Below are 57671 nucleotides of genomic sequence, written 5' to 3' on the forward strand. Positions count from 1 at the left end.
GCTTTGCCCCGACCGAGATGCTGATCTATGCCCTGATGCTGGCTCTGCTCAGTTACCTGGCTGTCAAAGGGCTGGTACCATGGCTCGCGCTTCGTGAAGCGCGGTCGCAGGGCTGATGGAAGATGAGAGGGGATATGCGCAATCTGGGTGAACTCGATTTGAACCTGCTGGTGGTCTTCAAGTACCTGATGCAGGAGCGCAGTGTGGCAGGGGCGGCCAAAAAGCTCTGTGTCACCCCGTCGGCGGTGAGCAAGTCTTTGGCCAAATTGCGGGAGTGGTTTGATGATCCCCTGTTTGTGCGGGTACGGCAGGGATTGCAGCCCACCAACCTCTCCCTGACCCTGGAGGAGGAGCTGAAAGTCTGGTTCCAGCTCACCGACAGCATCACCTCGCTCAATAGCGAGGCGATCCCCGACGGTGCCCGCTTCACGCTGGTGATGGAGTCCCCCTTTTACATCAGCTTCCTGAGCGATCTGCCCATGACCATCTACCAGAAGTACCCCAACTCAGTGGTCAGGATGCTGGGGTGGGATCACCACTCCCTCAACGACATCGTCAACGGCGATGCGGATCTCGGCTTCTGCGCCCGCGAGACCCATGGCCGCTCCTTGGCCAAGGTCAATCGGTTGCCCTACTACATCGATCACGAGGTGCTGTTTACCGATCGCCCGGTGGTTTTTCTGCGCAAGGATCACCCCTTGCTCGAGCAGAAGTGGTCGCTGGAGAACTTTCTGGCCAGCCCCCAGATCAGCATGGTGTGGGAAGCGAACGATACCTGGGCCCTCGACAGTCTGCTGGAGGATGAGGGATTGAAGCGGGAGGTGCCCATCATGGTCTCCAGCTTCGAGCAGGCGCTGCATATCGCCTCCCAGTCGAGCCACGAACTGATTGCGGTGGCTCCTTCCTACTGCGGTGGTTATGCCAGTCGGCATCATGGCAATCTGATCGCCATGCCGCTGCCGCTACCGGAGAAGCTCTACGCCCAGCTGGAGATCGCCTTCATCCTGCTGTGGCACAAGCGGCACAATCAGGATGCCAAGGTGATGTGGCTGCGCAACGAGATCCGGCGACTCTACAACGACGAATCGCCACGCTAATGTGGCCGAGACGGTACCCATTGATCAGCCGGAGCCATCTGCTCCGGCTTTTTGTTGTCGCATCGCCCGGATGAGCGGGCTTTGGCACGACTGAAGTGCCGAGTTCGGGTTCAAGCTGTGTGCCATTCAACTCTCTTTATGCACAGTTCGGCCTTGGTTGCACGTCTCGAGTGAAGCTCTTTTCACGAAAAAAATTCATGTGGTTTCATTAGAAAACTTCACCAATGGTCAAAATTAAAGTGTGATCGACCATTAAGTTCCTGTATTTGCAGTGATATAGCATGGCACCCCTTGGAATGGCGGGGTTAGATAGCGCCTGTGTAGTGTGATAGCCAGTAGAGCGCGACGTGAGCCAGCCCCACAGGTCGTCTGTGGCCGTGCCATGCCCCGGCTATCTGGCCACCAGCCATGAGTGACGGAGCAGAGGGGAATAAGCATCAAGGTTGATAGACCGGCTTGAGTAAAGGGATGCTGCAAAGGTAGAACCCGGAGCCGGTAACTGTACTGGGGGACGCCACTCACCATCCCCCGATAACCCGTAATTGAAACCGGCTAGATGAAAAACACCTTTCATCGAACGGGACCCGTGCACCCGAAAATAGCCAGATTGGCAGGCTGACTGTGCTCTCCGTTATGGCAATGGCGGGCAAAAAATAGTGCGACAGCCACCACCAGATTAATAAAAATAAATCTCAGCAAAGGCAGGTTGATATGCGTCCAGCAACAGCACCCACAGGGTTGTTACAACAACCCAAACCCTTCTTTATGATATTTTTCGTCGAACTCTGGGAGCGCTTCGGTTATTACGGCGTGCAGGGGATCCTGGCGGTCTTCTTTGTACAGCAACTGGGATTTTCCCAAGAGCAATCCTTTATTACTTTCGGTGCCTTCTCGGCGCTGGTATATGGCCTGATCTCGGTCGGTGGCTATGTCGGTGACCATGTACTCGGCACCAAGCGCACCATGGTGCTGGGGGCCGTGGTGCTGGTGATAGGCTACTTTATGACCGGCCTGTCGATCTACAATCCCGACCTGATTTTCTATGCGCTGGGCACCATTGCAGTCGGTAACTGTCTGTTCAAGGCCAATCCGGCCAGCCTGCTTTCAAAATGCTACCAGCCAAAAGATCCGCGGCTGGATGGGGCTTTTACCCTGTTCTATATGTCGATCAATATCGGCTCCCTTATTTCCCTCTCGCTCGCGCCGGTGATTGCCGATCACTACGGCTATACAGTGACCTATAACCTGTGCGGGGTGGGGCTGATTATTGCGCTGCTCACCTTCTTTGCCTGCCGCAATATGGTGAAGGATATTGGCTCCGAACCGGATCACCTGCCGCTCGATTACAGCAAGCTGCTGCTGGTTATATTGGGGTCGGTAGCCATGGTCTTCTTCTGTGCCTGGCTGATGCACCACGTGGTGATCGCCAACATGGTGTTGATGACGGTGACCATCGCCGTGGTGATCTTCTTCTTCCGCGAGGCATTCAGGCTCGACACAGTGGGCCGCAACAAGATGTATGTGGCCTTCGTGCTGATGCTGGAGGCGGTGCTCTTCTATGTGCTGTATGCCCAGATGCCGACCTCGCTTAACTTCTTTGCCATCAACAACATGCACCACGAAATGCTGGGCATGAGCGTCAACCCCATCAGCTTCCAAGCGCTCAACCCCTTCTGGGTGGTGCTGGGTAGCCCGGTACTCGCGATGATCTATACCCGGATGGGCAGCAAGGGGCGGGATCTCACCATGCCGCTCAAGTTCACCCTCGGGATGTTCTTTTGCTCGCTGGGCTTTCTGACGGCGGCGGCATCCGGCTGGTGGTTTGCCGATGAGCAGGGGCTTACCTCCCCCTGGTTTATGGTGCTTATCTACCTGTTCCAGAGTCTGGGCGAGCTGATGATAAGCGCCCTGGGGCTGGCTATGGTCGCCGCGCTGGTGCCGCAACGCCTGATGGGCTTCATTCTCGGAATGTGGTTCCTGACTCAGGCGATGGCGTCCCTGCTGGGTGGCTATGTGGCGACCTTTACCGCCGTGCCGCAAGGGATGACGGATCCGCTGCAAACTTTGCCCATTTACACCGGCGTGTTTGGCAAGATCGGGATGGCGACCTTGCTGATTGCGGTAGTGATGGGGCTGATGGTGCCCTGGCTCAACCGGATGATGAATGCGACGCCGACAGAGGCCGAGGGGCTGGGCGCGGGTCAATCACAGGCGTAATGAGGGGAGGATAGTGCGAGACAAGGCAAGGGCTGTGACCCTTGCCTTGCTGTTGATGGCTTAGTTGTACTGCTCTTCCATCCAGGCTTCGACGATCAGCTGCGCCGATACCCCGTCCACACTGCCCTTTTCCAGCGCGCGATAGCCGCCCCGCTCAAACAGCCGGGCACGGGCATCTGTGGTGGTGAGTCGCTCATCCTTGAACTCCACCGGCTTGCCGAAACGGCCATGCAGCCGGTTGCCGAATTTGCGGGCCCGTACCGTGATCTCCTGATCGGTGCCATCCATGTTCAGCGGCAGGCCGACCACCAGCAGGTCCGGTTGCCACTCCTTGAGCAGCTTCTCAATCTCGTCCCAGTTGGGGATGCCGTCGTTGGCCTTGAGGGCGCGCAGAGGCTGGGCAGTGCCAGTCAGCTCCTGACCGATGGCGACGCCAATGCTCTTGGTGCCATAGTCAAAGCCCATGATGCTGCGTGATGACATAACTGATAAATCCTCGAAATAGAGAGCGGAGCGGGCCAGCCGATCAGCTGTGGCCGATGTCGCTGGAGAGGTGAACCGGGTTCACCCCTATGCTGGCGGCAGCTTGCTGCCAACGTTTGTGAATGGGGGTCTTGAACACCAGAGCCGGATTGGGGGGGATCACCAGCCAAGCGCCGTCCACCAGCTCCTGCTCCAGCTGCCCGGCGCTCCAGCCGGCATAGCCAAGGGCCACCAGCCAATGGGCAGGGGCTTCGCTCGTACCCAGGGTTTCCAGAATATCCTTGGAGGTGGTCACCATCATCTCATCCCCCACCTGCAGGGTGGAGTTGAAACCGGGGCGGAAGCTGTGCAGCACGAAGCCGCGATCGGCGTGAACCGGCCCCCCTTGCAGCACCGGCTGCTTGAGTTCCGGGTTGTTGGGCGGATTGAGCTGGAGCTGGGTCAGCATGGTTTCCAGCGACATCTCAACCGGAATGTTGACGACCAGTCCCATGGCGCCCTCTTCGTTGTGCTCGCACAGATAGACCAGCGAGCGCTCGAAATAGGGATCCGTCAGGCTTGGCATGGCAAGCAGGAAGTGATTTTGCAGTGTTTGCATAGAGGCCAAATAGTGCAAAGGTATTTGAGGTCAATTATGGCAGTTGATCCCCATGGGAAAAACCGCTTTTTGGGCTGGGCGAGATCCCGCCCCTTTCCGGATTGTCTTGAAACAGAGAGGGTGGCGCCGGGCCACCCTCTCTTTTTCCGGGCTTGTCGGGGGCGGTTACCCCTGAACAGGCCGGTTAGCCTGCCAGGTGATTACTGGGCCAGCCGACGCTCGATGGCATCCATCAGCATGCCGGTGATATGCACGTCGAAGGTCGCTTCAATCTCGCGAATGCAGGTCGGGCTGGTGACGTTAATCTCGGTCAGTCGATCGCCGATGATGTCGAGGCCGACGAAGATTAGCCCTTTCTCTTTCAACGTCGGGCCCACCGCGCGGGCGATGGCCCAGTCAGCTTCGCTCAGGGGGCGGGCCTCACCACGGCCACCGGCCGCCAGATTGCCACGGGTCTCGCCTTGCGCCGGAATGCGGGCGAGGCAGTAGGGAACCGGTTCACCGTCCACCACCAGCACCCGCTTGTCGCCATCCTTGATGGCGGGCAGATAGGTCTGCGCCATGCAGTACTGGCTGCCGTGGGCGGTCAGGGTCTCGATAATCACGCCGACGTTGGCGTCATCTTCCTTCATGCGGAAGATGGAGGCGCCGCCCATGCCGTCCAAGGGCTTCAAGATCACGTCTTTGTGCTTGGCGTGGAAGGCGCGCAGCTTGTCGGCGCGGCGGGTCACCAGCGTGGTCGGGGTGTGTTCGGCAAACCAGGCGGTGTAGAGCTTCTCGTTGGCGTCACGCAGGCTCTGCGGCTTGTTGACGATAAGGCAACCCTCATCCTCGGCCCGCTCCAGCATGTAGGTGGCGTAGATAAATTCGGTGTCGAACGGCGGATCCTTGCGCATCAGGATCACATCGAGGTTGGAGAGGGGCTGATCCACCACCTCGCCCAGCGTGTACCAGTCGGCATAGTCATATTTGACGGTGAGCGGGCGCATGGTGCCAAAGGCGCGACCAGCTTCCATGTAGAGATCCTTCATCTCCAGATAGAAGAGCTCATAGCCGCGCTTTTGCGCCTCTTCGAGCATGGCAAAGCTGGAATCTTTCTTGATGTTGATGGCCGAGATGGGGTCCATCACGATGCCGAGTTTAATGGTCATCCGCTGTTCCTTTTTAATGGCTCGATAGGGTTATAGGGTCGATTAGCGCAGCGTAATCGGCCGCTTGCGGCTGCGTCGATGCAGCCATGAGGCTGATTGATGCGGCCGATAGTATCAAGCGAGATCGCCAAAGCGGCACTGCAGCGCAGTGATCGCCGTCAGGGCGGCGGTTTCGGTGCGCAGCACCCGCGGCCCCAGCAGCATCTCTTTGAAATCTTCCTGCACGGTACGGGCGATCTCGTCGCTCGACAATCCCCCTTCCGGGCCAATCAGCAGGCGCACGCCGTGCTCGGGAACGGGCAGGGTGTTGATGCTGTACTCGGCGCGCGGGTGCAGGTTGAGCTTGAGCTCCTTGGTCTCTTCCGCCAGCCAGGCGTCCAGCTCCATCGGCATGCGTACCTCTGGCACCACGTTGCGGCCGCACTGTTCGCAGGCGCTGATCACCACCTTCTGCCACTGCTCGCGCTTTTTCTCCAGTCGATCGGCTGGCAGCTTGACGCCGCAGCGCTCGGAGAAGAGCGGGGTGATACAGGTGACGCCCAGCTCCACCGATTTCTGGATGGTGAAGTCCATCTTGTCACCACGGCTGATCACCTGACCGAGGTGGATGGCCAGCGGTGACTCCACCGATTGGGCGTCACAACTGTCGATGGTCACTTCCACCGACTTTTTGCCGACGCTGGAGATAGTGGCGGGATATTGATTGCCATCACCGTTGAACAGCTCGAGTTGCTGGCCCGGCTGCATGCGCAGTACCCGGCCGATATGGTTGGCGCCGTCTTCCGACAGGGCGATGGTCTGGCCAACTTGCAGGGTGGCCGGTTCATAGATACGTGGAATGCGCATGGCTGCTTGTCAGTCTCTTGCTTGGAAACCCTTCATATCCTGCTGCGAGCAAGGCTCACGCGGCAGTGGGGAAGGGCCTCATGATAGGAGGGGCGATCCCCCTCCCTGGTCAAATGGGGTTATTGGCACTGCTTTTCAATAAAGGGATTGGTATTGCCCTGCAGCTTGCCGATGCGGCGATTGCGCTCGCACTCCCAGCCCTCTGCCGGGTACTGCCTGTCCCAGGCTTCAAACAGTTTACGCTGTTGCGCTGCCAGACGCAGCCCATACTGCTGGCTCATGTAGAGGTAGGCGCGGGCAATCTGACCCCGTACCGAGCCCTTGGGCGGCTGCACCCGACGATCCTTGAAATCCACCAGCATCTGGCACTGACCGTACTGATCCGGCTTGCCGTTCCAGTCGGAGAAGCGGTAGTTGGCCCGATCGCCGTTCACCTCGCCAATGGCGGGGAAGAGGTTGTGCATGTCCCCCTCCATCTTGTTGAACTCGGGGCTCACCTTCTCGCAGTTTTTGCGGCCGCCATCCTGCCAGCACTGCAGCTGGTGGCCGAACTCCCAGGCGGGGACCACGTGTTCCCACTCGATGCGGGCGGCACGCTTGGCCTGCTTGCGCGGCTCATAGCCGCAACTGGCGAGATCCGGGCTCATTTTCTTGCCCTGATAGTCGATGTCGCAGCCGCAGTAGAAGGTGGTGACCGCAGGCTGGCTGCGATAGAGCTTCACCAGATCCTGCTTGGCTTCGCGAAAGGTCTGGGCGTGCAGGGGCGCGCTGAGCAGCGGCAAACCGGCCAGCAGGGTCAGGGCGAGGGAGGAGATGAAACGCATGGGATTCCTTGCAAAACGGGGTGATTGACGAACGATGGCGGGCACCCTACAACAGGGGCGCGACACAAGCTGGCTTACTGCTCTGGCTCCGGCCGTTCCCGCTCCAGCGGCTGCTTGCAGCGACGACAGTGATAGCGGGCCTCGCCGCGCACCACCTTGTTGTGGCGGCGAATAGAGAGCTGATGCTGCTGGCAGTGACAGCGATAGGGCACGGTGCGCTGGGCCAGTACCGCCAGATCGAAGCTGTGGGTGGTTCTGGGCTCCAGGCCGAACACCTCCCGCATCACCGACTGCCACTGCTTGCCGTGAGGTAAGACCCGGTTTTTGCCACGGCCGTCACCCCACAGGGCGTGAACCAGCAGATGGGCCACCTCGTGGGGCACCACCTCATCCAGAAACGCCTTCTGGTTAGCCTGATAGAGGGCGGGATTGAAGCGCAGCTCCCAGGTTTGCAGCCGCGCCGATCCCGCCGCCCGGCCCCGCATATTGCAGTAGATCCGCGGGCGGGGGAAGGTGCGGCCAAGGCGCGCCTCGGCCTGCACAAAGCAGGCTTCTACGCGTTGTTGCAGCAGGGTGACAAGCTGGGCAGGAGTGGCAGACATCAACATCTCGTCAAATGGCGGATAAGCAAAAGGGGAGCCAGGCTCCCCTTTTATCACAACAGCGAGCCTTACAGGCCAGCGGCGGAACGCAGCAGTTCGGCCTTGTCGGTCTGCTCCCACGGGAACTCGTCGCGACCGAAGTGACCGTAGGCAGCGGTAGCCTGGTAGATCGGACGCTTCAGATCCAGCATTTCGATCAGACCATACGGGCGCAGTTCGAAGTGCTCGCGCACCAGCTTGACCAGCAGCTCCTCGGCGACCTTGGCAGTACCGAAGGTTTCGACGCTGATGGAGGTCGGCTCGGCCACGCCGATGGCGTAGGAGATCTGGATTTCACAGCGATCGGCCAGACCGGCGGCAACGATGTTTTTGGCAACGTAGCGGGCGGCGTAAGCAGCGGAGCGGTCAACCTTGGACGGATCCTTACCGGAGAAGGCGCCACCACCGTGACGGGCCATGCCGCCGTAGGTGTCGACGATGATCTTGCGACCGGTCAGACCGCAGTCACCCATCGGGCCGCCGATAACGAAACGGCCGGTCGGGTTGATGAAGTATTTGGTGTCCTTGTTGACCCACTCGGCCGGCAGCACCGGCTTGATGATCTCTTCGCGTACCGCTTCAACCAGATCTTTGTGGCTGATGGATTCGGCGTGCTGGGTAGACAGCACCACGGCATCCACGCCGATGATCTTGCCTGCGTCGTCGTAGGCGAAGGTCAGCTGGCTCTTGGCATCCGGACGCAGCCACGGCAGGGTGCCGTTCTTGCGCACTTCAGCCTGACGCTTCACCAGCAGGTGAGAGTAGGTGATGGGGGCGGGCATCAGCACGTCGGTTTCGTTGGTGGCGTAGCCGAACATCAGGCCCTGGTCGCCAGCGCCCTGCTCCAGCGGATCGCTGCGGTCAACGCCCTGGTTGATATCCGGGGACTGCTTGCCGATGGCGTTCAGCACGGCACAGGAGTCAGCATCGAAGCCCATGTCGGAGTGGGTGTAGCCGATTTCACGTACGGTATCACGCACGATCTCTTCGATATCAACCCAGGCAGAGGTGGTTACTTCGCCGGCCACCATGACCATACCGGTCTTGACCAGGGTCTCGCAGGCAACGCGTGCCTTGGTATCTTGCTTGAGGATGGCGTCCAGTACCGCATCGGAGATCTGGTCCGCAATCTTGTCGGGATGGCCTTCGGAGACCGACTCGGAAGTAAACAGCTTTGCCATGATAAGAGTCTCAGCTTGTCTGGGTTATCGCCACGGCAATAACCGGATGAATGGGATGGTGTAGAGGTATCTACATCTGGACGTCTATTTTAATTAGCGCCCCCCGTGATTGCCAGCACTATTTTGTCGCGCCGTGTCCAATGGGGCACAAGCGGTGCTCTCCTATCCCGAAAGGGATGGAAATCAAACGTTTTTCTCTGGTTGCTTTGGTCAATAGGGGGCAAGAAAAGCGATTGTCCTCCCAAAGCCACTTTATTCATCCAGATAATATTTGCACGCCGCGCGCCCTGCTGGGACAATAACGCGCCTTAATCTTGGCCATCAAATGAAGCAATCGCAGGAGATTCAGATGCCTTCTCGTAAAGAGCTTGCCAATGCCATTCGTGCATTGAGTATGGATGCCGTTCAAAAAGCCAACTCCGGTCACCCGGGCGCCCCCATGGGAATGGCGGATATCGCCGAAGTGCTGTGGCGTAGCCACCTCAGACATAACCCGAACAACCCCAAGTGGGCCGACCGCGACCGTTTCATTCTCTCCAACGGCCACGGCTCCATGCTGCTGTACTCCCTGCTGCACCTCTCCGGTTATGACCTCTCCATCGACGATCTGAAAAACTTCCGCCAACTGCACTCTCGCACCCCGGGTCACCCGGAGTACGGCTATGCACCGGGCGTTGAAACCACCACTGGCCCGCTGGGTCAGGGCATCACCAACGCCGTTGGTATGGCGATCGCCGAAAAAGCCATGGCTGAGCAGTTCAACCAGCCGGGCCACGACATCGTTGACCACTACACCTACGCCTTTATGGGCGACGGCTGCCTGATGGAAGGTATCTCCCACGAAGCGTGCTCCCTGGCAGGTACCCTGCAACTGGGCAAACTGATCGCGTTCTGGGATGACAACGGTATCTCCATCGACGGTCACGTAGAAGGTTGGTTCACCGACGACACCGTCAAGCGTTTCGAAGCCTACGGCTGGCACGTTATCCCGGCTGTTGACGGTCACAGCCCGGAAGCCATCAATGCCGCCATCGAAGCCGCCAAGGCCGAGACCGGCAAGCCGACTCTGATTTGCTGCCGCACCATCATCGGTTACGGTTCTCCGAACAAATCCGGTTCTCACGACTGCCACGGCTCACCGCTGGGCAACGACGAGATCGCCGCTGCTCGCGCATTCCTGAAGTGGGACCACGCTCCGTTCGTTATCCCGGCCGATATCGCTGCCGAGTGGAACGCTCAGGAGAAGGGTGCTGCACTGGAAGCCGACTGGGCTGCCAAGTTCGCCGCCTATGAAGCCGCTCACCCGACTCTGGCTGCCGAATTCAAGCGCCGCACCGCTGGCGAACTGCCGGCCAACTGGGCTGCTGAATCCGCCAAGATCATCGAAACCCTGCAAGCCAACCCGGCCAAGATTGCGACCCGTAAAGCGTCCCAGAACTCTCTGGAAGCCTTCGGCAAGCTGCTGCCGGAGTTCATGGGTGGCTCTGCCGACCTGGCGCCGTCCAACCTGACCATGTGGTCCGGCTCCAAGTCTCTGACCAACGACGATGCCTCCGGCAACTACATCCACTACGGTGTACGCGAGTTCGGCATGTCCGCCATCATGAACGGTATCGCCCTGCACGGTGGTTTCATCCCCTACGGCGCTACCTTCCTGATGTTTATGGAGTACGCCCGCAACGCCCTGCGCATGGCCGCCCTGATGAAGCAGCGCGCTATCTTCGTTTACACCCACGACTCCATCGGTCTGGGTGAAGATGGCCCGACTCACCAGCCGGTTGAGCAGATCGCCTCCTTGCGTCTGACTCCGAACATGAGCACCTGGCGTCCGTGTGACCAGGTTGAATCCGCCATCGCCTGGAAACACGCCATCGAGCGTACCGACGGCCCGACCTCTCTGATCTTCTCTCGTCAGAACCTGGCCCAGATGGACCGTACCGCCCAGCAGCTGGCCGATACCGCCAAGGGTGGCTACGTGCTGAAGGATTGCGCCGGTACTCCGGAGCTGATCCTGATCGCCACCGGTTCCGAAGTGGAACTGGCCGTTGCCGCCTATGAGCAGCTGACTGCCAAGGGCCGTGCCGTGCGCGTGGTCTCTCTGCCGTCTACCGACGTGTTCGACGCCCAGTCTGCCGAGTACAAAGAGTCCGTCCTGCCGTCCTCTGTCACCAAGCGTGTGGCTATCGAAGCTGGCATCGCTGACTACTGGTACAAGTACGTCGGTTTCGGCGGCAAGATCATCGGTATGACCACCTTCGGTGAGTCCGCACCGGCCGAGCTGCTGTTCAAGGAATTTGGCTTTACCGTGGAAAACGTGGTTGCGACCGCAGAGTCCCTGTAATAGCTGACCATTGGGCCACTCTGGCCCAATAGCCGGAAAATAAAACGCCCTCCATCGCAAGATGGGGGGCGTTTTTTATGGTTTGAAATATAAAATATAAAATTTGTTATAGTTGCTTATATAGTGAGTTATTCTTCAATATAAATTTTAATTGTTCGGAGATATAGTCATGGATGCATGGGAGAAGCTAACAAATCCAACGAAGTTGAGAGAGAACTTGATGAGTGCCTCTGTATATATTTCATCATATGAAATGTGTAGAGATTTCATTATATCAAAACCAAGAGACTTTTTTACTGATAACTGGGGAATCAATGGTGAGACTCTGAGTGAGGAATATTCAAAGGATGTTATGTCTTTTGGCCGAAGCCCTCTTAAAGCATCATTGTTATGGTTCAAAGAACAAGGAGCTATAAGTGACACCGATATAGAGAATTTTGAAAAAGCAATAGCACATCGTAATGAAATTGCACATAACTTACCTAAATTCATATCAGAGCCAGATTATGAGGTTGATGTAGGCATTTTTAATACAATGCTTGAGGTTACAAATAAAATTGGTGTCTTTTGGGTCATGAATTATGAACTATCAATCCACCCAGATTATTCAGTACAAGAAATAGATGAAAAAGGAATTCAAGTTGGAACCATTATGATGATCAAAATGATGATGCAGATCGCATTTGGTCAAGAGCCTGAAGAAGGCTATTATTATAATGAAATTAAAAAGGCTATAGATAAAAGATAAGCATTAAAAATTATTTTCTGCAGATTTGATTAGCCCGTAGGTTCGATTAGCGAAGCGTAATCGGACGTTCGCGTTCTTTAATACGATGCCATAAAAATAATGCCCCTTCCTGTTACCTAAAAAGAGACCGGCATATAGCCGGTCTCTTTTTTATTTCCGCAACCTTTACGCCTGCGGCGGGGTGCTTTCCGCGTTGGACATCACCGCATCCATCTGCACCAGGGCGCCAGCGGGCAGTTCGCTGACTCCGAATACGGTGCGGGCAGGCAGATAACCCGGGAAATATTTGGTGTAGATGGCGTTGACCGCATCCAGATCCGCGATATTGCCGAGCTGGATATTGACCTTGACGATATCGTCCATCACATGGCCGATGCTCTCCACAATCGCCTTGATATTGCTCAGGCACTGGGCGGTCTGCTCCTTGATGCAGCCAGCCAGGATCTTGCCGGTGGCGGGGTCAATCGGCAGCTGCGCAGAGAGATGGTTGTAGTGGGAGAAGGCGACAGTCTGGCAATGGAGCGGGCTGCGTGGTGCCTTGTCGGTATTACGGGCACGGATCACCAGATTGTGACGGTCTTCCACCAGTTGTGGCGGGGTGCCGTCACCGTGGGAGATGACCGCATCCATCTGCACCTGCGCCCCCATGGGCAGAGCGGCGACACTGACTACCGAGCGGGCGGGCAGATAGGCGACGGCGCGGGCGATGGCGGAGTCGGGGAAGAAGGTGGTGTAGACCTCGTTGACGGCCTCCAGATCGGCCAGATTGGTCAGATAGACGGTCACCTTGACGATATCGTCAAACGGCACGTCGATACTCTCCAGCACCGCCTTGATATTGCGCAGGCACTGGCCCGCCTGTTCCTTGATGCCACCGGCAACCAGTTGGCCAGAGGCCGCATCGACCGGCAGCTGGGCGCCGATATTGTTGTAGTGGGAGAAGGCCACGGTATGGGTGGAGAGCGGGTTGCGCGGCGCCTTATCACTGTTGCGGGCCAGTTTAATCAGCGGGCAGGGGGCTTGCGGGAAGGTGCCTTCGCCGTTGGAGATGATGGCATCGATCTGCACCAGCGCGCCCAGCGGCAGGGCTGCGACGGCGAGGGTGGTGCGGGTCGGCAGATAGCCCGGGAAGAATTCGCGATAGACGGCGTTGACCGCCTCCAGATCCGCCATCTCTTTCAGGAAGATGGTCGCTTTGACCATATCGTCCATCACATGGCCGATGCTCTCGATGATCGCCTTGAGGTTGCTCAGGCACTGTCTGGCCTGCGCGGTGACATCGCCGTTCACCATCTTGCCGGTGGCGGGATCGACCGGCAGCTGGGCCGAGATATTGTTGTAATGAGAAAACGCCACCGTTTGGGTGCAGGGGCCCAGATCCTGGGGTGCATGGGGGGTATTTCTTGCCGACTTGATGATGGTGCCACTCATAGATATGCCTCTTTTTAATATTTGTTGTTTATTCAGGTACAGGTTTACCCCATCTTGTTGTGCGCCACGGCCACTGCGCCAGCGGCGGCATCCCCGGTTATTATTTGTGATCCACTCAATTACTGAGAGGAATAAGGGAGAAGAGGACAGGGTAGATATTTCAGACGCTGCGATTCTATGAGTGGCTATCAGGGGTTGCAAACCGCTGATTGCATTTCTATGAGATGGCTCAATGGGTGCAAATTTAATCATATTGCTATTCAATTCACCCGAAATCGCAGCCAATTCGTGTGCAAATGGTGCCGAACCGGCGGACAGCCTTGTCCTGACTGGGTTTGCTCTCCCCCTCTTCGGGATATTGGCGTGTGAATAAAGGGTTAATATTATGCGCCAATGTGCAAATAATGCATATTATGGTGCATGGATATCTGTTTTCTGCTCTTTTAAGGGGCTATGAAAATTCCCGTGAATATGCATATCCACCTTATTAAAGATACCTCTGGAATATAATTCATGGCTTTTGCATTCCTCTCTGTTAATGATTATTCCTGCATACTCGATGACGCCTTGCTGGCAGCCGGGATCTGTTATTAACGCCATAAAATTCTATGCCATGAATTTGCACGGCGGATCTGCCCCTGCTGCACAGGAGTGGGGAGCATGGCGTTGGCGTGACGGTGTGCGGGAGCTGTGGTGCTGGATGAGAGGTGGCGCTGGATGAGGAAGGGGAGGTGGTGGCAATTCGCTTATCTTCACGCCGGTTGCATCCCCCGATGGGTGGGGTTGCCCCGCGTCGTCGCTTTTTCCACTTTTTGAGAGTTTGTCCTATCTGCTCCTCATCGGTGGCTGGTTGTGATGATTGGGATGGTTTTCAGGGCTTGGGAACAGTTCAGGTGATTTCGCAGGAATAAATTTTAATGTGCTGTTTTTAAAGGTGAATTCTTCAAAAAATGGATTTATCGACCGCTTTTTATGGTTTCTTGATGAAACTGTTAATTAGTGGCGTGATTGCGAGTCAGGTCGCTTTTTTCAATCGCTATTAATCGTATGATTAATAAGGTAATCAAGGAGCCCTGACGGAGAGCATCGAAGCACCGGCAGGCCATTGCCCAGGATTGGCAAACGAGATCGCGTCGCGATCATCATTACCTGACTGTGGAGGATTTATGCTGGGTTTCGTTCTGGGCGATATGTATTGTCAAACATCTGGGCAGCGGTTACCTCCTCGCCTGGGAAAGAGCTTTCCCATTCCTGCCGATTACCGACTGCGCGGCCGGGTATCCGCCGCCATCATGACCATCGAGAGCCTGCTCGATACCCCTTATCCGCAAAAGCAGTTTCGTGATCTGGTCTTTGGCGCCTTTATCGAGCGCCAGCGTCGGCTGTTTGGCGAACATGTGATTGTGGCCCGCATGGAAGGGGAGGAGGGGCTGGAGCTGTCGATTGACCTCTCGTTTGTCAGCACCGCCGTACCTGTGGGCCTGCTGGCCATCTCTGAAGAGCTGGCCCTCGCCACGGCGCCGCGTCCCAAGAAGAGCCATCCCCACTACGAGGCGCTGTGCAAGGCGATCGACTGCATGGTGATGCTGATGTTTTATGGCAAGGTGATCCGCCAGCGGAATACGGTGTTGGAAAATATCGGCCATCAGTTTGGTTATCAGCCCGCGGCGACCCTGACGGCGCGTGTTGGCAAGGGTGGGGAGGATGATTACGACGCCTTCATGGTCAATATCATGACCTGTATTGCTCACTCCAACTCGCTCAAGGAGGCGCTGGAGAACGCCAGCCGGATGGGAATTCAGGAGCCCGCTTTCTTCTGTATCGTCGGTGCGATTGCCAGCACCCTGTGGGGCGTGCCCAGACTGTGGGCGTATCAGGCTTCACAGCTGATCCATCGCTCCCACCACCACTACATCCAGAATCTGCTTCGCTGTGAAACCCGTGCCGGGCGGCGCCATATCAATCTGGAGCCGCCAAAGCCCCCGCTGTTTGCACCGATCCGGCAACAGGTTGTGCGTCTGTTCAAGGGGGCACACTGATCCGCAGCCCCCTTGTCATCACTCAGGCGGGATAGAGGGCACCCAGCACAGCCGGACGGCTGGCGCCGGTGACGGCGGGCAGGTTACCCGGCTTGCGGTGAACAAAGCACATGGCCAGCCAGGCAAAGGCAGCGCCTTCCACCCAGTCGGGTGCCAGCCCCAGCTCGGCAGTGCTGGCGATGCGCCATGCGGGCAGCAGGCTGGCCAGCTCCTTCAGCAAGGGGGCGTTATGGGCACCGCCGCCGCAGACAAACAGCTCGGCTTTCGGCTGGCTGGTACCGACTGACTCGGGCCGGGCGGGCAGTTGGCGGGCGATGCTGTGGCAGGTGAGCGCCTGCAGGGTGCGCTGCACATCCACGGGGGCGTATGAAGTGCCTGCCAGCTCCCCATCGAGCCAATCGAGGGTGAACATCTCCCGTCCGGTGCTCTTGGGGGCGGGGGCGGCGAAATAGGGGTGAGCCAGCAGCTTCTCCAGCAGGGCCGGGATGGGCTTGCCACTGGCGGCCCATTTGCCACCGGCGTCATAGCTGCCGCCGTGGGGCTGATGGCGGCGATACCAGCCATCGAGCAGGGTGTTGGCCGGGCCGGTATCAAAACCATAGACACCGCCCGGATTGCCCGGCAGCACCGAGATATTGGCGATGCCGCCGAGGTTCAGTACCACTCGCAGGGCGCCGGGTTTGGCAAACAGCGCCTGATGGAAGGCGGGCACCAGCGGCGCCCCCTGACCACCGAGTGCCATATCCATGGTGCGAAAATCGGCGATAACGTCGATGCCGATTAGCGCCGCCAGCAGGGCGGCGTTGCCGACCTGCAGGGTAAAGCCGAGCTGGGGACGGTGGCGGATCGTCTGGCCGTGGCTGCCGATGGCGCGAATATCTTTGGGCTCAAGCTTCGCCTTGGCCAGCAGCGCGTGGGTGGCGGCGGCAAACTCTCGCGCCACCAGATTATCGGCCACCCCCATGCGGTCGATTTCGTTGTCGCTCGGTGTGCAAAGTGCATGCAGCGTGCGGGCGGTCTCTTGCGGCCAGGGGTGACAAAGCGCCGCTTCGACCCGCAGTTCATCCCCGGCGATCATCACCAGCACGGCATCAATGCCGTCCATGCTGGTTCCCGACATCAGACCGATATAGCGTTCAGCCATGTGTCTCCTTACATTGCTGCTTGAAAATGCGGTGTGCAGAGAGGGTGAAGAGGGGAACGGCTTTCATCCCATGCCACATGGCGTGGTCTTTGACATCAGACCGATATAACGCTCAACCATGGTGCATCCTCAATGCGGACCGGAAAAAGAGTGAGAGAGACAGGATAGATAAGCCCTTACGCCTGTGCCACATGCCGCTCCCAGTGATCCATCTCATCTTATGTCCGAAGGAGGACTCATTTCAATCTGATTGCCTGGCGCGGGTTCAATAAAAGGGGCTGGCAGGGCCTTCACCCTGCCAGCCCTGATGACTTAGTTGCCGCGACTATCCCGCTTGTTCTGGGCCAGCTGCAGCTCGGGGTTGTCGAGCTTGGCCAGTTGCGGCATCGCCAGCTTTTTGAAGTTGGCCAGCTCGCGTCCGCTCAGGGTCTCTGCCTGCGGCAGGGTGAGTGTGCGCGGGTTCTTGTGAATGCCGCCCACCACGAATTCGTAGTGCAGGTGCGGGCCGGTGACGCGGCCGGTGCCACCCAGAGTGCCGATGGTCTGCCCCTGCTTCACCCGCTGCCCCTTGTTGACAGTGCGCTTGGAGAGGTGCAGGTACTTGGTCACATAGTTGCCGGCATGCTTGATAAAGACGTAGTTGCCGTTGAACTGGTTGTAACCGGCGGCCACCACGCTGCCTGAGCCCGCCGCCATGATGGGGGTGCCCACTGGCGCCACATAGTCGATGCCGTTGTGGGGGCGGATCTTGCCGGTCACCGGATGGAGGCGGCGCGGGTTGAAGTTGGAGCTGATGTATTTGAAGTTGACCGGCGCACGCAGGAAGCTCTTGCGCATCGCCTTCCCTTCCGGGGTGTAGTAGTTGCCATCTTCATTGAGCACGGCGCGGTAGGCGGTGCCCTGGTTGACGAACTCCGCCGCCAGAATATCGCCGGAGGCGACCCGCTCGTCGTCGCGGAATTTGTCTTCATAGACCACCCGGAAGCTGTCCCCCGGCTGCAAGTCCTGGGCAAAGTCGATGTCCCAGCCGAAGATGGCGGCCAAGTCCATGATCTGATCTTCGGTCATTCCCGCATCCACCGCGGCGCCCCAGAAGCTGGAGCGGATCTCCCCTTTGCTTACCTGTTCGCGGGTGTCGAGGGCGATCTTGACGTTGCGGGCGACAAAGGTCTCCTCCTTGCGGCTCACCTTGAGCGCCTGCTCCAAGCTGTGGGGGTAATAGAGGCTGTGCAACTGGCCATCTTCGGTCAGCTTGAAGGTGAGCTCCTGCCCCGGTTGCAGCATGCGCAGGGGATCGCTGCCCTCGAGCTGGTCGATCAGGTGCAGATCCGTGGTGCTCAGGCCAATGCGCTGGAAGATGACACCCATGTTGTCGCCACGGCGCACCTTCACCTGCTTGGTGATGTAGCGCGGCTTGGGCGGGGTAACGGGCTGGGCAGCCTCGGCTGGCAGCTCGTCGTTCAGCGCGTTGTCGTTGGCCGGTTCCCGCAGGGCAATCTCGTTGCCGTTTTCATCGACCCGTGTTGCCACCGCCTGTTCGCTTGGCCAGGCAGCCAGCATCATGATCATGATGCTCAAGATCAGCACCATCTTGCGGTGCCAGTGGGGGAGTGCGTTGAAGGCGTGCCAAATAACCATGAGAAGCAGATGAAGTCGGGCAGAATGGACGGATTTTACAGCCTTTCCAATTGGCCCGCCATTCCAGTAATATGTTTGACCCTGTGGAATCGTGATGGAGAGTCAAAAAATGTCCCAGCTCGAGGTGGCGCTAGCCGAGATCAAGCGCGGAGCGGAAGAAATTCTGGTTGAAGAAGAACTTGTCGCCAAGTTGAAGGAAGGGCGCCCGCTGCGCATCAAGTTGGGCATGGACCCGACCGCCCCCGACATTCACCTGGGTCATACCGTGATCCTCAACAAGCTGAAGACCTTCCAGGATCTGGGCCATGAAGTGATCCTGCTGATCGGTGACTTCACTGCCATGGTGGGAGATCCCTCCGGCAAGAACGCCACCCGTCCGCCGCTCTCCGAAGAGGCCATCAAGCACAACGCCCTCACCTATGCCGAGCAAGCGTTCAAGATCCTCGACCCGGCCAAGACCCGCATCGAGTACAACTCGACCTGGCTGAGCGAGCTGGGTGCGACCGGCATGATCAAGCTGGCGGCCAAGCAGACCGTGGCCCGCATGATGGAGCGCGACGACTTCAAAAAGCGCTACACCGGCGGCCAATCCATCGCGATTCACGAATTCCTCTATCCGCTGCTGCAAGGCTATGACTCGGTCGCGCTGAAGGCGGACGTTGAGCTCGGCGGTACCGACCAGAAGTTCAACCTGCTGATGGGCCGCGAGCTGCAAAAAGATGCCGGCATGGCGACCCAGTGCGTGCTGATGATGCCGCTGCTGGTGGGTCTGGACGGCGTCAAGAAGATGTCCAAGTCCGCAGGCAACTACATCGGCGTCCACGACGCTCCGGGCGAGATGTTCGGCAAGATCATGTCCATCACCGACGATCTGATGTGGAACTACTACGAGCTGCTCTCCTTCCGTCCGCTGGCTGAAATCGAAGGGTTCAAGGCAGGCATCGCTGCCGGTACTCTCAATCCGCGCGACGTGAAGATCTGGCTGGCCAAAGAGATCATCGCCCGTTATCACGACGAAGCGGCGGCTGAAGCGGCCCACGAAGATTTCACCCAGCGCTTCTCCAAGAACGCCATCCCGGACGAAATGCCGGAAATCGAGCTGGCTCTGGAAGGCGAAGGTCTGGCCATTGCCAACCTGCTGAAAGAGGCCGATCTGGTGGCCACCACCTCCGAAGCGCTGCGGATGATCAAGCAGGGCGCGGTCAAGGTGGATGGCGAGAAGCTGGAAGATGGCAAGGCACTCATCGGTGCCGGTACCGCCGTCTATCAGGTCGGCAAGCGCAAGTTTGCCCGGGTGACTGTCAAATAAGCAGTACCGTCAAATAAGCCGTCGCATCAGGCAAGCTGGTCATCAAACCGGTTCAAGCTTGTTCAACAGGGCCTCCTTCGGGAGGCCTTGCCGTATCTGGGCGGCACGGATCTGGGCGATAAAGTGCCGCAGCACGGCACTACCTGGGTGTGGCCGTGTCGCCAGACTGATGCTGGTCATCATGCCGTTGCCCTCAATGGGGTGATAACTGACCCCGAGCGGGCGCAGCGCCGCCACCGAGCTGGGCACCAGAGTCACGCCAAAGCCCGCCTGCACCATGCCGACGGTAGAGATCACCTGCGGGCATTCGGGCCCCAGTATCGGCTCGAAGCCCGCCTCCCGGCAGAGACCCACTATTCCGTCATAGAGCCCGGGCCCGATGGCGTGGGGAAACAGAATAAAACTCTCGTCCTTCAGGCTGGCCAGTGGCAAGGGGCCCGGCTTGGCCTTGGGATGGCTGGTCGGCAGGGCGATCAGCAGCGGCTCCTGCTCGATAAGGTGATGGGCAAAGCCCTCGCTACCCCGGCAGGGGAGCCGCAAGATGGCGGCATCCAGCCGATCGTTGCGCAGCGCCTCCACCAGTGCCGGCATGGTGCCCTCCTGCGGGCTGAGGGCCACCTCGGGGTAGCGCTCCCGATAGTCGTGCAGCAGGGTCAGCACCGCGGGGTGGAGCACGGTGGAACCGGCAAAGCCGATCCGCAGCGCCCCCTGCTCGCCCCGGGCAATCCGCTTTACCTTCTGTTTTGCCGCATCGGCCAGCGCTAGGATCTGCGCCGCATCCCGATAGAGGCTCTCGCCCGCCTCGGTCAGCTCGACACTGCGGGTCAAACGGCGCAGCAGCGGGGTGCCCAAGGTCTCTTCCAGCTTGCGGATCTGCTGGCTCAGCGGCGGTTGGGCCATGTTGAGTGATTCGGCTGCGCGGGTGAAATTCTGCTTTTCAACAACGGCCATGAAGTAGCGGAGCGTACGAAGTTCCATATCGATTGAGTCTCAAAGTCATGGGATCAGCGTATTGGTGTTGAAATGTGAACCAAGTCACCATTGGATCCGAACGCTAACAGGATTCACGGTGGAGGTGAAACCCGAATGGAACATATTGCAACATCTGACAGTGCCGGGTGCAGCTGTGCCCTCGAAGTGAGCCAGCAGTTTTCCCGCTGGCGCAGGCAGCATGACGGTGGCGAGATCTACCAGAGTTCCCTGATGAGCGCCCTGCTGGCAGGGGTCTACGAAGGGGAGACCACCATGAGCGAGCTGCTGCGCCACGGCGACTTTGGCCTCGGCACCTTCAATCACCTCGATGGTGAGCTGATCGCCTTCGAGCGCCAGATCCACCAGTTGCGCTCCGATGGCTCGGCCCGTCCCGCCCGCGCCGATCAGAAGACCCCCTTCGCGGTGATGACCCATTTTCGCCCCTGTCTGGAGCGTCGCTTCGATCACCCCCTCAGCCGTGACGAGATCCACCAGTGGGTGGATCGGCTGGTGGGCTCCGACAACGTCTTCGTCGCCCTGCGCCTCGACGGCCAGTTTGAGACGGCCAAGGTACGTACCGTGCCGCGTCAGGAGCCCCCCTATCGCCCCATGCTGGAAGCCATCGAACAGCAACCGCTGTTCCGCTTTGCCGCGGTGGCGGGGACTCTGGTGGGATTTCGCTGCCCGCCGTTCGTGCAGGGGGTCAATGTGGCGGGCTTTCACGAGCACATGATCACTGCCGATCGCAAGGGGGGCGGCCATCTGCTCGACTACACCATGGCCCACGGCACCCTGCGACTTTCTGTGGTGCGTCACCTCAATCTGGCCCTGCCATCGGATCCCGCTTTCCGGCAGGCCGACCTCAACCCTGCCGATCTCGATCGCGCCATTCAGGCCGCCGAAGGCTAATAGACAAGGAGCAATATCATGGAAAACAGACAGTGGAAGTGCGGTGCCGAGCTGGTGGTTCGTCATCTGGAGGCGCAAGGGGTCAAGCAGGTGTTCGGGATCCCGGGGGCCAAGATTGACCGGGTGTTCGATGCGCTGGAGGACTCCCCCATCGAGACCATAGTGGTGCGCCACGAGGCGAATGCCGCCTTTATGGCGGCCGCCGTGGGGCGCCTGACCGGCAAGGCGGGGGTGGCGCTGGTCACCTCGGGCCCCGGTTGTTCCAACCTTATTACCGGGCTGGCGACGGCCACCTCGGAGGGGGACCCCATGGTGGCGCTGGGCGGTGCGGTGCGCCGTGCCGATGGTCTCAAGCTCACCCACCAGAGCATGGATACGGTCAACCTCTGCCGTCCGGTCACCAAGTTCAGTGCCCAGGTCAACAGCGGGGCGGCAATCTCGGAAGTGATGGCCAATGCCTTTCGCGCTGCCGAGCTGGGACGGCCGGGGGCGGCGTTTGTCAGCCTGCCGATGGATATCATCAACAAGCCGGTACAGGGCAATGTGCTGGTACCACGCGAGGTGCCGGAGCCGGGCTGCGCCGATGAACAGAATATGGAGCAGGCATTGACCCTGCTGCGCAACGCCCAGAATCCGGTGGTGCTGCTCGGCCTGATGGCGAGCCGGCCGGAAAATGCCGAAGCGGTACGCGCCTTCCTCGACAAGGCGCGGCTGCCGGTGACCGGTACCTATCAGGCCGCCGGGGTGGTGGACAGCTGCCACTTCGATGACTTTGCAGGACGGGTCGGGCTCTTTAACAACCAGCCGGGGGATCAGCTGCTGGCTGGGGCTGATCTGGTGATCTGCATCGGCTACAGCCCCATCGAGTACGACCCCGTGTTGTGGAATGGCGACAGGGGGCGGCGCATCCTCCATATCGACGTGCTGCCTGCCGATATCGACAGCAGCTACTGCCCGACCGCCGAGCTGGTGGGGTCGATCCGCGCCAACCTGTTGCAGCTGACCCGCATCATGGGCAATCCGAAAATCCGTCCCCCCGAGGTGGATCGGCTGCTGCAAGGTGTTCGCCAGCAGCGGCTGCGACTGGCGATGCGGGCCGACGATCTGCACGGCAATCCGGTTCACCCCTTGCGTATCGTGCGCGAGCTGCAGGATCTGGTGCGCGACGACATGACCCTCTGCGTCGACATGGGCAGCTTCCATATCTGGATTGCCCGCTACCTCTACAGCTTCCGCGCTCGTCAGGTGTTGATCTCCAATGGTCAGCAGACCATGGGGGTGGCACTGCCGTGGGCTATCGGCGCGGCGCTGGTACGGCCGGGTGAGAAGGTGATCTCGGTATCGGGGGATGGCAGCTTTATGCAGTCGAGCATGGAGCTGGAGACGGCGGTGCGCCTCAAAAGCAATATCGTTCACATCATCTGGGTCGATAACGGCTACAACATGGTTGCGATGCAGGAGCAGCAGAAGTATTGCCGCACCTCCGGCGTCTCTTTTGGCCCCATCGATTTCAAACGCTATGCCGAATCGTTCGGGGCGGCCGGGTTTGCGGTGCGTTCGGCCGACGAGCTGCGTGCCACCCTGCGGGCCGCGCTGGCGGTGGAGGGGCCTGCGGTGGTGGCCATTCCGGTGGATTACTCCGACAACCCGGGGCTGATGGCCCAGCTCAGGCCAGAAGTATTGGCATAGTGTGGGCAGCGGTGCTGGCCTGAATCCTTGTGTAAGGGCAGGCAGACCTGCCCATATAGCAAAAACCGGCATCAATGGATGCCGGTTTTTTATTGTTTTGCGGGATGGGTGGCCTTAACGGGCCAGCTGGACGGCGGCGCGTGCGCGGGCCGGTTGTGGGCGCTGTTTGGCTTTTGGCGCGCAGGCCATCTTCAGGCGCAGCCACTCGCGCCACAGCAGCCAGCAGAGCGGCAGGGTGAGCAGCAGCACGGTGGCGGGCTGGGCCATCAGCACCCCATCACGCCCCCACAGTTGCGGCAGCAGGAAGATGAGCGGCAGCAGCAACACGGTTTTGGCGATGGAGATGACCAGCGCCTGACGGGTACGTGCCATGGATTGCAGCAGCACTATGCCGAACATGATGATCCCCTCCAGCGGAATGGCGCCGAGGTTGAGGGTCAGGCTGCTGATGGCGGCGGCCAGCAGTTCGGGATCCTTGTCGCCGGTATAGAGCATGGCGACCTGTCCCGGTAGCAGCTGGATGGTGAGCCACACCAGCATGCCGTAGATAAATGTGAACTTGAGCCCCATCTCCATCAGGTACTTGAGGTTGCGGTGGCGTTTGGCCCCCGCCGCCTTGCTGATGAGCGGCTGAATGCCGAACGCCAGCCCCTGCAGGATGACGATAAAGACCGCTTCGGTGTAACCGGCCACGGTAAAGCCCGCCAGATCCTTCACATTGCCATACACCATCAGCTGGCTGTTGTGCAGCATCAGCAGCAGGCCGAGGTTGAACTGGGCAATCAGGCTCGGCAGGCCGGTAAAGAGCAGGTGCGGCATGGCGGGGAGGTTGGGCACCAGATCCCGCCAGCTGAGACGAAGCCGTGCCCAGGGGGTAAAGAAGTAGCCAAGGCCGATCAGGCTCACCGCACCCTCTGCCATCAGGGTGGCTTGCGCGGTACCGATCAATCCCAGCCCCAGCCGACCCACCATGATGTAGTTGAGGATGATATTGAGCACGGCGCCGCTGCTCACCAGCACCATGGCCAGCTTCGGGCGGCCATCGTTGCGCAGCAGATAGGGCACTGCCAGATTGCTGGCCAGCAGCAGGGTACCGCCGCCAATCCAGGTGAGGTAGTCACTCGCCTGTTTCCAGGTCTCGGTGCCCTGTTCAATTCCCAGCCCCAGCAGGATATCGGTGTGGGTGTAATAGAGCAGAACCGGCGCAACGCCCCCGAGTCCGGCCAGCAGCCAGAGGGCGTTGACCAGCGCCTGACGGGCCAGCGTGTCGTTTTTCGCCCCTTGCTGGAAGGAGATGGCAGTGGCCGCCCCCATGCTGATCATGGCGGCCAGACCAATCAGCACCATGATGACCGGATAGACCAGGTTGATCCCGGCGAGGCCAGCGGCGCCGACATAGTGGCCGACGAAGATGCCGTCGATGAGGTAGTAGGCCCCCGAGACCAGCATGGCAAGAATGGAGGGGAGGGCGTAAGCCCAGAAACGACGGGTCATGGCCCGTTGCCGCAGTGTTAAATAGGCAGACATATCTGTTCTCTCGGGGAGTTCGATTATCGAACAGCTAGTCTAGATTAATACTTATTTGGTGATAATCAGGGTTTCACTTGATGAATTGCTGAATATTACTCACTAATCCGGGGTTTTGGTAGTGGGCCTTGAGCATGTCGATCAGGATGCGCAGCCCGCTGCCCAGCTGATGCCGACTGGGATAGAAGAGATAGAAGCCGGCAAAGGTGGGGCACCAGGGCTCCAGCACGGTGAGCAGTTTCCCCTCCGCGACCTTTTGGCTCACCTCCTCTTCCAGACAGTAGGCGAGTCCCAGCCCCGCCTCAGCGGCGCCCAGATAGAGGGCCGGGGTGCTGGTGGTGAGCGGCCCGGTCACTTCGATCTCCAGCATGGTGCCATCGGCGGCAAAGGCCCAGCGATAGTGGTGGTGCGGGGTAAGGCGATAGCCGATGCAGGCGTGGCGGCTCAGCTCGCTCGGGTGTTCCGGCGTGCCGTGCTCCGCCAGATAGGCCGGGGAGCCTACCACCAGATAACGCTGGGGCGGGCCGAGGGGGATGCCGATCATCTCCTTGGGCAGCAGATCGCCATAAAAGAGCGCGGCATCGTAACCATCTTCAATCAGCCGGGGCATCAGCTCCTGTTCCACCACCTCCACCTGCATCCGCGGATAGCGGGCCAGATAGTCGATGAGTACCGGTGCCAGCAGGCTGTCGATGGCGCCGCGGGGGGCGCAGAGTTTGAGTCGACCCACCGGTTCATCGCTGTTGCGGGCCAGCTCGCAAAGCGCCTCTTCAAGAGTATTGAGGGTGGGGAGCAGCTGTTTGAGCAGCCGCTGGCCCGCTTCGGTCGGCACCACGGCGCGGGTACTGCGGTTGAGCAGCCGCACCCCCAGCCTTGCTTCCAACCCCTTCAGGCTGTGGCTGAGGGCGGAGGCGGAGACCCCGAGTTCGAGGGCGGCCTTGCTGAAACTGCGGTGACGGGCGACGGCGGCAAATACCGCCAGTTCGGCGAGATCGGTACGGGTAATGGTCATCATCAATCAACAAAAAGGCGTGAGTCACAAGGGTACGTCAAGGCCGTGCTGCACACAATCCGCGCTAAACGGGTGGCTTGTTGCAAATATGTAGCTGCTCGCAGGCCATTGATTCCAGTGAAACTAAGTTGAATTGTTAAAAAAAACTCACAATAAGGCGCTTTGAGTGTGATCTTGGTCGTCCGAAAGGCGACCAAAATCAAACTTTGGTTGATTAATTCAAAAAAACGCTGTGATTAATAAGGGCATTTAATTAAAGTCAGCCCATCAAGAGTGGCGCACGTTAATCGGTTGTTAAGTGAGACGGGCGCCGACCCTCAGGGTCAAAATCTCGCACTGTTGTTTGTTGCAATCCTGTTGTCACAAGGAGTGATAGCCAGGTTGCCGGGGGGCGAGAGGTTAATATCAAGGACGGACAGCAGGCGTTCCAGGGAGATGGAACCGGGCCAAGGCCCGACCAAACAAGAATCCCATTTTCCTAGATGACAGGAACAACGTATGTCTGACATGAATATTGCAGCTGATGGTCGTTTAGCCAGCAACACCTCCCGCGGCGTCAACAAGGCCGATGTGGTCTGGATGCTGGGTCTGTACGGTACCGCGATCGGTGCCGGTGTGCTCTTCCTGCCAATCAACGCCGGTGTAGGTGGCCTGTGGCCGCTGGTTGCCATGTTGATCCTGGCGCTGCCGCTGACTTTCTTTGCTCACCGTGGTCTGACCCGCTTCGTGCTGTCCGGCTCTACCCGTGATGGTGACATCACTGAAGTAGTAGAAGAGCACTTCGGCAAGACCGCAGGCAAATTCATCACCCTGCTCTACTTCTTTGCCATCTACCCGATCGTGCTGATGTATTCAGTCGCCATCACCAACACCGTCGAGAGCGTGATTGTTCACCAGCTGGGCATGTCTGCACCTCCCCGTGCCGTTCTGTCACTGGCCCTGATCCTCGGTCTGATGGCGGTTGTTCGTCTGGGCGGCCAGGTTATCGTCAAAGCGATGAGCGTGCTGGTATTCCCGTTCGTGCTCACCCTGATGGGTCTGGCGTTCTACCTGATCCCGCACTGGAACGGTGCCATCATCACTGAAGCTCCGGCCCTGTCCGACGCCTTCAACGGTGACTTCATCAAGACCTTGTGGCTGGCTATCCCGGTAATGGTGTTCTCCTTCAACCACTCCCCGATCATCTCCTCCTTCGCGGTGGACAACAAAGGTCGTTACGGTGAAGGTGCCGAGAAGAAGTGCAGCAACATCCTGCTGGGCGCCCACGTCATGATGGTGATGACCGTTATGTTCTTCGTATTCAGCTGCGTACTGAGCCTCTCCCCGGCTGACCTGGCTGCTGCCAAAGAACAGAACATCTCCATCCTGTCCTACCTGGCCAACCACTTCGATAACCCGGTTATCGGTACTGTGGCTCCGCTGATCGCCATGGTTGCCATCAGCAAATCCTTCCTGGGTCACTACCTGGGTGCGCAAGAAGGCATGAACGGCCTGATGGCCAAGGCGCTGCGCGAGAAGGGCAAGAACGTTGACACCAAGCAACTGAACAAAGTCACTGCTGTGTTCATGATCCTGACCACCTGGGCCATCGCTACCATCAACCCGAGCATCCTCGGCATGATTGAAGACCTGGGCGGCCCGATCATCGCAATGCTGCTGTTCCTGATGCCGATGTACGCCATCACCAAGGTTCCGGCCATGCGCAAATACGCTGGCAACATCAGCAACGGCTTTGTGACCATCATCGGCCTGATCGCCATGTCCGGTATCATCTACAAGCTGATTGCCTGATAACGCCGGTTACCAAGTTGAATGAAGAAGCCGCCTCGCAAGAGGCGGCTTTTTTATGGCTGTTTGGGGCGGCGAGCGGATGTGGCACCGCTACTTCATCAGCTTCTTCACCTCGTCACTGGCCAGCGCCTTGTTGAATTTGTCCCGCGCCTCTTTCCCCTTGGCGGAGTTGGTAAAGCAGACGTGGAGGGACTTGTCCTCGAGGATCTTGCCGTTGAAGCCGAGGTTGGCGGCAACGTCCTTGAGTTGGGGATCGCTCTCCAGCAGATAGGTCATCACATTCTGGTCGATGACCGCCAGATCGAGCCGACCGTTGCCGAGCTTGAGCAGGTTCTGGCTGTCCGAGCTGGTGGCGTCAGCCGAGAGCGCCTTGCTGGCCACCTTTTCGTCAAACTCGGTGGTATTCACATAGCCGGTGACGACACCAATTTTCTTGCCCTTGAGGTCATCAAGGCGCTGCCAGGTGACCGGCTGATCGGCTCGCTGGGCAAAACCGAGAGGGCCGTTACCTATGGGGTCGGAGAAGAGGCAGCTGCTCTTGGGGTCGAGATACTCGGGGAAATAACCCAGTACCTCGGGGTTGTTGGTCGCCTCGTCCACGGCCCGCTGCCAGGGATAGAACTTGATGGTCAGCGGGTCGCCAGCCAGGGCAAAGGCTGCGGTCACCACCTGACTGCTCTTGCCCTGTTCAGGCAGGCTGGCGCTGGTGTAAGGGGGCCATTCAAGGCTGGTCAACACCGCCGCCTGAGCGGCCGACATGCCGAACAAGGGAAGAGTGGCCAGGGCGAGGTGCTTCCATTTCAGGCTCATAGAGATAACTCCTTGTGGTCAAACACCCCTTAAAGATAGCCCCCGGTGTCGATTGCGGATGCCGACCATGGCTGACCGGCATCCGTGCCATCTATTTGTTGTCGATATTCTCCGACTGCCAGAGGGCATAGCCCTTGCCGGAGGCCGTGGTGGGCAGATCAATCTGCATCAGGTCGTTGCCGATGACGAAGGGGCCGGTGTAGCGGGCACGCAGATCCTGCGCCAGATCTTTGACCCTGATCTTGCCGTTGAGGCCGATATGGCTGAACACGGTCAGGGCCGGTTTGGCTTCGTTCATTACCCGGGCCGCCTGCTCAGGGGAGGCGAGGTGACCGGCGATCGCCTTGTAGCCGGGGTTGGCCTTCATCTGCTCGGCAGAGGTCATGGAGACGCAGTGCACCAGCAGGTCGGCCCCTTTGGCCTGCTTCACCACTTCGGGGCTGTAGCGGGTATCGCCGGAGAGCACCACGCTGTGGCCGTGATAGTCGATGCGATAGCCGAATGATGGCTTGATGTTGACTCCGTGGTCGTTGTCAAAGGCGGTTACCTTGACCCCGTCATGGTTGTAGACCACCCCGGCGGTGACCTCGTGGCTGTTGATCTCCACCCCGTCCAGCGGCGTTCCCTCATCCTTGACCCGGGTGGCGATGTCAGTGGCGTAGGCCTGCTGCAAGCCACGGGCGAGAGCTGTGGTGCCTTTGGGGCCGTAGAGTTCCATCGGCGCGTGGCGCTGGCCATAGGCCGGTTGCAGCCAGCCGGTCAGCCAGAGATCCGCCAGCCCGTTGGTGTGGTCGGAGTGAAAGTGGGTGAGGAAGAAGGCGTTGACCCGGCCGATGGGGATATGCAGCTGCCACAGGCGAGTGGCGGAGTTGCGGCCAAAATCGAACACCAGCTTCTGGTTGCCTGCCTCGACCAGGGTGCTGTAGCCGCCCCGGCTGATCTGGGGTACCGGAGTGCCGGTGCCGAGCAGGCTGACTCTAAAGATATCGGGCCGGGCTTGAGTTGCTGAGGCAGGGGCATGGTCGTGGTTGCTGATAAAGCTGCTCTCGGCAGCCTGACTGGCGCCGCTGGCCAGCAGACCGACCAGCAGGGCGGTCAGATAGGTGCTTTTCATGGGAATTTATCCTGTGGGGGAGGGATGGCATCACTGTATTGGTAACCAAAAGTTGAATAAATTGGCTAAAATCCATTTCTTACTAAACTTTTGGTTGTGAATCAGGGCTCGGTAGCGGGTCGTGTTACTCAGGAACGAACAAAGGAGCTGTTGTGGACCGATTGACCAGCATGCGTATCTTCACCCGGGTGGTGGATCTTGGCTCCTACAGCGCGGTGGCGAGCGAAGAGGGGATCAGCGCCCAGATGGTGGGCAAGCATGTGCTGGGACTGGAGCAGTGGCTGGGGGGCAAGCTGTTTCACAAGACCACCCGCCAGCAGACTCTCACCGAGCTGGGCCAGCTGTTTTTGGCTCGCTGCCAGCGGGTACAGGAGGAGATGGCGCTGACCGAGTCGCTCACCCAGAATCTGCTGGCCGAGCCGGTCGGACGGCTGCGCATCGCCGCCCCCCTCAGCTTTGGCCACCACCGGCTGGTGCCGCTGCTGCCCGCTTTTCTCGACCGCTACCCCAAGCTGGATCTGGATCTGCAGCTCACCCCCCGCTGGGTCGATCTGGTGGAGGAGGGGTTCGATGCCGCCATCCGCACCCTGCGCCCGCAGGATGAGGCGCTGATCGCCCGTCCGCTGCTGACCCAGCACTACTGCCTCTGCGCGGCCCCCGACTACCTCAATCGCCACGGCGTACCCCGTCATCCGGCCGATCTCGCTCGCCACCAGTGTCTGCACGGCAACTGGGGCGAACACGAGCGCTGGCAGTTTGTTGGTGAGGATGGTCAGAGCGAGGAGGTACGGGTCGCCTCGCGCCTGCGCATCAATCACTGGCCAGCCTTGTTGACGGCTGCGCTCTCGGGGGCTGGCATCACCTTGCAGCCGGCCGAACAGGTGCGTGAGCATATCGCTTCGGGGCGTTTGCTGCCGCTGCTTGGCCGCTATCAGAGCCCGGCCAAGACCCTCTACTTCATCTATCCGGCGGCGCGGCGGCAGGTGCTCAAGATCACCCTGCTGGGGGATTTTCTGGCCGAATCCCTGCAAGCTGGGCCCGAGCCTGAATAAAAGGCTGCATATTCTCGCCACCGCGCTTAACCATCGTGCTTAACAAAGGGGCGGTGGAGGCCTAACATGGCGGGATGTTTTTCTAGTCGGGACAAAAGGATATGTCTGGGTTGAAAAAGGATCTCGGGCTCTGGCAGGGGATGGGGCTGCTCGCCACTTCGCTGCTCGGCACCGGGATCTTCGTGGTACCGGCGACCGCCGCCTCGCTGGCGGGCGGGGCCTCGCTCTGGGCCTGGTTGCTGCTGATTGCGCTGGTGCTGCCCATCGCCTTTACCTTCGCTCGCCTCGGCCGCCGCTATCCCCATGCGGGCGGTGCGCCGCATCTGATCGGCCTCGCCTTTGGCAACGGCGCCGAGCGCTTCTCCGCCTTCCTGTTTCTGGCTGTGCTGCCGGTGGGGCTGCCTGCCGCCCTGATGATTGCCGCCGGCTTCTGGCATGCCCTGTTCGAGATGGGGGAGTGGACCCTCTGGGCCATCCAGCTGCTCACCCTGCTCGGGGTATTCCTGCTGGGGCTGCGCGGGGCGCGCTCCTCCGGCAATCTGCAACTGCTGATTGCGCTCGCCATTTTGGGGCTGACCCTGCTTATCTGGTTCAAGGGGGAGGTGAGCTGGCGCGATGCGGCCCGGCCGCTACCGAGCGCGGACGAGTGGCCCCCTATGGCTACCGCGCTGGCGGTGATGTTCTGGTGTTTTGTCGGGCTGGAAGCCTTCGCCCACATGGGGGAGGAGTTCAAGCGACCGGAGCGGGACTACCCCATTGCCCTGCTCGGCGGGGTACTGCTGGCGGGGCTCATCTACTGGGTACACTCGCTGGTGGTGCTCAAATATGGCCTCTACGGCGATGAGGCGAAAAACGCCACCGCTATCCCCTCCCTGCTGGCGCTGCTGTTCGGCCCCACCGCCAAGTGGCTGGTGGCGGTGCTCGGTTATCTCTCCTGCTTTGCCAGCATCAATATCTACATTCAGGGCTTTGCCCGGCTGATCTGGAGCATGGCGCGGGAAGGCAAGTTGCCCCCCTCGCTGGCTGTGCTCACCGCGCGCGGCGCGCCGCTGCGGGCGCTCGGTCTGGTGCTCGCCATCTGTCTGATCTGCATCACCCTAATCATCTGGCTGCGACTGCCGCTCGATGAGCTGATCCGCTACGCCAACGGCAATTTCGTGCTGGTCTACCTGCTCTGCATGGCGGCGGGCTGGCGTCTGCTCGGCGGGGTGGGCAAGGGGCTGGCAGGGATAAGCGTGCTGCTCTGCGCTCTGGTGCTGGTGGCGCTCGCCACTCAGGTGCTCTATGCGGTGGTGCTGAGTCTTGGCTACGGCAGCTTCTCGTTGTGGCGGCGTCATCTGCGCCGCAGTCGTCAGCAGGATGTGCTCCCGCTGGCGAAGTAACGTCTCCCCGATGGTCGAAGAAATGAGAAAGCCCTGATGTTCAGGGCTTTTTGATTTCGGCATATGGGATGTTCATATGAATACTAGTTGGCACGCTATTTGCCGAAAAGTGCGGTGTCGGATCAACTCAACGGCGATTTATAGCCAAAAAAAGTGGGATCCAGCTCCCGTTTTGCTTAAAGTGATCCCTTCCGATCCCGGTGGTCGGAATGCCCGCAAGGATGCCCTTCAGACGTAAACAGGATGGCCTGGCCAGACTGACTCTCAGAGATGTGATTGCTTCGGTTCTCTTTTTATCTGTCACCTGTGGTGATAGCGCCTTGTTCCGTTCAGTCAGCCCGGGTTTTGCGTCTCTCTCATCGTGCATTGTCACCATCTGCAGCGAGTGAATCATGAGCGAATCGGTTTTTGAGATCCACGACTGGACCCTGAGCGTTGACGACAACATGTTGTGTCGCCCCGACCGCGAGGTCTACCTCGAACCCAGACTGGTCAATCTGTTGCGGTTTCTGGCCCATAATGCCGGCACCGTGTTTGGCCGCGATGCCTTGATCAACGAGGTGTGGGATGGCGCCGAGGTGACCGATCAGGTAGTGACCCAGTCCATCTTCGAACTGCGCAAGATCCTCAAAGATGGTCGCACAGATGCGACCGACTATATCGTCACCGTGCCCAAGCGCGGCTACAAGCTGGTGGCACCGGTGCGGCCGTTGCAGGTGGTTTCCGTGGTGATGGCGGACGAGCAGCCCGCGCCCGCGGTCAATACCGCTCTCTCCGAAAACCCGACGCTCTCCGATCTGAGCCCGCCCGCGGCTGAGCAGGATGATGATGCACAGCCCAATGTCGCCCCTTTTCCCGCCGGGCCCCTGACCCGCGCCATCTCTACCCATGCCAAGGATGCTCGCAGCCGCTGGAAGATGGTGAGTTTTGATATCTTCGTTGCCATCGTGCTGATTGCCATTGTCAGCATGCTCAGCTACCAGCACACCAGCCCCCAGGTGCATGCCATGCTGGATCCCAATCTGCTGGTGTTCCGCTTCCACTCCGGCATGGATGACAACAACGAGAACGTGCGCCTCGCCGACGGCATTACCCGCGCCCTGATGGGGGAAGTGGCGGTGGCCACGCCGCTGCGGGTGCAGTACGGTGCCACCACTTTGATGGGGGGCATCATGCCCGGCAAGGAGCTGAGTGTGCGGGTCACCCGCCAGCCGCGCGGCACCTATCTCGATCTGGAGTATCGCAATATCAACACCAACCGGGTGCTGTTCAGCCATCAGTACCAGCTCAGTCGCCACAGTGTGCACGGCGTGTTGCAGGCCAGCAGCCAGGATCTGCTGCGTGCCCTCGACCAGCCCGATGCCGAGCCGGGGATGGGCTGGCCGACCGATGATGCCTCCCTGATGGCGATGATGGAGGCGCAGTACTACATCAACAGCCGGGATCCGGTCGCCCTCAAGCGCGGCATCGATCTGCTGGAGCAGGCGCTGATTGCCCATCCGGATCAGCCGCTGCTGCTGGCGGAGCGCTATCTGGCGGGCGAGGCGCTGGCCACTCTGGCGGGCAAATCCGAGAGCGAGCGGTTGCAGGGGATTGGCACCCATCTCGCCAGCGTGGTGCAAAACAGCGGCGCTCTCCCTGCTCGGGTGTGGGAGGCGTTGACCCTGCAGGCGATCCTCAACGGCCAGCAACAGCAGGCCAACTATCTGCTGGAGAAGGCGGCGAGTCGCGGCCGCTCGGTGCTCTACTACATACTGCAGGGCAAGCTGGCGGAGCTGGACGGTCGCCCCGAGGCGGCGGGTGATGCCTACAGTCAGGCCTTCCTGATGGAGGCGACCGAGCAGACCTATCTGCTCTGCCAGCAGCTCGGTTTCTACAGCAATATGGAGAGCCTCACCCCGGCTCTGTTCAATGCGCTGGGCCAGAGCAAGGTGAAGCTCTTCTAACACCGCAGTGTTGGTTTTCCTTCGGTCGGCGCGGTTGCCGACCCCATCCACAGGCTGCCTTCGGGCGGCCTGTGCTGTTTCTGCTTGTTTCAATCCTGCTTGTTTGCCACCGGGGATAGTCGCTCTGGTGCGGCCCGATTTATCCCCCGCAGCTCCCCACTACCCCCATTTGCCTTGCCCGCGTCATTCGCTGCACTCGCGTTTGTTCGGCTTCACGCCGCGCACGCAGCTTGTGACGTCTGCTCATGGTTGGCGGCGGGATAAGCTGTCTGTCTCGACCCATTTCTCATTGCTTACCGGTTATCGCCGTTGCGCTTTACCTCTGAGTTTGGATTGTCATGAGCCGAGCGAAGGGGAAAGCAGGAGATGAGAGGCCACTCAGGGTGATGATCAGCAGGGCTTCCAAATGGCCGTAAGGGCAGGGGGGGGCAATGGGAGCTGCTTTATCGCGGGTTTATCTGGCCAAAAATATCAAGACGGCGAGATAAGGGGGTTATCAAGGGGCAAAAATGGGGCGGAAGGATATCAAGGTTTTATCAAGACGGCTGTGTGATGTGATGTCAATTTACTGTTTTTAAATGGTTTTTACCAAAAGTGACGAGGCGGCGAAAAAAGTTGCCTCATATTTTTATCCGTTAGCTGGTCTTTATGTTTTCCGGGGATGAGAGGCCTAGTCTGTGCCCATTCTTTGGCGGGGCGTTCCGCCAAATGTGTATGTGACGACCCGACCTTTTATAGAACCGGAGATCTTATGTCCCTAGATACGAGCAAGAAGATTGGCCTTATCGCCTGTACAGGTGTGGTGGCCGGCAACATGATGGGGAGTGGCATCGCGCTACTGCCTTCGGCACTGGCCACCATCGGCTCCATCTCTGTCTTTAGCTGGGCAATCTGTCTGGTAGGCGCCATGGGCCTCGCCTTTGTCTTTGCCCGCCTGGCTACCAAGAACCCGCAAGAGGGTGGCCCCATTGCTTACGCTGGCGAGATCTCTCCGGTGTTCGGTTTCCAGACCGGTGTGCTTTATTACCACGCCAACTGGATCGGTAACCTGGCCATCGCCATTACCGGTGTCTCCTACCTCTCGGTCTTCTTCCCCATTCTCAACAGCCCAATTCCGGCCGCCGCAGCCACCATCGCTGCCGTCTGGATCTTCACCTTCGTCAACCTGCTTGGCGGTAGCTGGGTGAGCCGACTCTGTACTCTGGGTTTGGTACTGATCCTGCTGCCGGTTGTCGGTACTGCGGTGATGGGCTGGGGTCATTTTGATGCCACCGTCTACAGCCAGAACTGGAACACCACCAGCGGCAGCGACCTGCATGCGGTCATCAGTGCCGTGCTGATCTGCCTCTGGTCCTTCGTCGGTGTTGAATCTGCCGCCGTCTCTTCCGGCATGGTGAAGAACCCCAAGCGCACCGTACCGCTCGCTACCATGCTGGGTACCGGTATCGCGGGTGTTATCTACATCCTCTCTACCCAGGTGATCAGCGGCATGTTCCCGGCCGGTGAAGTGGCAGCCTCCGGCGCCCCGTTTGCCATGGCCTCTTCCGCCATCTTCGGTAGCTGGTCTGCACCCTTCGTCTCTGCCTTCACCGCCCTGGCCTGCTTCACCTCGCTCGGTTCCTGGATGATGCTGGTGGGCGAGGCGGGCAAGCGTGCCGCCAACGACGGCAACTTCCCGAAAATCTATGGCGAAGTGGACAAGAACGGCGTAGCCAAGAAGGGTCTGATCCTGGGCTCCCTCAAGATGACTGCCCTGATGGTTGGCCTGACCGCCTTCACTTCCCAGTCCGCTCACGCTGCCGATCTCTTCAACGTGCTGACCACAGATGCGGTGCTGCTGACCATGCTGCCCTACTTCTACTCCAGCATTAACCTGATCCGCTTCGAGGGCATGACCTCCCGCAGCATCGGCGCGATGATCTTCTCCGGTGTGGCCTGTGTCTTCTGTCTGGTGGCCCTGATGGGTGCCAAGGGTTCCAACCTCACCGCTACCTTCGTGGTGTCGCTCATCATCCTGATGTTCTACGCCAAAAAACAGGGTCTGCGTCAGCACGACGCCCTGCTGAACGAACAACCCAGCAACTAATTCCCCCTTTTATCTTCCGAGCGCTCTTCACTCACCATCCCTGATGGAGAGCGCCCCTTTACGTGTGGAGCATTACGATGAATATCATTGCCATCCTCAACCACCTGGGCGTTTTCTTTAAAGAAGAACCCATTCGCCAGCTGCAAGCCTCCCTCGAGCGCAAGGGTTTCGAGGTTGTTTATCCGGTCGACGTCGCCGACCTGCTGAAACTGATCGAGAAGAACCCCCGCGTTTGCGGCGCCATCTTCGACTGGGACAAATACTCCCTGGGTCTGTGCAAGGAGATCCACGATCGCAATGAGAAGCTGCCGATCTTCGCCTTCGCCAACGACCAGTCCACCCTGGATATTCACCTGACCGACCTGCGTCTGAATGTGCACTTCTTCGAGTACCGTCTCGGCATGGCTGACGACATCGCCCTCAAGATGGGTCAAGCCACTCAGGAGTATCAGGACGCCATCCTGCCGCCGTTTACCAAGGCGCTGTTCAAGTACGTGGAAGAGGGTAAATACACCTTCTGTACTCCGGGTCACATGGGCGGTACCGCCTTCCAGATGAGCCCGGCCGGCAGCATCTTCTATGACTTCTACGGCCCGAACGCGTTCAAGGCTGACGTTTCCATCTCCATGCCGGAGCTGGGCTCCCTGCTGGATCACTCGGGTCCGCACAAGGAAGCCGAAGAGTACATCGCCCGTACCTTCAACGCTGATCGTTCCTATATTGTCACCAACGGCACCTCCACTGCCAACAAGATCGTCGGCATGTTCTCCGCACCGGCGGGCAGCACAGTGCTGGTTGACCGCAACTGCCACAAGTCGCTCACTCACCTGATGATGATGAACGACGTGACCCCGATCTACTTCCGTCCGACCCGCAACGCCTACGGCATTCTGGGTGGTATCCCGCAGAGCGAATTCAGCCGCGACACCATCGCTGCCAAGGTCGCCGCGACACCGGGTGCCCAGGCTCCCCGTTACGCCGTTGTCACCAACTCCACCTATGATGGCCTGCTCTACAACACCGGCTTCATCAAGGAGAGTCTGGATACCCCTTACATCCACTTCGACAGTGCCTGGGTGCCTTACACCAACTTCAGCCCGATCTATGAAGGCAAGTGCGGCATGAGCGGCGAAGCGATGCCGGGCAAGGTGTTCTACGAAACCCAGTCCACCCACAAGCTGCTGGCGGCCTTCTCCCAGGCCTCGATGATCCACATCAAGGGTGACGTGGAGGAGGAGACCTTCAACGAAGCCTTCATGATGCACACCTCCACCTCGCCGCAGTACGGCATCGTGGCATCGACCGAGATCTCCGCTGCCATGATGCGTGGCAACACCGGCAAGCGTCTGATCAAGGACTCCATCGATCGCGCCATCTCCTTCCGCAAAGAGATCAAGCGTCTGCGTGATCAGAGCGAAGGCTGGTTCTTCGACGTATGGCAGCCGGACAACATCGACACCGTCGAGTGCTGGAAGCTGGATCCGAAAGATGACTGGCACGGCTTCAAGGACATCGATGACAACCACATGTACCTGGATCCGATCAAGGTTACCCTGCTGACTCCGGGTATGGGCCGTGACGGCCAGCTGCTGGAGAAGGGCATCCCTGCCTCTCTGGTCTCCAAGTTCCTGGACGAGCGCGGCATCGTGGTCGAGAAGACCGGCCCTTACAACATGCTGTTCCTCTTCTCCATCGGCATCGATCAGTCCAAGGCGATGCAACTGCTGCGCGCCCTGACCGAGTTCAAGCGTGGTTATGACCTGAACCTGACCATCAAGAACATCCTGCCGAGCCTCTATCGTGAAGACCCGAGCTTCTACGAAGGGATGCGCATTCAGGAGTTGGCCCAGAGCATCCACGATCTGACCTGCAAATACCGTCTGCCGGAGCTGATGTTCAAGGCGTTCGACGTGCTGCCGGAGATGAAGATGACCCCGCACGCTGCATGGCAGCAAGAGCTGGCGGGCAATCTGGAAGAGGTGCCGTTGCGTGACATGGTTGACCGCATCAGCGCCAACATGATCCTGCCGTACCCGCCGGGAGTACCGCTGGTTCTGCCGGGCGAGATGGTGACCCAGGATTCTCTGCCGGTGCTCGAGTTCCTCGAGATGCTGTGCGAGATCGGTGCCCACTACCCGGGCTTCGAGACCGACATCCACGGCCTCTATCGTCAGGCCGATGGCAGCTACACCGTCAAGGTGCTGCGTTAATCGATATCGACAACCATCGAAAGTGACAACAACGGGCCGCAAGGCCCGTTTTTCCCTCCGGAATTCCTGTTCTTATTGCGTGAGTCGCCAACCATGAAGCGAGTGCTCTCCATTCAATCCCACGTAGTCTTTGGCTGTGCCGGCAACAGCGCCGCCGTTTTTCCCATGCGTCGCCTCGGGATCGAGGTGTGGCCGATGAACACGGTGCAGTTCTCCAACCACACCCAATACCGCGAAGGCTGGCAGGGGATGGTGATGCCCGGCGGCCATATCCGTCAGCTGGTAAACGGCCTGGCGGAGATCGGTGTGCTGGCCGAGTGCGATGCGCTGCTGAGCGGCTACCTCGGCTCGGCCGAACAGGGGGAGGAGATCCTGGCGGCGGTGGCTCGGCTCAAGGCGCTCAATCCGGCCGCCCTCTACTTTTGTGACCCCGTTATGGGTCACCCCGACAAGGGGTGCATAGTGGCACCCGGCGTCGCCGATTTTCTGAAAAACCGGGCACTGGCCTGCGCCGATATGCTGGCCCCCAATCTGCTGGAGCTGGAACAGCTCACCGGCCGCGATATCCACAATGTGCCGGAGGCCATCGAGGCGTGCCAGCAGCTGCGCGCGCAAGGGGTCAAGCTGGTGATGGTCAAGCATCTGGGCAAGGCCGGCTTTGCCATGGACCGCTTCGAGATGCTGCTGGTGTGCGAGGAGGGGACCTTTCACCTCTCCCGCCCGCTCTACCCTTTTGCTCGCCACCCCATCGGGGTGGGGGATCTACTGAGCGCCACCATGCTGGCCAATCTGCTGGCCGGTTGTACCCCGGTCGCGGCGTTCGAACTTACCAACGCCAGCGTTGATGCCGTGCTGGCCCAGACCTGGCTGGCGGGGGCTTACGAGCTGCAACTGGTGGCGGCCCAGCACGAGATGGCGCTGCCGCAGGTCTCCATTCGGGCGACCCGCCTCTGAGCTGTTTGCGCCAACAGCAAAAACAACAAAGCCCTGTTCATCAGGGCTTTTTATATTTCAGATTCGGGGAGATGGCTTAGTCCTGCGGGCTTTTGAGCGCCTTGACCACATCCTCTTTGGGCTCCAGCTCCTTGACCTGATTGAAGATTTCCAGCTCCCCTTGCGGGCTGACGGTGTAGGCATCGGCATCCTGATAGCTGCCGCTGCCAGCGCTCTCGATGATGACCACCAGCTCGGGCTGCTTGTCGCCATTCAAATCGATCAGTTTCAGCTCCCGGATAAAGCCGTTACGGGCCATCACCTTGCCATCCTGAAACTCATCCAGTGGAAACTGGGCGTTCTGGCCCGAATAGAGGCGCACGTCATAGCTGCCGATGGAGGCGGGCTCACCCACCCCCTGCGCTACCCGGATCACCTGCCCGGAGGGGAGGGTCAGTTGCTTGTTAAATCCCTCTTCGGCTTGTGCTTGTGCCGCCAGCGGCAGAGTCAGCAGCCCTGCCATCATCAATGCTCTGTTCATCTTGCAACCTCTTGCTGTCTCTTGAGTGCGGGCTCCCGGGGAGCCCGCCGTGATGTTGCTACCAGATCTTCACCCGCTTCTGGGGCGGTAGATAGAGTTTGTCACCCGGCTGGATGTTGAATGCCTCATAGAAGGCGGGAATGTTCGGCACCACGCCGTTGACCCGGTACTCGGGCGGCGAGTGGGGGTCGGAGCGCAGCAGCATCTGCATCAGCTCGGGGCGATACATCCCCTTCCACACCTGCGCCCAGCCGAGGAAGAAGCGCTGTTCGCCGGTGAAGCCATCCAGCACCGGCGCCTCCTTGCCATCCAGTGACAGCTCATAGGCCTTGTGGGCTATGGTTAGGCCGCCGAGATCGCCGATGTTCTCCCCCAGGGTGAACTGGCCGTTGACGAACTGGCCGTTGATGGGCTCGAAGCGGTTGTACTGGGCCACCAGACGGCTGGTGCGGAAGCGGAACTCCTTGAGATCTTGCGGCGTCCACCAGTCGCGCATCATGCCGTCGCCGTCGGATTTGGCCCCCTGATCATCAAAACCGTGGCCCATCTCGTGGCCAATGACCCCGCCGATGGCGCCGTAGTTGACCGCATCATCCGCCGTCATGTCGAAGAAGGGGGGCTGCAAAATGGCCGCCGGGAAGAGGATCTCGTTGTTGCTCGGGTTGTAGTAGGCGTTCACCGTCTGCGGCGACATGTGCCACTCGTCCCGGTCGACCGGCTTGCCGAGGCGCGCCAGATTGTCTGCGTATTCAAAGGCTTGCGAGCGCTGCAGGTTGCCCACCAGATCATCCGGTTTGATGGTGATGGCGCTGTAATCCTTCCACTTGTCGGGGTAGCCGATCTTGGGGCGGAACTTGGCCAGTTTCTCGAGTGCCTGCGCCTTGGTCTCGGGCGACATCCAGTCGAGCTCCTTGATGCTCTGGCCGTAGGCGGTGCGCAGGTTCTCCACCAGCTGCTCCATCCGCTCCTTGGCCGCTGGCGGGAAGTAGCGGGCCACATAGAGCTGGCCGACCGCTTCACCCAGATGATCGTCCAATACCCCCAGTGCCCGCTCCCAGCTGGCGCGCTGCTTGGGCGTGCCGCTCAGGGTGGTGCCGTAGAAGGCGAAGTTGGCGCGGTCGGTCTCGCTGTCGAGATAGGGGGCGTAGTCGGTCAGCAGTTGCCACTTGAGGTAGGCCTGCCAGTCGGCGATGGGGGTCTGGGCCATAACCTGATCTAGCGCGCTCAGATAGGTCGGCTGACCGATGATGAGATCCGGCTGACCAGCAATGCCCGCGGCGTTCAGATAGGCCTGCCAGTCGAGATGGGGGGCGAGCCGTGCCAGTTCGCTGGCGGGGCGCTTGTTGTAGTTCTTCTCCCGATCCCGCAGGGCGACGTTGTCCCACTGGATGGTGGCGAGCCGGGTTTCGAGGGCCAGAATCCGCTTGGCCTTGCCACTCGGGTCAGATTCCCCGAGGCGGCTCAGCATGGCGGCGATATGCTGCTGGTACTTCTGGCGCAGGGCCTGACTGTCGGTATCCTGCTTGAGGTAGTAGTCCCGATCCGGCAGCCCCAGTCCACCTTGATAGAGGTAGACCGCATAGCGGTCGGGGGACTTGGCATCGGCGTCGATCCAGATGCCGAACGGCGCGCCGCCGCCCATGCGGCCACTTTGGGCAAAGGCGCGGGCCAGCGCGGCCTGATCACCGATCCGATCGATGTCGGCCAGCGCCGGTGCCAGCGGGGTGAGCCCCTTGGCGTCACGGCTAGCCTGATCCAGATAGCTGGCGTAGAGATCGCGGATCTGCTGGGTCGGCGTGCCGGTGGCGGCCTCCTGCTTGGCCAGCCCCTCGACCAGCACCCGCACATCAGCGAGGGATTTGTCCCGCAGCATATAGAAGGCGCCATCGGCGGGGCGATCGTCGGGGATCTTGGCGGTGGCGAGCCACTTGCCATTGACGTAGCGGAAGAAGTCATCGCCGGGTTTGACCTGAGTGTCCATATTGGCCAGCGCCAGCCCGGAGTGTTTGGGGGAGTCTTGCGGTGCCTGACTGCAGCCAGCCAGCAGTGCCAGTCCAATCAGGCCGGCCAGTAAGCTTTTCTTATTGTTCATCTTGTTTGATTCCAATTCGGGTTGTTTGCTTCCCTGCCCATCTTCCTTGCTCCAACCGGTTGTGCGACCGCTTTGCGGCCAGCCCGGTGGAGAGGGCGGGCGAGCCTCACTCTAGCAGCAGGGTTGCAGCTTGATAAGCCCGACTCTGCTAAGATCGGCCGGTCCGTTTTGGGGAAGCCTATGATTTCTCATCTTTATTCTCGCTTTTGTCTGACTATGCCAGCGCCGGAAGGTTCCACCAGTCTGCTGGTGGCCTTCAGTGGCGGCCTCGACTCCACCCTGCTGCTGGTACTGGCGGCGCAGTATGCCCGCGAGCACAGCCTGCCGCTTCGCGCCCTGCACGTGCACCACGGCCTCAGTCCCCATGCCGATGAGTGGGTCGCTCATTGTGAAGCCGTGTGTCAGCAATTGGCGGTGGAGCTGCTGGTCGAGCGGGTGACCCTGATCCGCGACAATGGCGAGAGTCTGGAGGCGCAGGCCCGCACCGCGCGCTACCAGCAGCTGATGGCGCACATGACGGAGGGGGAGTGGCTGCTCACCGCCCACCATCAGGACGATCAGCTGGAGACCCTGCTGCTGGCCCTCAAGCGCGGCGCCGGCCTGCGCGGCTTGGCGGGGATCTTGCCAAGCCAGCCCTTTGCTGGCGGCCTGTTGCTGCGGCCGCTGCTCGATATGAGTCGCGCCGAGCTGGCCGAGGCGGCAGCGAGCCTCCCCTTTGGCTGGGTGGAGGATGAGAGCAATCTGGATGTGAGCTATGACCGCAACTTTTTGCGCCAGACGCTTATCCCCCAGCTCAAGGCGCGCTGGCCCGCCATGGCCCAGACCGCGGCGCGCAGCATGGCCCTGTGTGCCGAGCAGGAGGCGCTGTTGGAGGAGCTTGCCGAGAGCGACTGGCAGCTGGCGGGCGAGGGGGAGGCGCTCCATATCGGCCCACTGCACGCCCTTTCACCCACCCGGCGCAACAACCTGCTGCGCTACTGGATCCGCCGTCAGGGGGGGGAGATGCCATCCCGTGAGCAACTTGCCCGGTTGTGGCAGGAGGTCGCGCTGGCGCGCGGCGATGCCAATCCCCGGCTCAACTGGGGGCGCCAGAGCTGCCGCCGTTTTCAGGAGCGGCTCTATCTGGTGAACCCTGACCTGCAACCCTGTCATCAGGTGTTGCCGCTGACAGTGGGTGAGCCGCTGAGCCTGCCGGACGGGTTGGGCGAGCTGGTGGTACGTATGGAAGAAGTTGGAGAGGGGTTGCTGCGTTTGCCCCGACCGGAGGAGCCTCTGTCGGTGCGCTTTGGCGTGGTGCCGGGCGCCATGCTGAAGCCGGTGGGACGTGGTGGCAGTCGCCGCTTGAAGAAGCTGCTGCAAGAGTACGGCGTTCCTTCGTGGCAGCGGGGGCGCATCCCCATCCTCTACTATGGCGAGCAGGTGGCGGCGGTGGTGGGACTCTTTGTCTGCGACGGTTTTATGGCACAGAGTGCCGGGCTGGTCTGTCACTGGCAGGGAAGCGGTGCCGCCCCGGTTTTGCCCGAGCAGGATCTTGCCTGAGGTGATCTCGGTGTGAGGGGGGATTAGCCCCAAAAAAAGAAGCTCCGGTCACATGGCGCGCATGTGCCGGAGCAAAGAAGAGTTCGCGATTATTCGTTAGGGCTGGCCTTGCCGGCTTTTTTGCGGGCGTAGAGGTGACTGTCGGCCGCCTCGTAGAGGCTCGGCACATCGACCCCGGATTGCCAGCTGGCGGCGCCAAGGCTGCATCCGACCGAGAAGGTGCTGAGCTCCTTGTTGGTCATCAACATGTGCTGCAGTCGCAGCCAGACCGGGCGCCACGCCTCGGGTTCGGCCGGTTGCAGCAGCAGGGCAAATTCATCTCCCCCGAGCCGGAAGGCTTGATCCGTGCTGCGGATGCACCCCTTGAGCAGCTGGGCGAAGCGGCTCAGCACCAGATCCCCCACCGGATGACCCCAGGTATCATTGATCTGCTTGAAGCGATCGAGATCCAGCAGCACCAGCACCAGACCGTGGGGCTCGCGGCTGTGCTGCTCGATGGCGCGGCCGATGGCCTCGTCAAAGTAGGAGCGGTTGCCAAGGCCGGTCAGGTGATCGAGCCGGACCAGCTGATCCAGTTTTTCCAGCCGCAGATAGAGGGGCAGCAGCAGGCAGAGCAGCTGATGATATTGCATCAGTACCCGTTGCTGGCTGCCGCTCAGCGGATGTTCCAGCTCGTAGTGGAGCTGGCCGAGCAGCTGGCCATGCTGACCGCGCAGCTCGAACGGATAGTTGTGCAGGTTGAGGGTGGCCAGCGGCGGGTGCTGGATCAGCACATGGGGCTGGCCACAATCGAGGTAGAGACCGTGGATCCTGACAATTCTTGCCGCACGATCGGCAAAAGTTGTCAGCAGACCGCCGAGATCGCTCTGCCCCAACAACTGCTCGAGCAACTGGTTGCGTTCAACGCTGGGCAACGGCGTGAGCCGCTCCATCTGGCGAACCCACTGCTCGATGCCATGGCTAAAGCCATTAAGTGACGACGTATTTTCCATGGTCTTCCACCTGTAACACCTGACTACTGTCTCCTCCCTGCAATTGGCATGCCCAATATATCTTTCCTGCCCGCCAGATCGACTGACTAAGCTTAAGTCGATAAAAGGAGAGGAAAATTTGTACACCGACCTGTTGATCCTGCTGTTCGCCGCCGTTCTGCTGGTGGCAACTTTCCGGCGCCTCGGCTTGCCGGTGATCCTCGCCTACCTGATTGCCGGCGTCTTGCTCGGCCCCCACGGGCTGGCGGTGATCACCGGTCAGTCGATCATGCAGACCATTGCCGAGCTGGGGATCGTCTTTCTGATGTTCTCGCTGGGGTTGGAGTTCTCCCTGCCGAAATTGCTGGCGATGCGGCGATTGGTGTTGGGGGTCGGGATGTTGCAGGTGCTGCTCACGTCACTGCTTTTCTTCGCCATCGGCTGGTGGTGGGGGCTGGGTCTGGCCCAGTCGCTGGTGGTGGCGGGAACGTTGGCACTCTCCTCAACGGCTGTGGTGATCAAGCAGCTCGGCGAGCAGAAGCAGCTCCATACCCGCCGGGCCCAGCTGGGGGTGAGCGTGCTGCTGTTTCAGGATCTGGCGGTGGTGCCCCTGCTGGTGATGATCCCGATCCTCGCCCAGCCGGAAGTGCAGGGGAGCGCCCTGGCCGCCGAGATCGCCTGGGCCACCCTCAAGGGGCTGTTTGCCCTCTTCACTCTGCTGGCGGTGGGCAAGTGGTTGCTGCCGCTGCTGTTTCACGAGGTGGCGCGGGCCCGCTCCGACGAGCTGTTTGTACTGAGTGCCCTGCTGGTGGCGCTGCTGGCTGCCTACATGACCCATTCGCTCGGGCTGTCGATGGCGCTGGGGGCGTTTCTGGCGGGGATGATGCTGGGGGAGTCCCACTACCGTCATCAGCTGGAGGTAGACATCAAGCCCTTTCGCGATGTGCTGATGGGGCTCTTCTTTATCACCATCGGCATGGCCATGGAGTGGGAGCTGGTGGCGCGGGCTTGGTGGCAGGTGCTGATCTGCGTGGTGTTGCTGGTGCTCTGTAAATCCCTGCTGGTGCTGCTGGCTGGGCGGCTGATGGGGGAGCGCAAGCGCGACAGCATGGCCGCTGGCATAATGCTCAGTCAGGTGGGGGAGTTCGGCTTCGTGCTGCTGGCACTGGCGCTGCACCACGGCTTGCTGGATCAACAACTGGTCTCCCTGCTGATCGGCATCGGCATCATCTCCATCGCCATGACCCCCTGGCTGGTGACCCAGGCCCATTCGCTGGCCCGCAGCCTCACCGATCCGGCACTGCTGACCCGCTCCGAAGTCGCCCAGTCGGGCCTGAGCAAAAACCAGCATGTCATCATTGCCGGGTTTGGCCGGGCGGGGCAGACCTGTGCCCGCTTTCTCAAGATCGAGGAGATCCCCTTTCTGGCCCTAGACCTCGACCCCGAGCGGGTGAGCGAGGCCAAGCTGGCGGGGGAGCAGGTGGCCTTCGGCGACGCCAGCCGCCGCGATATTCTGCTGGCCGCCGGGTTGTTGCGGGCACGGCTGGTGATCATCACCTTTGATGATCGCAAGCGGGTGGAGGCGATGCTGGCACTGATCCGCGAACTGGCGGGGGAGCTCAAGGTGCTGGTGCGTACCCGGGATGACAGTTTTCTGGAGCAGTACAAGCAGGCGGGGGCGTTTGAGGTGATCCCTGAATCCCAGGAGGGGGCCCTGATGCTGGTCTCCCACCTGCTGCTCAATTGCGATATCCCTATCGGTCGGGTGATCCGCCGGATGGAGCTGGAGCGCAGCAGTCAGTATCGCTTCCTGCACGGCTTCTACTGGGGGGATCAGAGTGCCAGCAATCTGGAGGCGGATCAGCTGCTTGAACGCCTCCATCCGCTGTTGCTGCACGATCAGGCGTGGGCGGTAGGCCGTGAAGTGCGCGAGCTGCCGCTCGATGAGGTGCGGATCAAGGAGGTGCAGCGCGGGGATCAGAGCCTGGAGCCCAGACCCGAGCTGGTGCTGGCGGCCGGTGACCGGCTGATCCTGTTTGGTACCGTGGTGGCGATGGAGCAGGCGGAGCAGCGTTTGCTGGAGGGGCGCTGAGTCCCCTTGCTCTCATCGGCAGCCCCCTTTACTCCCGCTCTTTTGGCAGCCCTTCGATATCGAGGAAGGCGACGACCCGCTCTCGCTCCCTCAGGGTGTCCTGATAGCCCAGCTTGATCAGCTGCTGGCAGTAACCCGGATAGAACATCAAAAAGCTGGCCAGACTGCTGGTCTCATCCCCCTTCACGCCCAGCACCCGCAACAGGCGGCGCAACTTTAGCGGCAGTTTGCGCAGGTAGGCCAGTGCGATGGTGTCGAGATCCTGACTCGGTTTCAGCACACAGGTCTCCACCCGCTTCAGCTTGAGGCGGTTGCGCTCCCGCTCCGGGATAAGATCCAGAGTCTGGTTGATGCGCCACAGCCGCTCCAGATCGGAGTTGAGGGTGTCAGTAAAGACCGTATCGAGCAGATGGCTGGCGATATTGGAGCTGGTGAGATGGCCGTGATGATGGGTCGGTGCCGAGTGCGCCGGCGGATCCAGGGTGATCAGCAGGATCCGCTTCGCACCCAGATGGATGGCGGGGCTGAGCGGGCTCAGCTGGTGGATGGAACCGTCGCCGTAGAACTTCTCGCCGATCCGGGTGGCCGGAAAGACAAAGGGCAACGCCGAGGAGGCGAGCAGGTGCTCCGATGTAAGCACGGTGCGCACCCCGCGACGTCTGGCCCGCTCCCAAGGATGGTGGTCGGCCCGCCCCTGAAAGAAGGTGGTAGATAGGCCGTCATCGTAATCCGACGCCGTGATGGCCAGCGCCTCGAGACTGCCGTAGAGGATGTTGTCATCGATGCGGTGATAGTCGATGAGTTGATCCAGCAGGCGGTGCAGCGGCGCGTTGTCAAAGAGGTGAAAGGCGTGGTTGGTGTGGGGATTGATCAGCCCCGCCGACCCCTCGTACATCAGCCGCCACAGCAGTCGGCCGGGGTGAAAATCGAAGATGTGGTGGGTCTCGAAGCGGCGCCAGACCCACTCCAGCTTGCGCACCCCCAGATGGAAGCAGGAGGCGTAGCAGGCCAGCGCGGTGACATTGATGGCCCCCGCCGAGGTGCCACACAGGATGGGAAAAGGGATGCCGAGATTGCGCGGGTAGAGCTCCGCAATCGCCTTGAGGGCGCCGACCTGATAGGCGGCGCGAGCACCGCCACCGGTGAGCAACAACGCTGTATTGGGTCTGGCCATATGCTGGCGCCTTATCGTGTTCTGACAAGAATGTTCCCACTGACAAGTTAACTATAAGGCGCTGTATCAAATATAAAAACGGGCGCTCGCCCGTTTTTTTCATGGCCCCATGTCAAAGGGCGCGGTGAGGATTTTCCGGCCGAGCCAGCTGATCGAAGGCGGCGAATACCGGGGCGCTGGCGAGGATGCGACCGTGGCCCAGACCCCGGGTGCTCACCAGCCGGGTATGACCATCCTGACTGGCCCGCAAGGAATCGCCGTGCGGGGCAAATCGGTCCTCCTCGTCGTGCACGATCATCGCCGCGCCGCTGCGACTGGCGAGGCGACCCAGCGGGTCGACCGTGCTCAAGGGGTGCTGGTACTCCTGCTCAATCTCCTTGACCACCGCATCGAACAGCCGGATGGAGTAGCCGGAGCGCGCCACCATGCCGTAGAGCTGGGGCACATAGTCGAGCACCGGCGAAATCAACAGCAGCGGCAGGGTATCGATACCCGCCTGACGGCTGGAGAGAGTGACGGCGCCCCCCATGCTGTGGGCGATGACCCCGTGCAGCGGGCCTACTTCGCTGGCCAGCTTGGTCGCCAGCTCGTCGAAGGCGCGTACGAAGCGGGGCAGGTGGCCTGTGTTGCCTGCGCTCTGGCCGTGGGCCGGATGATCGTAGGCAATGGCGGTGAAACCCTGCGCAGCGATATGGCTCATCAGCGGATAGAACTGGCTGGCGCTGCCGGACCAGCCGTGCATCAGCAGCCACAGCGGTCCCTGACCGAGCCGATAGCTCATCAATACCCCTTCGCTGGTATGGACGGCCTGCTTCACCAGACCGACAGGTTCGTGGCCACCGCGCTGGTTGCGCTGGGGGGTGAGCAGCAACTTGCTGGCGGTGCGCTTGGCATGGGTGGGGGCGAGTCTGTGGTGCAACCGGGTGCCGATCCCCAGCAGCCATTTGCTCGGGCTGAAGCGGCGGGTGTTGAAGTAGATCTTGCTGCTCATGGTCATCCTGTGGTTTTTATGTGCGAACGGTCGTGCTTTTTTGTTGGTTTTTAAAAATTAGTGTTGAACGGATGCCAAAACATCAGCGCCAGCTGCTCAGCAGAGCGTCCACCTCGGGCCAGAAGTGGCGGGCCGGATCCTGACACAGTTCGAGATCGTTGAACACCTGATCCGCCAGATAGAGGCCATAGAGGCGGTAAACGGCGCGCCAGGGATCCATCTCCTGTCGCCACTCGCCTGCGGCCTGACCCTGCACCACCTGACGGGCCAGATAGTCGAGCCAGAAGCGCACCAGTTGACGGGCGGCTTGCTGCACCTGGCTCTTTTGCTCATGGCCATCCTGCACCGAGGTCCAGGCATCGAGGAACATGCAGCGTCCGGCGAAGCAGTGGTTCCACGCCTGCCAGGCGCGCAGCAGGGCGATCAGCTTGTCGTGCTGGCTCTGGTGCTCCTGCTGGCGTACCGGCTGGATCACCCGCAGCCGGAACACCTCGGCGGCGTACTCCAGCACGGCGATCTGCAGATTGTCGCGGGATTGAAAGTGGGCAAACAGGCCGCTTTTCGACATCTCGCAGGCGCTGGCCAGCGAGCCGATGGTCAGGCTCTCCAGCCCTTGCTGGCTCGCCTGCTCAAAGGCAGTCTGCAAAATGGTTTCCCGGGTCAGGCGCCCCTTGCTCATCACTATCTCCTCATTGGCGCTGGCAGCATAAAGTACGATCGTGCTAATTGTCGAGCAACAAATAGCCAGCATGGCTGGCTATCTCATCTGGCCTGTGTCGCCGCGTTCGGGGCTCAGCTCTCCTTGATATCGAGCTGTTGCAGGGCGATAACCGCCTGAGTTCGGTTCTTGACGCCCAGTTTTCTGAAGATGGCGGTGATATGGGCCTTGATGGTGGCCTCGGAGACGTTGAGCTCCCAGGCGATCTGCTTGTTCAGGCTGCCATCGCGCAGCATGATAAGCACCTTGTATTGCTGGGGGGTGAGGCTGGCCAGCTTGCTGGCGAAATCGGGGCCATCTTCCGATTCAGGATGGAGCGAGATGCCTTCCGGCACCCAGTTATCCCCCCCGATCACCGTATTGAGGGCGTTGACCAGCTCCTTCATCGGCACCGATTTGGGAATAAAGCCGAGCGCCCCGAGCCGCAGCACCTGCTGGATGATGGCCGCATCTTCCGAGGCGGAGACCACCACGATGGGCAGGTCGGGATACTGGCCGCGCAGGTGGGCTAGCCCCTCGAAGCCATTGGCCCCCGGCATCTTGAGATCGAGCAGCAACAGGTCAACTTCGGGGTGCTCGCCGAGCAGGCTGGTCAGGCTGTCGATGGAGTCCGCTTCCAGCAATTGAGCGTCGTTGATGGCCATGTGCACCGCTTGGTAAAGGGCGCCCCGAAACAGGGGGTGGTCATCTGCGATGACGATGGTAAATTGGCTGTCCATATTTCGGTTAATGGCTCACATTGTTGCTAACTGATTGTTTTGAAAAATCAAACTAGCATCGCTCACCAAGAGGGTCAAACCCGCCGGTGCGCAAATGTGAAGCGACCATCGGATGTTTTGCCATCAAGGGCAGACAGGCCGGTCGCAGGCAACTCATGCAGGAGGCAGCAGATGGGATCCTTGGTATTGGCGGTGGGCACCGGCTCCACCTGGGCGATGCCAAGTCGCTGGCGCGGCTCAAGCGGCTGGCTCCGGCCGGTCTGGTGCCCTGGCTCGAACACGATGGCGTGCGGGTTCACGACTCGCTGGCCATCGCCGAATATGTTCACGAGCTCTGTCCCGACCGTCAGCTCTATCCCGTTTCGCTGGCCGAGCGGGCACTGGCTCGCAGCCTCTGCGCCGAGTTGCACGCGGGATTTCGGCAGATCCGTTCTCTGCTCCCCTTCTTTCTTGGGGCGCCAACCCGTATCGATCCCCCGGTGGAGGCGGTCGGTGAGCTGACTCGCTTGCAGGAGATCTGGTCGCAGGCGCGGGGCCCCTTCTACTTTGGCGAGGCGGGCATTATCGATGCCTTCTATGCGGTGATGGCCTATCGGCTGGCCAGCTACGGCATCCTGTTGCCCGGTCAGGCCGGAGCCTATCAGCAGGCGCTGCTGGCCTGGCCCCTGTGGCAAGAGATGTTGCTCAAAGCGCGCCTGCAGTGGCCGGTGGCAGCGCGCCAGTCACAGTGAACCGTGGCAGATAGATAAACGAGAGAGGGGAGCCAGTGGCTCCCCTCTCTGTTGCTGGTATATATGGCCCAAGAGTTACTTCTGCCGACCGGCAAAGACCACCACCACCTTGTCATCCCCCTTCTCCCGCACGAAGGCGTAGGGGGCATCCGAGAGTTTCTGGTGACTGCCTGCTGCAATAGCCGGATGGGCTGCGCGGAACTGGCCCAGTTGCTGCCAGTGCTTGACCAGCTCAGCCTTGTCTCCGCTGGCCAGCTCCTGCCAGTTCATGTCCGAGCGCAGTGCCTGATCGAACACGCCGCCATCCTTGGCGAGCCCGCGGCCTGACTCATCGCCGTAGTAGATCTGGATGCCGCCCGGCAGCAGCATGAAGCTGCTGGCGACCCGGCGCTGTAGCGGCACGTCCTGATAGTCGCCGAAGAACAGCTTGGTGTCGTGGGAGCTGATGTAGCTCAACACGTTGAACTCGGGATCCTGATTGATGCGGCTGGCGTAGCTGGCATAGGTGGGCTCGGCGCTGGCCATGCACTGGGCCTGTGACAGGGCGAACTCGCGCTGATAGTCGAAGTTGATCAGGGAGTCGAAGCCGTTCTGATACCAGAAATCCTTGGCCACCCCGTGATCCCACACCTCGCCCACCATGTAGAAGGGCAGATCGTCGAGGGCCTTGCCCGGGTTGGCAGTCTTCCACTCCTTGAGCGCAGCGGTGCCCGCCAGCTTGAGCTTGGCCCACACCTCGGGCTCCAGATGCTTGACAGTGTCGGCGCGGAAGCCGTCGATGCCAAAGCGGCGCACCCAGTCGGTGTGCCAGGCGATGAGATAGTCACTCACGGTAGCGTCGGGCAGCGCCTTGGCGAGGGTATCTTTTTTCGCGGCCAGCAACGGCGGCAGCCCTACCGGTTTGGTCGATTCGGTGAGAAAGTCCGGCAGCCCCGCCACCGAACCGGTCACATCGTCGGTGCCGGGCTGCGGGTAGCCGGGCAGACCGGCGCGCACCCAGTCACCACTCCACCACTTGTTCCACGCTGGTGATTGATAGTCGATGAACTGGTTGTAGCCATGCCAGTTAAGGCCGCCGCTCGGGAGCCACTGGTTCCAGACGGTCGGCAGCTTGGCTGTGTTCTGGGTCAGTTCGGTGAGCCCCAGATCCTGCAGATCGGCGAGTGTGGCGTAACCGGCGTGGTTCATCACCACGTCGAGGATGATCCGCATGCCGCGCTTGTGGGCCTCATCCACCAGGGTTTTCAGGCTCTCTTCATCGCCGTAGTTGGGGTCAATCTTGGTGAAATCGAGCGCCCAGTAGCCGTGGTAGGCGTAGAAGGGGAAGTTGCCCTGCTCGCCACCGCCGATAAAGCCGTGAACCTGCTCCACCATGGGGGTGATCCAGATGGCGTTCATGCCGAGGCTCTTGATGTAGTCGAGCTTCTCGGTCAGCCCCTTGAAGTCACCGCCGTGCCAGGTGGCCACCTCGTCCTGCCCATCCTTCTGGCGGCCGAAGCTGTGGTCGTTGGCGGGGTCGCCGTTGTGGAAGCGATCGGTCAGCAGGAAATAGACGCTCGCCTGATCCCAGCTGAACGGTGCTGGCTTGGCTGCCTTGACCGGCTCGAGCAGCAGCATGCCGCCGCTCTCTTTACTCGGGGTCAGGGTCAGTTTGCCCTGTTTGACCACCGCCTCCTGTTTTGAGTAGGCATCCCTCAGTCGGGTACCGTCTGGCCAGACCCCTTTCAGGGATACCGTGACCGGGCCGCCATCCCAGCTGATGCAGGGCTTTGTCGGCGGCTGGCGCTTGAACTCGCTCTTTTTGGTCGCCCGCAGCACCTTGAGGCTGGGGGTATCCGGGTTGAAGGTGAACTGATACTCCCCGGCCAGCATCACCCGCAGGGTAAAGCTTTGATCCTTGCTGCATTTGTCCATGGGTTGGGCGGTGCCGAAGGGGAGCGGCTTGCTCTCGCTCGGGCCAAAGCTGGTACCGCAACTGTTGTCTGCGTCGCTGATGCGGATCTGGTGGCTTCCCTTGGCAAGGGTGTGGGTCAGCTCCACCGTGCCCTTGTCCAGCACGATCGGGGTCGCGACCGGTTGACCATCCACATAGAGGCGAACCCCGGGGGCGGCCATCGCCTGTTGGATGAACAGAGGGGCGGCCAGCAGGGCGAGCCAGAGAGGGGATAAGTGATGAGCGCGACGCATAAGCCATTCCTTGAGCAGGGCAGTTCGGACAAGGGCCCATTCTAGGAGCAGCAAAGCGCGCCTTGGATCGGCAAAATGCCGATTTGTGACATCAGTTCAAATGGTTACGTTTTCAAGCCGAGGAAAGTGTGACGGAGAGGAGAGGGACGCTCTGTCGATAAAAATAGCGGCCATAAAAAATGCCGGTCAGGTGACCGGCATTTGGCATTGCAGGTATCGTCGTCACATCAGACGGTGAAGAACTTGAAGTTGACGAAGGCCACCGCGATGAAGGAGGCCACCATGCCGCTGATGCAGAGCACAGCAGGGCGGATGGCGGGCCAGCGATGGGTCAGCAGAATGATGGCCAGCAGGGTCGGGTAGAGCCCGAACATGTAGCGTGGCATGGCGTTGAGGCCGGTCATCAGCGGAATGGTGCAGCAGATGAACATCAGGGTCGCTTCCGCCCAGCGTTTCTGGCTGAACAGGTAGCCGTTCAGGCACCAGCCGAAGATCACCATGATAGAGAGGTAAGCCTTGCGGCCGCCCAGCTCGAAACCGCTCAGCCACCAGTCCAGCGGGCTGTCCATATAGCGACCCCAGGCCACCTGAATGTGTTTGAAGGCAAAGGCATCGCCGGTCAGGTGATAGAGGTAGACCATGTAGGCAAACAGGCCAAAGGGGATCATCCAGAGGGTGAACACCACCTTGAAGGCGCGCTCGGTGAAGCGGAAAAATTCCCGCCAGCCGTAAGCCTGTAGCGCCAGGATCAGCACCGGGAAGACCATCATCACCCCCAGGTTGCGGGTAGCGGAGATACAGACCCCCAGCACGGCCACCATCAGCCACTGCTCCCGATAGGCGAACAGGAACATCCCCAGCATCAGCGCCATAAAGGTCGACTCGGTATAACCGGAGACGAAGTAGGCTGAGAAGGGGGAAAAGGCGAGCAGCCAGACGCCGAAGCGGGCGGTATCGTCCCCCAGCTTGAGCTGACGCAACACCAGCAGCATCAGCGGCAAACTGGCGAAGAAGGAGAGGTTGGTAACAATGATGAGGCCGATCAGGCTCTCGACATTGAACAGGTTGGAGATGGCACCGGAGACCATCGGGTAGAGCGGCATAAAGGCCCAGTTGGCCGCATTGCCCTTGCTCAGCCAGCGCGGGTAGAGATCGTATCCATTTTCGATAATGCGCTGGAACCAGACGCAGTCGAACTGACAATAGGCCTGCAGCGGGCCGATGTCGGGGGAGCCATAGAGCTGGACACCGAAGTAACCCATGCCATACAGCGCCACCCGGCTCAGCATGAAGGCGGCGATGATCATCAGCCAGTCACGGCCGCTGATGCGCAGTGACGGGCGATAGGGGAATGCAGCCCCGGTTAGCGGGGCAGTATTGGTCATATCATTCATCAGGCAAAAACCCAGACGCGAGAGAGAACGTAAGTGAGGACGGTAACGGTCAGGGTGGCGATGACCACCGGCAGCAGACCGGAGAGCCCCGCAAACAGCAGGCCGCTCAGGATCAGGTTACGCACCGCCAGCGAGAAGAGGGCGACCAGCAGAAACTTGCTGGCAGCTCCCTGCTTCTGGAAGGTGATGTAGCGGTGACCAAAGAAGGAGAACCAGAACGCGATGGCAAAAGCCAGCGTGGTAACCAGGTGCTCCGAGATGGTGGGCCAGGTATGAAACAGTGCGATGGAGGTGCCAAGGTCGACGAGGGTAGCCCCCCCGCCGACAAAACCGAAACGTACCAGCCGCCAGAATTCCTCGCGGGAGATCATTGAGGCGCCTGCTCCTGCTGCTCTTGCGGGTTGCTGTCAGCGCTCTGCGGTTTGGCCGCATCCTGCCTGGCATACTGGCCATAGACCCCTTCAATGAGGTAGACCGGGCGCTGTTTCACTTCCACGAACATGCGGCCGATGTACTCGCCGATGATGCCGAGCGACAGCAGCTGGATACCGCCGAGGAACAGCACTACGGACATCAGGGAGGCGTAACCGGGCACGTCGATGCCGAAGAAGACCACCTGGGTCACGATCTTTAGGATGTAGAGGAAGGCGACGAAGGAGACGCCGACACCCACATAGCTCCAGACCCGCAGCGGCCAGCTGGAGAAGCTGAGCAGACCGTCGAGGGCGAAGTTCCACAGTTTCCAGTAGTTGAATTTGGTTTCACCGGCGTGACGGGCCGGGCGCTCGTAGGGGACGCCAACGGCACGGAAACCGGCCCAGGCAAACAGACCCTTCATGAAGCGGTTGCGCTCTGGCAGCAGCTTGATCGCCTCGACCACGCGACGGTCGATCAGGCGGAAGTCACCGGCGTTCTCCGGCAGCTTGGTGCTGGTGGAGAGGGCGTTGAAGAAGCGGTAGAAGCCACCGGCAGTCAGGCGCTTCATCGGGGTATCTGCGCTGCGATCGACGCGGATGCCGTAGACGGTGTCATAGTCACCGGTCTGCCACAGTTTGACGAACTCCAGAATCAGGGCGGGCGGGTCTTGCAGATCCACGTCCATCGGCACGATGGCATCCCCTTTGGCTTGATGCAGACCGGCGGTCAGAGCCGCCTCTTTACCGAAGTTGCGTGCCAGGTTGACCAAGGTTACGCGCGGGTCACGGGCGATGGCCTGCTCGACCACTTCACGGGTGCGGTCACGGCTGCCATCGTTGACGAATACAATTTCAAGCTGGTCTTTCAGCGGGGCCAGTTCGTTGTCTATCGCGTTGATGAAGGCATCGATGCTCTCTTCCTCGTTGTAAACGGGAACGACCAGAGAGAGTCGAAAATCTGGATGCGACATAAGAACGTCCTTATTTGGGATAGTTGTTTTTATAAAATGGTATTCGGGGCAAGGATCACTGGGCTACGGTCAAACGTACCGACTGCACATTGATGGGAGTAGGTGCCGAGAGCGCCAGAAAATTGGGGCGCTTGGGATCTGCCGTGAGCGAGTCGCCGGGCAGACTGAGGCGGATTTCGTTGATGCCCGCTTTGGCCAGTTTCACCGTGGTGGTGAAGTCGTGACCCAGCGCCACTTTCAACAGTGCACCGGCTTCCGGGCTGTTGATGCGGGCCTGTACGGTAAGCTGATCCGGATTGGCTGCCTGCTTGGGCAGCACAAAGTAGAGACCTCCCTGACCGCTGAGCAGGGTACCTTCATTGCTCGGCTTCTTGGCCCAGCCTTCGCTGGAGAGAAAGCGGCTCGGCTTGGTCAGATTGAGCTCGTTACCAGGCTGATAGGTCATGCTGGAGTTGTGTTCCCAGAAGCGGGTCTTGCCTTCCAGATAATAGAGTTTGTAGGCCAGGCTCACGTTGGGGTGAGCAGCCAGATAGAGGGTGTAAAGATAAAAACCGCTTAACGCCAGAATGGCAGTCAAAAAACCGAACTTTTTGTACGTCATATCACTCTCTATGCCTGACAGAATGGGTAGGCCGATGTCGCGCATATGCTAATCCAATTGCAAAAAAAGCATAGTGGATCACAAAAAAATATTTGGTCACATATTAACCCCTTTTTACCCCTGTTCCAAACGTTGCTGTTTCCCGGTTAAACAGGCCTGGCGGGGCACAGGTTGCCAGTGGCGCTCCGGCAGGGCATTTGGCAAATAGAAGCGCTTTGCTGCGTCATTTTCTAGCGGATGCGATAGTCATCTGGCCTCTATCGCCATTTTGCAGGGGGCGATTTATGATGACTCACTTATTCGTCAAGGATGACATATGAAGTGGCTCTCTTGCTGTCTGTTGCTTGGATTATGGGCGCCAATGGCATTGGCCAGGGCCCTGTGTCCCGAGCCCATTCAGGTCGGTTACGATAACTGGCCCCCCTACCATTATTACGAGGCCGACTCACCGCAAGAGGTGCGCGGTTATGCCGCCGAGGTGCTGACGGCTGTGCTCACTTCCATGCACTGCAAGGTCAACTATGTGGAGCTGCCCTGGAAGCGGGTACTGCACGAAATGGAATATGGCGAGATAGACATGGCGATGGAGGCGAATATCAATGATGAGCGCGCTCGTTATGCCTGGTTTTCCGACTCCTACAACCCGGGGCGTACCTTGCTGTGGATCCACAAGGGCAGCCACTATCCCGAGCAGGATCTGACGAGCTGGCTGGCCAGTGGTTACTCCCTCGGCGTCACCAAAGAGTACTTCTATGGTGAGGAAGTGATGTCGCTGCTCGCTCTCTATGCCAAACAGGTGAGTGCGGTGAGCGACCAGCAAAATTTTGAGAAGCTGGCCCGCGGCCGGATCGACGGTTTCCTCGGTGACATGTTGGCTACCCCCAGCGCCCTTAACAAGGAGGGGATGAGCGGTCTGTTCACCAGTCACCCCATGGTGGTATCTGAATCGCCGAGCTTCTTTATGTTGGGCAAGCGCAGCTTTTCGCCGCAGTTCTTGCAACAATTCAATCAGGCGTTGGCGCGGTTCAAGGAGACAGATGCGTATGACATTATCTGGCAGCGTTATGCCCCCGGGCGCTAGCAAAGTATTGGCCGTTCACGCATCATGAGCGGCCTGAGCATCGGGTCTGCTTGTCAGGCCCGACAGAGTGAACAAACCGTTTTGAGGTACCCATGGGGATGAAGTATTGGCTGGCCCTTGCCAATCTGGTGTGGCTGGGATGTTTGCCCGCTGGCGCGGTACATGCGACCGAAGCACAAGTTGTGGTGGCGGCCAGTGAAACTGGACACGACTGGTATCAGGGCAGTCAGGCCGAACAGGCCCGTGTCGAGCTGGAACAGCAGTTGCAAGAGGCTGTGCTGGCCCAGCTGCATCCCGATTTTTTCACGCTTTGGAAGCGCCTGCAGGCCACT

General features: G+C 60.0%; 47 protein-coding genes and 1 pseudogene (2 of these 48 running past the window's edge). 21 read left to right on the top strand and 27 right to left on the bottom strand.

The window, feature by feature from the left end; genetic code table 11:
* From AB5Y76_RS13160 to dtpB, 3 genes are all read left to right on the top strand, one after another.
* Positions 1-116: the end of an MFS transporter gene (locus AB5Y76_RS13160; RefSeq protein ID WP_263717471.1), read on the top strand. The gene continues 1069 nt to the left of window position 1, outside the view; 116 of the gene's 1185 nt are visible here — the last part of the coding sequence; its start codon lies beyond the left edge, outside the window; the stop codon is at positions 114-116.
* A gap of 18 nt (positions 117-134) precedes the next feature.
* Positions 135-1097: an HTH-type transcriptional regulator YidZ gene (yidZ, locus tag AB5Y76_RS13165; protein ID WP_263717472.1), complete on the top strand. Its 963-nt coding sequence runs from the start codon at positions 135-137 to the stop codon at positions 1095-1097.
* Between the two features lie 711 nt (positions 1098-1808).
* A complete protein-coding gene (dtpB, locus tag AB5Y76_RS13170; RefSeq protein WP_263717473.1) occupies positions 1809-3314 on the top strand; it encodes a dipeptide/tripeptide permease DtpB in 1506 nt (501 codons plus the stop codon).
* A gap of 60 nt (positions 3315-3374) precedes the next feature.
* On the opposite strand, the gene ruvX is transcribed toward dtpB, so the two are convergent.
* The 7 genes from ruvX to metK all read right to left on the bottom strand — a co-directional run bounded on the left by ruvX (position 3375) and on the right by metK (position 9038).
* Positions 3375-3797, bottom strand: coding sequence for a Holliday junction resolvase RuvX (gene ruvX / locus AB5Y76_RS13175; RefSeq protein ID WP_005343821.1), 423 nt, complete (start codon positions 3795-3797; stop codon positions 3375-3377).
* Between the two features lie 43 nt (positions 3798-3840).
* Positions 3841-4395 carry a YqgE/AlgH family protein gene (locus tag AB5Y76_RS13180; RefSeq protein ID WP_005349793.1) on the bottom strand — a complete coding sequence of 185 codons (555 nt, stop codon included), beginning with the start codon at positions 4393-4395 and terminating at the stop codon, positions 3841-3843.
* Between the two features lie 200 nt (positions 4396-4595).
* Positions 4596-5546: a glutathione synthase gene (gene gshB, locus AB5Y76_RS13185; RefSeq protein WP_263717474.1), complete on the bottom strand. Its 951-nt coding sequence runs from the start codon at positions 5544-5546 to the stop codon at positions 4596-4598.
* A gap of 114 nt (positions 5547-5660) precedes the next feature.
* On the bottom strand, positions 5661-6392 hold the full coding sequence (gene rsmE / locus AB5Y76_RS13190) for a 16S rRNA (uracil(1498)-N(3))-methyltransferase (RefSeq protein ID WP_127006407.1): 732 nt from the start codon (positions 6390-6392) through the stop codon (positions 5661-5663).
* Between the two features lie 119 nt (positions 6393-6511).
* Positions 6512-7216, bottom strand: a complete 705-nt coding sequence (locus AB5Y76_RS13195; protein ID WP_088869945.1) for an endonuclease — start codon at positions 7214-7216, stop codon at positions 6512-6514.
* 74 nt (positions 7217-7290) lie between these two features.
* Entirely contained in the window at positions 7291-7818 is a 528-nt protein-coding gene (locus tag AB5Y76_RS13200) for a SprT family zinc-dependent metalloprotease (protein WP_263717475.1), read from the bottom strand.
* Positions 7819-7886: 68 nt separating this feature from the next.
* Positions 7887-9038, bottom strand: coding sequence for a methionine adenosyltransferase (gene metK / locus AB5Y76_RS13205; protein WP_005338519.1), 1152 nt, complete (start codon positions 9036-9038; stop codon positions 7887-7889).
* 349 nt (positions 9039-9387) lie between these two features.
* On the opposite strand from metK, the gene tkt reads away from it, so the two are divergent.
* Both tkt and AB5Y76_RS13215 read left to right on the top strand, forming a co-directional pair.
* A complete protein-coding gene (tkt, locus tag AB5Y76_RS13210) occupies positions 9388-11379 on the top strand; it encodes a transketolase (RefSeq protein WP_005338517.1) in 1992 nt (663 codons plus the stop codon).
* A 169-nt stretch (positions 11380-11548) separates the two neighbouring features.
* Positions 11549-12127 (top strand): hypothetical protein, encoded by a 579-nt coding sequence (locus AB5Y76_RS13215; RefSeq protein WP_005338515.1) that lies wholly within the window; start codon positions 11549-11551, stop codon positions 12125-12127.
* A 165-nt stretch (positions 12128-12292) separates the two neighbouring features.
* Here AB5Y76_RS13215 and AB5Y76_RS13220 read toward each other — a convergent pair whose 3' ends face one another.
* Positions 12293-13558 carry a RidA family protein gene (locus AB5Y76_RS13220; protein ID WP_263717477.1) on the bottom strand — a complete coding sequence of 422 codons (1266 nt, stop codon included), beginning with the start codon at positions 13556-13558 and terminating at the stop codon, positions 12293-12295.
* Between the two features lie 1166 nt (positions 13559-14724).
* Here AB5Y76_RS13220 and AB5Y76_RS13225 point away from each other — a divergent pair.
* Entirely contained in the window at positions 14725-15597 is an 873-nt protein-coding gene (locus tag AB5Y76_RS13225; RefSeq protein WP_019445246.1) for a hypothetical protein, read from the top strand.
* A gap of 22 nt (positions 15598-15619) precedes the next feature.
* On the opposite strand, the gene AB5Y76_RS13230 is transcribed toward AB5Y76_RS13225, so the two are convergent.
* Positions 15620-16741 (bottom strand): anhydro-N-acetylmuramic acid kinase, encoded by a 1122-nt coding sequence (locus tag AB5Y76_RS13230; RefSeq protein ID WP_263717478.1) that lies wholly within the window; start codon positions 16739-16741, stop codon positions 15620-15622.
* A gap of 312 nt (positions 16742-17053) precedes the next feature.
* On the bottom strand, positions 17054-18379 hold the full coding sequence (locus AB5Y76_RS13235) for a peptidoglycan DD-metalloendopeptidase family protein (RefSeq protein WP_005358749.1): 1326 nt from the start codon (positions 18377-18379) through the stop codon (positions 17054-17056).
* 109 nt (positions 18380-18488) lie between these two features.
* Here AB5Y76_RS13235 and tyrS point away from each other — a divergent pair, with 109 nt between their 5' ends.
* On the top strand, positions 18489-19688 hold the full coding sequence (gene tyrS, locus AB5Y76_RS13240; protein ID WP_042058620.1) for a tyrosine--tRNA ligase: 1200 nt from the start codon (positions 18489-18491) through the stop codon (positions 19686-19688).
* Between the two features lie 42 nt (positions 19689-19730).
* Here tyrS and AB5Y76_RS13245 read toward each other — a convergent pair whose 3' ends face one another.
* Complete coding sequence (locus AB5Y76_RS13245; protein WP_076492885.1) at positions 19731-20666, bottom strand: LysR family transcriptional regulator; 936 nt, start codon at positions 20664-20666, stop codon at positions 19731-19733.
* A 108-nt stretch (positions 20667-20774) separates the two neighbouring features.
* Between AB5Y76_RS13245 and budA the strand changes: the two genes are divergently transcribed.
* Complete coding sequence (gene budA, locus AB5Y76_RS13250) at positions 20775-21569, top strand: acetolactate decarboxylase (protein WP_005338506.1); 795 nt, start codon at positions 20775-20777, stop codon at positions 21567-21569.
* A gap of 18 nt (positions 21570-21587) precedes the next feature.
* Complete coding sequence (gene alsS, locus AB5Y76_RS13255; RefSeq protein WP_263717479.1) at positions 21588-23258, top strand: acetolactate synthase AlsS; 1671 nt, start codon at positions 21588-21590, stop codon at positions 23256-23258.
* A gap of 114 nt (positions 23259-23372) precedes the next feature.
* Here alsS and AB5Y76_RS13260 read toward each other — a convergent pair whose 3' ends face one another.
* Both AB5Y76_RS13260 and AB5Y76_RS13265 read right to left on the bottom strand, forming a co-directional pair.
* Positions 23373-24785, bottom strand: a complete 1413-nt coding sequence (locus AB5Y76_RS13260) for an MATE family efflux transporter (RefSeq protein ID WP_139746490.1) — start codon at positions 24783-24785, stop codon at positions 23373-23375.
* Between the two features lie 73 nt (positions 24786-24858).
* Entirely contained in the window at positions 24859-25797 is a 939-nt protein-coding gene (locus tag AB5Y76_RS13265; RefSeq protein ID WP_263717496.1) for a LysR family transcriptional regulator, read from the bottom strand.
* A gap of 498 nt (positions 25798-26295) precedes the next feature.
* Here AB5Y76_RS13265 and AB5Y76_RS13270 point away from each other — a divergent pair, with 498 nt between their 5' ends.
* On the top strand, positions 26296-27588 hold the full coding sequence (locus AB5Y76_RS13270) for an HAAAP family serine/threonine permease (RefSeq protein WP_005338498.1): 1293 nt from the start codon (positions 26296-26298) through the stop codon (positions 27586-27588).
* Positions 27589-27678: 90 nt separating this feature from the next.
* Here AB5Y76_RS13270 and AB5Y76_RS13275 read toward each other — a convergent pair whose 3' ends face one another.
* Both AB5Y76_RS13275 and AB5Y76_RS13280 read right to left on the bottom strand, forming a co-directional pair.
* On the bottom strand, positions 27679-28398 hold the full coding sequence (locus AB5Y76_RS13275) for an ABC transporter substrate-binding protein (protein WP_167572410.1): 720 nt from the start codon (positions 28396-28398) through the stop codon (positions 27679-27681).
* Between the two features lie 91 nt (positions 28399-28489).
* Positions 28490-29512 carry an MBL fold metallo-hydrolase gene (locus AB5Y76_RS13280; protein ID WP_263717480.1) on the bottom strand — a complete coding sequence of 341 codons (1023 nt, stop codon included), beginning with the start codon at positions 29510-29512 and terminating at the stop codon, positions 28490-28492.
* 152 nt (positions 29513-29664) lie between these two features.
* Here AB5Y76_RS13280 and AB5Y76_RS13285 point away from each other — a divergent pair, with 152 nt between their 5' ends.
* The 6 genes from AB5Y76_RS13285 to pdxY all read left to right on the top strand — a co-directional run bounded on the left by AB5Y76_RS13285 (position 29665) and on the right by pdxY (position 39142).
* Positions 29665-30564: a LysR family transcriptional regulator gene (locus tag AB5Y76_RS13285; RefSeq protein ID WP_263717481.1), complete on the top strand. Its 900-nt coding sequence runs from the start codon at positions 29665-29667 to the stop codon at positions 30562-30564.
* A 101-nt stretch (positions 30565-30665) separates the two neighbouring features.
* On the top strand, positions 30666-31946 hold the full coding sequence (gene yjeH / locus AB5Y76_RS13290) for an L-methionine/branched-chain amino acid transporter (RefSeq protein ID WP_263717482.1): 1281 nt from the start codon (positions 30666-30668) through the stop codon (positions 31944-31946).
* A 392-nt stretch (positions 31947-32338) separates the two neighbouring features.
* Positions 32339-33892, top strand: coding sequence for a lysine decarboxylation/transport transcriptional activator CadC (cadC, locus tag AB5Y76_RS13295; RefSeq protein ID WP_263717483.1), 1554 nt, complete (start codon positions 32339-32341; stop codon positions 33890-33892).
* A gap of 751 nt (positions 33893-34643) precedes the next feature.
* Positions 34644-35978, top strand: coding sequence for a cadaverine/lysine antiporter (gene cadB / locus AB5Y76_RS13300; RefSeq protein ID WP_005347861.1), 1335 nt, complete (start codon positions 34644-34646; stop codon positions 35976-35978).
* Between the two features lie 77 nt (positions 35979-36055).
* On the top strand, positions 36056-38188 hold the full coding sequence (locus AB5Y76_RS13305) for a lysine decarboxylase CadA (protein WP_042079860.1): 2133 nt from the start codon (positions 36056-36058) through the stop codon (positions 38186-38188).
* A 93-nt stretch (positions 38189-38281) separates the two neighbouring features.
* Positions 38282-39142 (top strand): pyridoxal kinase PdxY, encoded by an 861-nt coding sequence (gene pdxY / locus AB5Y76_RS13310; RefSeq protein WP_263717484.1) that lies wholly within the window; start codon positions 38282-38284, stop codon positions 39140-39142.
* A gap of 76 nt (positions 39143-39218) precedes the next feature.
* On the opposite strand, the gene AB5Y76_RS13315 is transcribed toward pdxY, so the two are convergent.
* Both AB5Y76_RS13315 and AB5Y76_RS13320 read right to left on the bottom strand, forming a co-directional pair.
* On the bottom strand, positions 39219-39662 hold the full coding sequence (locus tag AB5Y76_RS13315; RefSeq protein WP_263717485.1) for a PliI family lysozyme inhibitor of I-type lysozyme: 444 nt from the start codon (positions 39660-39662) through the stop codon (positions 39219-39221).
* A 58-nt stretch (positions 39663-39720) separates the two neighbouring features.
* Entirely contained in the window at positions 39721-41754 is a 2034-nt protein-coding gene (locus AB5Y76_RS13320) for a M13 family metallopeptidase (RefSeq protein ID WP_368177736.1), read from the bottom strand.
* A 180-nt stretch (positions 41755-41934) separates the two neighbouring features.
* On the opposite strand from AB5Y76_RS13320, the gene tilS reads away from it, so the two are divergent.
* Complete coding sequence (gene tilS, locus AB5Y76_RS13325; RefSeq protein ID WP_263717487.1) at positions 41935-43293, top strand: tRNA lysidine(34) synthetase TilS; 1359 nt, start codon at positions 41935-41937, stop codon at positions 43291-43293.
* Positions 43294-43382: 89 nt separating this feature from the next.
* On the opposite strand, the gene AB5Y76_RS13330 is transcribed toward tilS, so the two are convergent.
* Complete coding sequence (locus tag AB5Y76_RS13330) at positions 43383-44285, bottom strand: GGDEF domain-containing protein (protein ID WP_005347848.1); 903 nt, start codon at positions 44283-44285, stop codon at positions 43383-43385.
* A gap of 118 nt (positions 44286-44403) precedes the next feature.
* On the opposite strand from AB5Y76_RS13330, the gene AB5Y76_RS13335 reads away from it, so the two are divergent.
* Positions 44404-46356 carry a monovalent cation:proton antiporter family protein gene (locus AB5Y76_RS13335; protein ID WP_042055216.1) on the top strand — a complete coding sequence of 651 codons (1953 nt, stop codon included), beginning with the start codon at positions 44404-44406 and terminating at the stop codon, positions 46354-46356.
* 28 nt (positions 46357-46384) lie between these two features.
* Here AB5Y76_RS13335 and AB5Y76_RS13340 read toward each other — a convergent pair whose 3' ends face one another.
* From AB5Y76_RS13340 to AB5Y76_RS13355, 4 genes are all read right to left on the bottom strand, one after another.
* Positions 46385-47530 carry a patatin-like phospholipase family protein gene (locus tag AB5Y76_RS13340; protein ID WP_263717489.1) on the bottom strand — a complete coding sequence of 382 codons (1146 nt, stop codon included), beginning with the start codon at positions 47528-47530 and terminating at the stop codon, positions 46385-46387.
* 112 nt (positions 47531-47642) lie between these two features.
* On the bottom strand, positions 47643-48521 hold the full coding sequence (locus AB5Y76_RS13345; protein WP_263717490.1) for an alpha/beta hydrolase: 879 nt from the start codon (positions 48519-48521) through the stop codon (positions 47643-47645).
* 82 nt (positions 48522-48603) lie between these two features.
* Complete coding sequence (locus AB5Y76_RS13350) at positions 48604-49200, bottom strand: TetR/AcrR family transcriptional regulator (RefSeq protein ID WP_040094358.1); 597 nt, start codon at positions 49198-49200, stop codon at positions 48604-48606.
* A 113-nt stretch (positions 49201-49313) separates the two neighbouring features.
* Complete coding sequence (locus AB5Y76_RS13355) at positions 49314-49958, bottom strand: response regulator transcription factor (protein WP_005338467.1); 645 nt, start codon at positions 49956-49958, stop codon at positions 49314-49316.
* A 171-nt stretch (positions 49959-50129) separates the two neighbouring features.
* Between AB5Y76_RS13355 and AB5Y76_RS13360 the strand changes: the two are divergent.
* Positions 50130-50689: pseudogene (locus AB5Y76_RS13360) on the top strand (glutathione S-transferase).
* 75 nt (positions 50690-50764) lie between these two features.
* On the opposite strand, the gene AB5Y76_RS13365 reads toward AB5Y76_RS13360, so the two are convergent.
* From AB5Y76_RS13365 to AB5Y76_RS13385, 5 genes are all read right to left on the bottom strand, one after another.
* Complete coding sequence (locus AB5Y76_RS13365) at positions 50765-52876, bottom strand: alpha-amylase (protein WP_263717491.1); 2112 nt, start codon at positions 52874-52876, stop codon at positions 50765-50767.
* Positions 52877-53103: 227 nt separating this feature from the next.
* Entirely contained in the window at positions 53104-54270 is a 1167-nt protein-coding gene (locus tag AB5Y76_RS13370; RefSeq protein ID WP_263717492.1) for a hypothetical protein, read from the bottom strand.
* A complete protein-coding gene (locus AB5Y76_RS13375) occupies positions 54270-54641 on the bottom strand; it encodes a GtrA family protein (protein ID WP_005338463.1) in 372 nt (123 codons plus the stop codon). Before AB5Y76_RS13375 ends, AB5Y76_RS13370 begins: the two co-directional genes overlap by 1 nt.
* Positions 54638-55657: a glycosyltransferase family 2 protein gene (locus AB5Y76_RS13380; protein ID WP_139441816.1), complete on the bottom strand. Its 1020-nt coding sequence runs from the start codon at positions 55655-55657 to the stop codon at positions 54638-54640. Before AB5Y76_RS13380 ends, AB5Y76_RS13375 begins: the two co-directional genes overlap by 4 nt.
* A gap of 55 nt (positions 55658-55712) precedes the next feature.
* Complete coding sequence (locus tag AB5Y76_RS13385; protein WP_219296044.1) at positions 55713-56258, bottom strand: hypothetical protein; 546 nt, start codon at positions 56256-56258, stop codon at positions 55713-55715.
* 316 nt (positions 56259-56574) lie between these two features.
* Between AB5Y76_RS13385 and AB5Y76_RS13390 the strand changes: the two genes are divergently transcribed.
* Both AB5Y76_RS13390 and AB5Y76_RS13395 read left to right on the top strand, forming a co-directional pair.
* Entirely contained in the window at positions 56575-57339 is a 765-nt protein-coding gene (locus tag AB5Y76_RS13390) for an ABC transporter substrate-binding protein (RefSeq protein WP_263717493.1), read from the top strand.
* A 92-nt stretch (positions 57340-57431) separates the two neighbouring features.
* On the top strand, positions 57432-57671 hold the 5' portion of the coding sequence (locus tag AB5Y76_RS13395) for a murein L,D-transpeptidase (protein WP_005358830.1). Its footprint extends 1245 nt past the window's final position; the window shows 240 of its 1485 coding nt (coding positions 1-240); it begins with the start codon at positions 57432-57434; its stop codon lies off the right edge, out of view.

This window comes from Aeromonas sp. R1-2 (assembly GCF_040908505.1).
In the GTDB taxonomy this organism is placed as follows: Bacteria; Pseudomonadota; Gammaproteobacteria; order Enterobacterales; family Aeromonadaceae; genus Aeromonas; species Aeromonas veronii.

What these genes read in the sequence shown, in the direction of transcription:
- yidZ (WP_263717472.1), top strand. Translation starts at nt 135, where the DNA reads ATGCGCAATCTGGGTGAACTCGATTTGAACCTGCTGGTGGTCTTCAAG.
- dtpB (WP_263717473.1), top strand. Translation starts at nt 1,809, where the DNA reads ATGCGTCCAGCAACAGCACCCACAGGGTTGTTACAACAACCCAAACCC.
- ruvX (WP_005343821.1), bottom strand. Translation starts at nt 3,797, where the DNA reads ATGTCATCACGCAGCATCATGGGCTTTGACTATGGCACCAAGAGCATT.
- AB5Y76_RS13180 (WP_005349793.1), bottom strand. Translation starts at nt 4,395, where the DNA reads ATGCAAACACTGCAAAATCACTTCCTGCTTGCCATGCCAAGCCTGACG.
- gshB (WP_263717474.1), bottom strand. Translation starts at nt 5,546, where the DNA reads ATGACCATTAAACTCGGCATCGTGATGGACCCCATCTCGGCCATCAAC.
- rsmE (WP_127006407.1), bottom strand. Translation starts at nt 6,392, where the DNA reads ATGCGCATTCCACGTATCTATGAACCGGCCACCCTGCAAGTTGGCCAG.
- AB5Y76_RS13195 (WP_088869945.1), bottom strand. Translation starts at nt 7,216, where the DNA reads ATGCGTTTCATCTCCTCCCTCGCCCTGACCCTGCTGGCCGGTTTGCCG.
- AB5Y76_RS13200 (WP_263717475.1), bottom strand. Translation starts at nt 7,818, where the DNA reads ATGTCTGCCACTCCTGCCCAGCTTGTCACCCTGCTGCAACAACGCGTA.
- metK (WP_005338519.1), bottom strand. Translation starts at nt 9,038, where the DNA reads ATGGCAAAGCTGTTTACTTCCGAGTCGGTCTCCGAAGGCCATCCCGAC.
- tkt (WP_005338517.1), top strand. Translation starts at nt 9,388, where the DNA reads ATGCCTTCTCGTAAAGAGCTTGCCAATGCCATTCGTGCATTGAGTATG.
- AB5Y76_RS13215 (WP_005338515.1), top strand. Translation starts at nt 11,549, where the DNA reads ATGGATGCATGGGAGAAGCTAACAAATCCAACGAAGTTGAGAGAGAAC.
- AB5Y76_RS13220 (WP_263717477.1), bottom strand. Translation starts at nt 13,558, where the DNA reads ATGAGTGGCACCATCATCAAGTCGGCAAGAAATACCCCCCATGCACCC.
- AB5Y76_RS13225 (WP_019445246.1), top strand. Translation starts at nt 14,725, where the DNA reads ATGCTGGGTTTCGTTCTGGGCGATATGTATTGTCAAACATCTGGGCAG.
- AB5Y76_RS13230 (WP_263717478.1), bottom strand. Translation starts at nt 16,741, where the DNA reads ATGGCTGAACGCTATATCGGTCTGATGTCGGGAACCAGCATGGACGGC.
- AB5Y76_RS13235 (WP_005358749.1), bottom strand. Translation starts at nt 18,379, where the DNA reads ATGGTTATTTGGCACGCCTTCAACGCACTCCCCCACTGGCACCGCAAG.
- tyrS (WP_042058620.1), top strand. Translation starts at nt 18,489, where the DNA reads ATGTCCCAGCTCGAGGTGGCGCTAGCCGAGATCAAGCGCGGAGCGGAA.
- AB5Y76_RS13245 (WP_076492885.1), bottom strand. Translation starts at nt 20,666, where the DNA reads ATGGAACTTCGTACGCTCCGCTACTTCATGGCCGTTGTTGAAAAGCAG.
- budA (WP_005338506.1), top strand. Translation starts at nt 20,775, where the DNA reads ATGGAACATATTGCAACATCTGACAGTGCCGGGTGCAGCTGTGCCCTC.
- alsS (WP_263717479.1), top strand. Translation starts at nt 21,588, where the DNA reads ATGGAAAACAGACAGTGGAAGTGCGGTGCCGAGCTGGTGGTTCGTCAT.
- AB5Y76_RS13260 (WP_139746490.1), bottom strand. Translation starts at nt 24,785, where the DNA reads ATGTCTGCCTATTTAACACTGCGGCAACGGGCCATGACCCGTCGTTTC.
- AB5Y76_RS13265 (WP_263717496.1), bottom strand. Translation starts at nt 25,797, where the DNA reads ATGACCATTACCCGTACCGATCTCGCCGAACTGGCGGTATTTGCCGCC.
- AB5Y76_RS13270 (WP_005338498.1), top strand. Translation starts at nt 26,296, where the DNA reads ATGTCTGACATGAATATTGCAGCTGATGGTCGTTTAGCCAGCAACACC.
- AB5Y76_RS13275 (WP_167572410.1), bottom strand. Translation starts at nt 28,398, where the DNA reads ATGAGCCTGAAATGGAAGCACCTCGCCCTGGCCACTCTTCCCTTGTTC.
- AB5Y76_RS13280 (WP_263717480.1), bottom strand. Translation starts at nt 29,512, where the DNA reads ATGAAAAGCACCTATCTGACCGCCCTGCTGGTCGGTCTGCTGGCCAGC.
- yjeH (WP_263717482.1), top strand. Translation starts at nt 30,666, where the DNA reads ATGTCTGGGTTGAAAAAGGATCTCGGGCTCTGGCAGGGGATGGGGCTG.
- cadC (WP_263717483.1), top strand. Translation starts at nt 32,339, where the DNA reads ATGAGCGAATCGGTTTTTGAGATCCACGACTGGACCCTGAGCGTTGAC.
- cadB (WP_005347861.1), top strand. Translation starts at nt 34,644, where the DNA reads ATGTCCCTAGATACGAGCAAGAAGATTGGCCTTATCGCCTGTACAGGT.
- AB5Y76_RS13305 (WP_042079860.1), top strand. Translation starts at nt 36,056, where the DNA reads ATGAATATCATTGCCATCCTCAACCACCTGGGCGTTTTCTTTAAAGAA.
- pdxY (WP_263717484.1), top strand. Translation starts at nt 38,282, where the DNA reads ATGAAGCGAGTGCTCTCCATTCAATCCCACGTAGTCTTTGGCTGTGCC.
- AB5Y76_RS13315 (WP_263717485.1), bottom strand. Translation starts at nt 39,662, where the DNA reads ATGAACAGAGCATTGATGATGGCAGGGCTGCTGACTCTGCCGCTGGCG.
- AB5Y76_RS13320 (WP_368177736.1), bottom strand. Translation starts at nt 41,754, where the DNA reads ATGAACAATAAGAAAAGCTTACTGGCCGGCCTGATTGGACTGGCACTG.
- tilS (WP_263717487.1), top strand. Translation starts at nt 41,935, where the DNA reads ATGATTTCTCATCTTTATTCTCGCTTTTGTCTGACTATGCCAGCGCCG.
- AB5Y76_RS13330 (WP_005347848.1), bottom strand. Translation starts at nt 44,285, where the DNA reads ATGGAAAATACGTCGTCACTTAATGGCTTTAGCCATGGCATCGAGCAG.
- AB5Y76_RS13340 (WP_263717489.1), bottom strand. Translation starts at nt 47,530, where the DNA reads ATGGCCAGACCCAATACAGCGTTGTTGCTCACCGGTGGCGGTGCTCGC.
- AB5Y76_RS13345 (WP_263717490.1), bottom strand. Translation starts at nt 48,521, where the DNA reads ATGAGCAGCAAGATCTACTTCAACACCCGCCGCTTCAGCCCGAGCAAA.
- AB5Y76_RS13350 (WP_040094358.1), bottom strand. Translation starts at nt 49,200, where the DNA reads ATGAGCAAGGGGCGCCTGACCCGGGAAACCATTTTGCAGACTGCCTTT.
- AB5Y76_RS13355 (WP_005338467.1), bottom strand. Translation starts at nt 49,958, where the DNA reads ATGGACAGCCAATTTACCATCGTCATCGCAGATGACCACCCCCTGTTT.
- AB5Y76_RS13365 (WP_263717491.1), bottom strand. Translation starts at nt 52,876, where the DNA reads ATGCGTCGCGCTCATCACTTATCCCCTCTCTGGCTCGCCCTGCTGGCC.
- AB5Y76_RS13370 (WP_263717492.1), bottom strand. Translation starts at nt 54,270, where the DNA reads ATGAATGATATGACCAATACTGCCCCGCTAACCGGGGCTGCATTCCCC.
- AB5Y76_RS13375 (WP_005338463.1), bottom strand. Translation starts at nt 54,641, where the DNA reads ATGATCTCCCGCGAGGAATTCTGGCGGCTGGTACGTTTCGGTTTTGTC.
- AB5Y76_RS13380 (WP_139441816.1), bottom strand. Translation starts at nt 55,657, where the DNA reads ATGTCGCATCCAGATTTTCGACTCTCTCTGGTCGTTCCCGTTTACAAC.
- AB5Y76_RS13385 (WP_219296044.1), bottom strand. Translation starts at nt 56,258, where the DNA reads ATGACGTACAAAAAGTTCGGTTTTTTGACTGCCATTCTGGCGTTAAGC.
- AB5Y76_RS13390 (WP_263717493.1), top strand. Translation starts at nt 56,575, where the DNA reads ATGAAGTGGCTCTCTTGCTGTCTGTTGCTTGGATTATGGGCGCCAATG.